The following is a 57,671-nucleotide window of genomic DNA, read 5'->3' as shown; positions in this document are numbered from 1 at the left end:
ATGAATTATCGACTTTTAAAAGTTTCCACTCCGCTTTTTGCTTCAACGGTAACTCTTATAATGCCTATTGTGGCAATTATTTGGGGGATCATTGATAATGAAAAGCTTACTATTTTCCAATTTATAGGCGCAGGAGTAATTATTGCCGGGCTGATCTTTTTAAGAAGCAATCCGAAAAAATAGTTTAAGGCTGGGAGCTGGAAGAAAGGAGGCTTGAAGACACTATTAATCAAACAATTAAAATATCACCGACTCATAATTCCAATATTATTTTAACGCAGAGTTCACAAAGGATTTGAATAAAAAAAATTGAAAAATTATGTTCGAAAAGGCGTTTCACTCAGCGATGATCGTATTCTTAGCTGAACGAAGTGCCTTTGCGAACAAAAATATCCATACAATTTTGTAAATCTCCGCGTATTCTTAGCGTTAAAAATAAAGAAAAAAAAGCCTGCATTTCTGCAGGCTTTTTTGTTATTTGGAGAACGTTTAGTTCTTTTTCTTCACTTTGCTCACCTTCACCTTTTTTACTTCTTCTTTGATAAACGGATATTTCTTTTGCATATCCTTTACCAGAGACGGATCCAGTTCTAAAGCTTTCTGAAGTGATTCCATTCCTTTATCCTGATCTTTCAGATTGAAAAAACAGTTGCTTAACTGATAATACAACTCAGCTCTATCATGATGCTTTATCGCTCCATTTAAAACAGTTACAGCATCTTCATACTCTCCTACAAGCATCAGAACTTCTGAGTAGGCATACCAATTATAAAATCTTGATGGCTCAGCATCTACCAGCTTTTTAAGACAGGAAAGACTTTCTTCAAATTTCCCGGAATCAATGAACAGGAATGCTAATCTTTTTTGATAGTCAAGATTATTTTCATTCAGCTGTGTTGCTTCTTTGGCAAAATGAAGAGCTTCAGACATTCCGCCCATTTCTTCGTATAAATAAGACTGTTCCATCATCGCCAGATAAAACTGAGGATCTTCTCTCAATGATTTCTGGAATGAATTTAAAGCTAAAATAGGCTGCTTTAATGCTTTATTACACAATCCGATTTTATAGAAAGTAAATGCTTTGGTATATTCCAGTTCAAGCATTTCCTCATAAGTTTCTATAGCTTTCTGATACTGCCCTAAAGCTTCATAACACGCTGCTTTATTAGCATATACCCCTACAGAATTTGAATTGATAGCCAATAGGTAATCATATCCTTTTATGGCTTCATCAAAGTTCTTTCTGTTGAAGTAGAATTGTCCATATTCAAACCAAGCAGTTTCGGAATAAGGGAATTCATCTAAATATTCATTAAGAAAGGCAATCGCCTCCTCACTCTTATTCAAGTCACTGAAACACACCATTGCGTTTTCCAACGAATATTCGTCCGAAGGATCTTCTTTAAGTGCTTTTCTGTAATGTTTAAGAGCGTTAAAGGGATCTCCCAGATTGATATATTCATCCGCAATAAAGTTGTGAAGGAAATTTTCTTCTTCCTCCAGTGTAAGGGCTTTTTTGCAGATTTCAATGGATTTTCTAGGGTTACCCAGGTTCGAATAATACTTAGCATAGCAAACTAAAAAGTCTGTATGTTCCATAGAGGAACCTTTCAGCTCGTCAATAAGATCTTTCGCCGTATTATATTCTTCCCACTCCAGAAGAATTTCAAGTCTTTTGATCTTGATATCTAATGAATTGGGGTGAAGCTTCAGTCCATAATTAACAGCCATATCAGCGTAATTAAAATCACCAAGCTCCAAATAATAAACAATGATATCTTCCAACTCTTCGGTATCGAAGTAGAATTCGTCATTGTTTTCCATCATTTCTTCGAACTTTTTTACAAGTTCATTTCCAAAATACTCTTCCAATAGTGTCCTCTTCGTCAGCCCAATGCCTGAATTTACTTACAGACTTCGGCAAACTTTATTAATTAATAATATATCTGAAACTGATATTCAAATATTTATGCAAAGTTGCAACTTTTTTTTGAATTTTCCATTTCATAAATTTCTATTATAAAAATAGTAAAAAAAGAAAACCGATAAAAGGATTGTGGATAAAAAAACGGAAATTGGGGTTAAATTTTTATTACGAGCCTTTTTCCGCTTTGTATCTCAGTATTCCATACGGCTTCGATATTTTTTATATCAACATTTTCGGTTTCTATTTTAATTTTTCCTTCCACTGCCGCCTGGAACATTTCCGGAATAATTTCGGAAAATAAAAGTGCTGATTCTTCTTTCGTCCAACTTCCTAATCCTGACCCTGAAATCTGAATATCTGTTGCTCTAAGAATTTGTGAGGATAATTGGATGGTATCTCCACTCATTCCCCCTATTGTAATCAGTTTTGTTTTATGGGAAAATGTTCCGTCACCTTTAAATGCTGATAAAATCATTTCTACAGAGTGCCCCCAAATATAATCGATAACAATATCAATAGGGCTTTCACTGTGAATTTCCTTTATTTTCTTTTTAAAATCTTCATCATTTAATTGTAGAGAAACCACCTCATCGGCTCCAAGTTCACGAAGGGCTTGTAAGGATTCTTCATTTCTTCCGGTAACAATAATTTTTGAAGCTCCATACACTTTAGCAATCTGAACGGCTATTCTTCCCGTAATTCCAGTGGCTCCATTTACAAGAACAACATTTCCAGACTGTATACCCGCTTTGAACTTCAATGCCATTGCAGATCCCATTACAGCATTGGGAAGAGCAGCTGCTATAGAAAAATCAAGTTCTTCAGGAATGGATACCATCATTTGAGCATTTGCCACTGCTTTTTCTGCAACGGTTCCTTTTTTACTGAAGAAGTAAACTTTTGACCCATCCTCAAGATAGCCTACTCCATCTGAACCTACAATTGTTGGCTGATGGACTTCATTTTCAGTGGAATAATGCTTTCCGCTGGCTCTTGCTTTATCCAGATTTTTAATAGAAGCCGCTTTTACAGTGACCAACACTTCATTATCATTTACTATTTCCGGTTCTGGAAAATCTGCATATTGAGGAGCGCTTCCTTTTTCAAATACTACTACTGCTTTCATTGTTTTAAATTTTATACAAAATTATGAGGCGGAGAGCTGAGCAGACGATAACATTTGTTATCAGTTTGTGAGAGGCGGGAAGCTGAGAGTAGGAGGTTGGAAGTTATCGAAGTCGATAATTACTAATGATAGAGGATAAAACGCTAGGTTCGCAAGTTTTTGAATGGTTCTGCTTTATTTTTTGTCCGCTAAGGCACTTCGTTCAGCAAAGAATACGATCATCGCTGAGTGAAACGCCTTTGCGAACGGTTTTCATAGCCATTAATTTGAAAATTCTTTGCATCTGTTGCGTTAAAAAATATTTCCAAAAAAAAGAAAACGCCAGAAACTTCCTTCTTCCAGCCTCCATCTTCCTGCTTAAGAAATCTTTTCTTTCAATATTTTACTTTTTATCCTGCTGAGATGCACTGTTGTAATCCCTAAATACGAAGCGATATAATGCTGGGGAACTCTTTTGATAATTTCAGGTTTTTGTTGTGAAAGCTGGATGTAACGCTGTTGGGGAGTGTCTTTTATGAATGAGAAGAAATGTTTCATATAATCGAAGATTCTCTCAAAAAGGGCATCCATAAAAAAGGTTCTGAGCTCAGGGCTCTGGTATACTTCTTCCAAAAATGCTTCTACATCAGGCTTTTTAATTTTATATAAAATACAGGGTTCTACTGTTTCAAAAGAGACCATACTGGGAAGGCCTTTTTTAAAGCTTTCGAGGGAAGAAAACATAGTATTTTCCAGAAAAAACTGGAATGTCACATCCTTACCATCATTATTATACCATGCTCTTACAATTCCTTTTTCCAGATAGAAGGCGTTATTTGAAACCTCTCCTTCGTTCAAGAGTAATGTTTTAGCAGGAACTTCCAGTCGTTCAAAGCTGCCTATGAATTTTCTCCATTTCTCTTTGGGAAAAGGAAATCTGTTTTTGATGTGTTCAAACATGGATATAAAAAAAGAACGGCGCTAGTCCGTTCTTATGATTTATTTAAATTAAACTTTTAATCTTAGCAATGATATCATCTCCTAATTTATCTGCTTCTTCCTGGGATTTAGCTTCTGTATAAATTCTGATGATTGGCTCAGTATTAGATTTTCTAAGGTGAACCCAGTTGTTTTCAAAGTCTATTTTAACACCATCAACGGTAGAAACTTCTTCATTTTCGTATTCTTTCTCCATTTTGCTTAGGATAGCATCTACATCAATTTCCGGAGTGAGTTCTATTTTCTTTTTCCCCATGAAATAGCTTGGATATCCTGCTCTTAGTTCAGAAACAGTTTTATTTTCCTTTGCCAGATGAGTTAAGAATAATGCTACTCCTACTAAAGAATCTCTTCCGTAGTGAAGATCAGGATAGATAATTCCTCCGTTTCCTTCCCCACCAATTACAGCGTTTTTCTCTTTCATTAAAGTGACTACATTCACTTCTCCTACAGCACTTGCAAAGTATTCTGAGTTGTGAGATTGAGCAACGTCTCTCAATGCACGGCTTGAGGAAAGGTTAGAGATGGCCACTCCATTTTTATTTTTCAACAGATAATCTGCAACGGCTACCAATGTATATTCTTCGCCGAACATTTCTCCTTTTTCATCAATTAGGGCTAATCTGTCTACATCCGGGTCCACTACAACTCCTAAATCTGCATTTTCTTTTTTAACCAGTTCACAGATATCGCCCAAATGTTCTTTTAAAGGTTCAGGATTGTGTGGGAAATCGCCTGTTGGCTCACAGTATAATTTAACGGTTTCACAACCTAATTTATCTAATAACATTGGAATAGCGATTCCTCCTGTAGAATTTACAGCATCCAGTACTACTTTAAAGTTTTTAGCTTTAATAGCTTCAGCATCTACCATTGGTAAATCAAGAATCTGCTGAATATGGATGTCAAATGCATCTTCTCTGGTTTCATATTTCCCAAGATTGTCTACTTCTGCATAATTGAAATCTTCACTTTCTGCTAAAGCAAGAACTTCTGCTCCATTTTCACCCGTGATGAATTCTCCTTTTTCGTTTAAAAGCTTTAGGGCATTCCATTGTTTTGGGTTGTGGGAGGCAGTAAGGATAATTCCTCCGTCTGCGTTCAATTCAGGAACCATTATTTCAACGGTAGGCGTTGTAGAAAGTCCTAAATCAACCACATTGATTCCTAATCCCTGTAATGTTGCTGTAACCAGTGAAGAAACCATCTGGCCTGAGATTCTAGCATCTCTTCCAATGATAAGGGTTAAGTCTTTTTTATTTTTATTATTCTGAAGCCATGTTCCGAATGCGGAAGCGAATTTTACCACGTCAAGAGGTGTTAAGTTATCATTTACTTTTCCTCCTATGGTTCCGCGAATTCCCGAAATAGATTTTATTAACGACATTCTGTTTTATTTCTAATTGATTAGTGTAATAATTTATGCGAAACAAAGATACTTAAAAAGACAGTCACCTTATAAAACAGGGATCTTTTTTTGAATTTTATCATACGTATTCTCTACCACTCTGGGCGGAGCAAAACGATAACCAATGTATAATAAACCATACACACTGTTATTCTGTACTACCTGACTTCTTGTCTGATTATAGGCATATGCACTGAAGTTCATTTTTCCGCCAAACAGAAATCTGTCTGTATTGTATCCTACGTGTAGACCGCCTTCCATTCTTAAGGTAAGATATTGGGCATTTGTTCTTATGCCATCACCCTGTACATTTTGATACGTTGAAAATTTTCCACCCAACCCAAGTGCGAGAAAAGGTGCAATATTTACGTTTTTTCCAAGTACCCAATTGTAGAAATACCCCATATTGGCTCCAATTTTATATTGGGTTTCCTTCAGACTCTGTTCTTGAACTTTATTTCTGAAAATGGTAAGATCATAGTCGAGAAACGGAATCCAGCTGCCACTACTCTTCTTTTGCCATTCACCCTGGGTGTAGATGCTTCTTGCGGAAAAATTTTTATTAAGAATATAAGATGTGGAACCGCCAAAGCTTTGCACCCTTAAGTCAGGAAACTGAGTATAAGGATCGCCTTCCTTCCAAGCTGGAAAGACTTCTTTCATATTTTCAATGTAGAAGCCTTTTACATTTTTATAATAAAGATTTTGAATAAATCTTTTGGGGAAAAATCTAATGCTGAAGTCTGTATAAGAACTGTTTCCTTTCAGATAATTGTCATTATTTCCTTCAAAGAATTTGGGGGCAAAGGATAAAGTCGCACTTATAATCCTATAATCGATGGATAGGGAAACTTTTGTTTTATTGTTGATAGAGAATATCTGCTGTTTTGCATTTTCTTTCTCTCCTTCTGTAAAGATATAACTCTCAATATTGGTATCCAGATTGGCACGGACCATTACCTGATCTGCATAAGATTTGATATTTGTTGTATCTGTTTGTGCGCTGACCCGAATAGCCAACAAAGAAAACAATACAACAACTCCTACTCTTATAAGATTCAATCTGAATATTTTAAATTAAAAAAATGAAATTACTACATTTTTTTTAATTATCCATTGAAATCTCTCTTAAGAACAGCCACAATCTTTATCGCATCCCGTTCTTTTGGAATTGAACTTACTAGGCGCAAAATTCTTTTTAAGTACCTTGAATAAAGAGTAACAAGCAAATGCTACTATTAATGCAATCAGTACATATTGAAAAATTAATGAAGAATCCATTACTTTAAAATTTGATATACTATCATCGACACAAAATATGCCAAACCTGTCATCATAGCTACCTGAAAGCCTGTCCATTTCCAGCTTTTGGTTTCTCTATAGACTACTGCCAGTGTGGAAACACACTGCATTGCAAATGCGTAAAACAGAAGAACAGAAATTCCTGTTGCAAAGCTGAAGACTTTCTCTCCGTTTGGCTTTACATCTCTTCTCATTTTATCAATCACTTTTACTTCCGGAGCATCATCTTCAAGGCTGTAAAGCGTTGACATGGTACCTACGAATACTTCTCTGGCTACAAAGCTGGTTAGGATTCCTACTCCCATTTTCCAGTCGTATCCCAGTGGTTCTATTATTGGTTCTATTCCTTTACCCATTTTAGCCAAATAAGAGTGGTCAAGATGAACATCTGATGCAACAAACTCATCTGCTTTTTGTTTAGGTCCGAAATAGCTTAAAACCCAGATTATAATACTTACAATGAAGATTATTTTCCCTGCACCCGTTATGAAATCCCACACTTTACCCAAAACCATTTTAAAGTCGTAACCGAAAAGTGGTTTTTTATAGGCAGGAAGATCCATTACCAAATAGGTTTTACCTTTATCTTTAATAAATCCTTTAAGAATTGCTGCGGAGAATAATGCTACTAAGAATCCTAGCAGATACATGCCCATCAGCACCAAAGCTTTATATTTTATTCCTAAAAATGATCCTTCTGAAATGATTAATCCGATAATGATACTGTATACCGGAAGCCTTGCAGAACATGTCATAAACGGCGTTACCAATATCGTTAGCAATCTTTCTTTAACGTTCTCTATATTTCTTGTGGAAATAACGGCCGGAATTGCACAGGCAGTTCCTGAAACGAGGGGAACAATACTTTTCCCATTCAATCCAAAAGGGCGAAGAAGCCTGTCCATCAGGAAAACAACTCTTGCCATATATCCGGAATCTTCCAATAAATAAAGGAAATACAGTAGAATACCAATCTGTGGTGCAAAAACTACAATTCCTCCGATTCCGGGAACAATTCCGTTAGAAATGAGTGAATTGATAGGACCTTCTGGGAGATGCTCGCTAGTAAAAGCTGCCAGCCATGAGAACGATTCTTCAATCCAGTTCATTGGATATTCTGCCAGGAAGAAAACGCTTTGGAAGATGACCAATAAGATTAATAAAAAAACGATATATCCCCAGAATTTATGAACTAAAACTTTATCAAGCTTTTCTGTTAACAATTCTTTGAACTGAGGTTTTTTGGAGATGACATCCTCCAATATTTTATCTACATTTTGGTATCTTCTAACAGTTTCCTTAACCTGTAATCTTTTAGGAACCAAACTTTTAGCATCAGACTCATTAATCTGATCCATTACAGATTCTATTTTACCAAGATCTGTTCCCAAAGAAAGGCTCATCCAAGCCTTATATTCATTATCAAAACCTTTGTGAGACGCTAGTTTCTGAATAAAATCTCTATGCTCGTTAGGAATTTCGAAGGATGCTTTCTCCGTCTTTACAAATTCGTTGTTAAAGACTGCATCTCTCACTTCATTGATTCCAATCTGCTCCTTGGCATTGGTTTGAATGATCTTAATCCCTAATGCCTCTGAAAATTTTTGAATATCTATCGTAATGCCTCTTCTTTCCGCCTGGTCAATCTGATTAACAATCAGAATCATCGGAATCCCAAGATCCTGAATCTGCTGGAATAGAAGAAGACCTCTTTTTAAACTTAATGCTTCAAGAATATAAACAACTCCTGCGTAGTTTTTCTGCTCATCAAGAAGGTATTTTGAGAAAATAGCTTCATCTTCTGAGCTTGGATAAACGCTGTAAGAACCCGGAAGGTCAATCACTTCAACGTCCTCATTTTTATGGGTATAGTTTCCTGAATGACTTGCAACGGTAACTCCAGCATAATTTCCGGTTTTCTGCTTTTTGTTACAAAGCGCATTAAAAACCGTTGACTTTCCTACATTAGGGTTTCCGACTAAAAGTATCTGTTTTTTCTTGTTTGCCTGCATTAATTCAATTCTTCAACAATAATATAATCTCCTTCTTCCTCACGAAGAGCAATCCGGCTTTTCTCTGCTCCAAATTCCACATACATCGGTCCATTAAACGGAGCCTGGTATAAAATCCTGAAAACGGTCTCCGGAAGAAGCCCCATTTCAATGATTTTATTAGGCATTTTCAGATGGTCATTATCATACCCCAATATCTTTCCCATTTTGTTTTTAGGAAATCCACTTAATTTATGTAATTGTTTCTCTTTCAAAGCCCTGATTTTTTGTACTGCAAATATACGCTATTTAAATTTAATCTAAATAACGTTTCGGTCATAAAAAAAATCAACCCAAATACATTGCTGCACCTGGGTTGATTCGGAATATAATTTAGTTGATATGAATGCTTATTTTTTCTTTTTGTCTGAAGAAGGTTCTCCTTTTTCAATCGGATTATCATTGGCATTAAAATAATCCTTAGTCATTTTTTCCTGTCTTTTCAGTGCGTCTCCTATGGTTACATCAGATCCCGGCATTTTCATACTCATCATTTCCGGAGTTACTCTTTGACGAATTTCCGCCATTGGATCTTGTTTAAAACTTGTGTAGGCCTTATCAAATTTTTCTTTTGTAGTAGGTGTTACTGTATTGGAAATACCATATTTTGCATTGATCTTATCCGAATAGGATAATTCTTCATAGTTTGCTATTTTTTTATTTCCACTCAGCATCCATGAATAGTTTTTCTCTGCATCTTCAATCTTAACAATTAAGCCTGGAAGACCATAGAATTTATAAGGACCATCCTGGAAAGGAATATCTGAACTGAACCATGCCGTCCATGTTCTACCACCATATTCTGTAGTGGCTTTCTGAGTATTGTATTCTCCTATTTTTTGTTTTTCCGGCTGAATATTCCATGTGAATTTAACAGGATCATCATATCCGAATAAATTCATGCTTACTCTATCAATGTACTGCTCCTTCATTTCCGGATACGTTTTTACAATCTTGTAAGCAAACTTAGGCATTCTGATAAGCTTTGAAATATCTTTCCAGGTCTTTGCTTTTTCCATTTCCTCTACAGCAAGTTTGATAATGGAATCCTGTGAAGGAATGGTATAATCCTGATAAATAGATTTTTTGGGAGTAATATCCAAAATCGTAATCAGTTTGTCCAGCTTGGCAGAATCTTTTTTAGGCTTAAATGTAAGCTCATAAAAGAATCGGTTAGCCGTTTCTTTCGTTTCCTGAGCATTAACAAAGGCAAAAAGTGTGATAAGAAATACTGAAAATAGCTTTTTCATTTCTCAAGTTTTATTAATTAGTACTCCCTTTTGAAAATTTGTTACAGTTTTTCTTCATTTTTTTTTAAGATAGAAGCACGAAGATGAAGTCAGGAAGGTAATATTGACAGGACAATAACTATTTGTATGAAAAAATTATGATTCTCTTAAAACATTTTCAGCAGTAAAAGGTTTAACTTTAATCATCTCAAAAACAAAATATTATGGATACTTTATCACAATTTAAAAATGAGCTGGAAGCTGAATACCAGACGACCAGAAAATTCTTTGAAACTTATCCTGACGAAAAAAACGACTATGCTCCCCATGAAAAAAGCATGAAAATGTTACCTCTTGCCACTCATATTGCTGAAATTTTTGAATGGCCGAACACTATGCTCACCACTTCAGAACTTGATTTTGGCAGTGGAGATTATCAACCTAAGCAGCTTTCTACAAGAGAAGATCTTCTTCAAACTCTTGATCAGAATTTCAAATCAGGGAAGGCAGCTCTTGAAAATGCTAATGAGAACGATCTTACTGCAAGCTGGGCATTGAAAAATAATGGGGAAGAGCTTGCAAAATGGTCTAAATATGAATCCATTCGTCATGCTTTAAACCAAATTACGCATCACAGAGCTCAATTGGGAGTTTATTACAGAATCAATGATATTCCTTTACCGGGAAGTTATGGCCCTTCTGCCGATCATCAGGCTTTTTAATTAATCGCTATATATCTCAACAAAAAACCAATCCTTTCGGATTGGTTTTTATTTTATTTAAAATTGAACTTTACAGTAAGCATCACTTGGCTAGGGCGGAGCTGAATTTTTGAATAAGTGGTACTGTTGGTTCTGTCGTTAATGCTATAAGTTTCAAAAACTTTTCGGTTTCCAACATTCATCCATTTAAGCTCAAAATCAATTTTCTTTTTCGCCCATGAGAACTGATAGGAAAGGTCAAAAAAGGCATTGTTATAGTTTCTGGTTCCATCACTTGTATTAATCTGGTCCCAATTGAATCCGATGGTATGGTTTTCTATCGGATAGAAGAAAGTTGCCAGGTTATGATTAAATCCGGTATTCGTTCCTAATCTTCCAGAAAGGCCAATATTATCCTGCTTAGTTCTGGAAAAACTCAGGGTATAATCCAGACTCATCCAGCTGAAGTAAGTATTGTTCAGTTTGAATCCATAGTTCTGAGCATTGTTTTTGCTTAAGTAAGGCGTATCTCCAAGAAATGCGTCAGACTTTGTTAAAGCATTACTGTAGCTTACAGAAGCATTCGTTTTAAACTTTGGAAAATATTTTCCTACCTCTGCACTGAACCTATTGGTCTTGGAGTGATTTTCAAGCTCTTTATACTGAATTAGGGTAAATCCGGTTACAGGATCCAATATAGGAGCTGCAACAAGATTTCTCTTGGTATCCCCTATTGAGTAATTGATATTAAAAAATAAATTATTCAATGGGTTTCTATACTCTATTCTTGAGCCTGCTGTTTTTGAGTTATTCTGAGGAATCGGATTATTAGAGTCCATCACGCTTATCCCGTTCGGAGAAGTCATCATATATCCTGAATAAGCCGAATTGATCTCTCCAAAATTATTGTTGATATTCCCAGTAACCGATGCTTTCCAAAATGAAGCAAAAGAGTACTGGACAAATAAATTGGGTTCAAAAGTAACTTTATTCGATGATTTTGATACATTTCTCAAAGGGTCATCTGCTTTGATATTGTTTGAGTTTACGGGAAAGTTCGCAAAAAGCATCCATGATTCACCCTTATAATTTACTCCTAAGCTTCCATATGGTGTCGCTGTAGAATAGGTAAGATCGTTATTGTATTTATCTCCATATCCAAAATAATCACCATTTTGAAGGTTGGTAAGACTGGAGTTAAGTGTTGTAGATTTAAAGTTAAATCCTACTTCTGGTGTAAATGTCCATCCTTTTGCAGAAAAGCCAAGGTTAGCAGAATGATTGGCTTCAAATGTTTTTAATCTGAAATTCTGTCTTACAGATTCAGCATTAGCCCCTGGTGTGAAGCCTGGTATTTCCAGGTATGATGCAGGAGCGATATCTAATGTCTGCCTATCTGTCTGATAGTTCAGATAAGATTTTACATTAACCATTTTCTCTTTCCATGGAATAATGGTACTCAATGAGTTTTGAAACGATGAAGTTGGAGACTCCAACGCTTCTGCTCCATTTCTGCTGTTTGTACTTGCTGATGTACTGATTCTGTTTGTTATTGCCCTGTCTGCATTCCAATACTGAGAAAAGCTTGTTGTATTTTTAAAGAATCCTTTTTTAGCATTTTTGGTGAAAATTAATTCTCCTTTTAATTTATCTGTATAAAAATTATTAAAAATATCCTGAGTTACTCTAGGTCCCGCCTGCCCGTTCACCAGATAATCCGTCTCACTGTGGCTTTCTCTTTCTACAGAATTATTGGTATAGTTAGCACTGGCTTTTAATTCCCACTCTTTCTTTTTATCAATATTAACCAGATAGTTAGCTGACAAATAGTGTACATTATTCATTAAATATCTTCTTACAGGAAGATTAGGAGTATTTGCATTTTCTACATTCAGCCAAGAGTTTTGTCCTGCATTAATTCTTCTTCCTTCCCATCCACTTCCGAAAGCAAGTATATTCCCTTCATTTTCCACTTGTTCTCCCACATTATTGGCTTTGTAATTAACAACCCACTGGCTTTTCTGTCCGAAAAACATAGGGGTTAGTTTTACATTCCAAAGCAACTGTTCACCCAAGCCTGCCCCCACTTCTCCACGACCGGTCATCGTTACAGAATTTTTTAGCTTAATATTGATTGCCGCCTGATCTGAAGGCACTTTATCCTGAAGAATTTTTACCGGCTGGTGGTTTTCCAGAACTTCTACTTTCTGTACAGCATCTTTTGGCAGCGAGTTATTGATTGTTCCATAGCCGCCTTCCATAAGGTCTTTACCATTCACGTAGAATTTATTGATCGCATTTCCCTGATACTTGATGGTTCCATCTGTACTAACTTCTATGCCAGGAATCTTTTTCATTACATCAGCCAGCGTTCTGTCGTTTTTACTGTTGAATGCCTTAAGATCATAGGAAATAGTGTCTCCTCTTGCGGTGATCATTTTGGTCTTCAGCTGTACTTCCTTAATTTCTGTGGCTTCAGACTGCATTTTAAAATTTAAAGTCTGATCGCTGTTACTGATTTGTTTTGTAAGGGGTTTCTGATTGAAAGCTTTTACTTTAAGATCTACATTAGATTCCGGAGAGGTAAAAGTTACCTTGTATTCTCCTTTAGAATTGGTGATTCCGTAGGCAAGAATAGCATCTTTACCGGGTTCTTCAATGGTTACACTTGCACTAGGTATAGCCACCCCATCATTATCTGTAATTTTTCCGGAAATTGTTTTCTGAGCAAAGGTGAATACCACCATAAAGAGCATCAAAAAAAAGGAAATATTTTTTTTCATATTCATTATTTGAATAATTAGTTAATCATTGTAGTTTTTCGTTACACTTTCTTTAAAGATATATTTTTGATTAAAAGGTTAAATTATATAACTATAAAAATAGTTATTATTTGCCTTTTCAGAAAGAAAAAATTATAGCAGCAGAAAAAAAGTATTCCTACTTGATGGAAAGAACCAAAAAATGTAAACAGACGACATTACAAATCACCAATTAATGAATAATTATAAATTTAACCACCTGTTATTCAGTAAATTGGATTTAAATGTTAAAAAATCAAACATTTATTCTAAATAAAAAAAATTCTAAAGACCAAAATTTTTAAAAATAAAAATTAAAAATATCTCCCCAAATATTGAATTAAAATAATATAACTTCTTCTAATTCTTTAATTTATCCACTTTTTCTAAAAAAATCCTGTGAAATAAAAATAATACCTTCGTATCAGAATGGATTTTTATTCATCTATTTTGTGTTTTTGCCCTGTGATTCTATTACAGGGTATTTTTTTTTCAAATTGCTAAAAAAATGGAAAATTGGATAAAAAATTGCAAATGTTAATATTTTTATTTAGACTAAATAATTAAAAATAAATTGGATTATATATTAAAAAAAAATTAAAAGCTGGCTGATAAATATTTATTTAATAATTTTGTAACATAAAATTTACAAAATGGGAATTAATTTAAAGCCTATAGATATTGTAGATGATATTTCTAAAGAGGAATTCTTCGAAAAATACCTAAAGCCAAGAAGGCCCGTTGTCATCAAAAATATGGCAAAAAAGTGGCCTGCTTACCAAAAATGGACGATGGAGTATATGAAGGAGGTTGTTGGAGATGTGGAGGTCCCGTTATACGACAGCTCAAAGGCAGATCCTTCTGCTCCCATCAATGCTTCTGCAGCCCAAATGAAATTCGGTGATTATATAGATCTTATACAGAGAGAGCCTACTGATCTTAGAATTTTCCTTTTCGACCCTATAAAATATGCTCCGAAACTTCTGGAAGATTATATTTCTCCTAAAGAACTCATGGGAGGTTTCCTTGATAAATATCCTAATATGTTCTTCGGTGGAAAGGGCTCCGTAACTTTCCTTCATTTTGATATAGATATGGCGCATATTTTCCACACCCATTTCAATGGAAGAAAACATGTCCTTCTTTTTGATTATAAATGGAGAGAAAGATTATACCAGATTCCTTATGCAACCTATGCTTTGGAGGATTATGATATTGAGAATCCTGATTTTACAAAATTCCCGGCATTGGATGGTGTAGAGGGTATTGAATGTTTCCTTGAACATGGTGATACACTATTTATGCCTACAGGATGGTGGCACTGGATGAAATACCTTGATGGTTCTTTCTCTATCTCTTTAAGAGCCTGGGATAAATCATGGGCAGTAAAAGCACATTCGTTATGGAATCTTACAGTACAGCGTAAATTTGATGACATTATGAAGTCGAGTTTCAAAAAGAAATACATGGACTGGAAAGAGAAAATGGCTGTTAAAAGAGCAGAAATAGCTTTAAAAAGAGGCTTACCAAGATAAATAAAAAAGACGTTTCATTGAAACGTCTTTTTTATTTTATTAATTCATAATCAATAATTTACAGCACTCTAAACACTGGATATTGTCTGAAAGTTGTTTCTTCAAAGTAAGGGGAATGTTTATACACCCAATCCAGTTGAGCTTCACCATCTTCAAATAGTTTTTTATCTGATTTTTTGGCTGCTTCAAAAGCATCCTTTAATTTTTGATTTGTTTTCAACAATTCAGCTGCAGTATCTTCAAAAATATAGGCTGAATAATATTCTTTCTGAGCCAGAATTCCATCAAAGAAATTCCAATTAAAGAAAGAGTCTAATGCTTCAGGTTCAAGGGTTTCTATAATATATTTAACTCCAGATTGGTTGGTAGAAACAATATAGTCTCCTGCCATAAATACACGATCTTTTTTGGATGGCTCAACAACGGTTTCATAATGCAGATAATGTCCTTCGTAAGGATTTTTTACGGTTTTAAAGTCTTTGATCTTGTAGGATTCTACAGCAATAGTGCTATCCTTCTGAATCAGTTTCATCTGAATTCCGTTTCTTTTAAATTCTTCAAGAACTCTGTACTGCGACTGTGGGATTACATAGTATTTAGGAATGCTGATATATCCTGTAGGAACTGCTGTGTTAAAAAGTTTTATGTTCTTTGTAAATGGCTTGTTTCTGTCGTAATACAGCCTTGGTTTTCCAGAAATTTCGCTAGGTTTGTATTGACCTTCATACCCTTTAAAATCCATGGTTGTATACTTGGTAGAATCTATTTTCCATCGGATTCCGTATGATTTCCCAGCCTGGTATTGCTTAAGGTTTTCTATACGAAGCTGTTTTATTTTCTGGTAGTCTTTATCCAGATTTTGCAGATTCACCAACATATACTTGTAAGTGGCATCTACTCTTTTATCATAAGGCTTCAGCATGTGGGTTTCAGGAACGGTTCCCAAAGAATTGAACAAAGTGGTATAGCCTGTGGAATATCGCGGAGAGTCTTCGAATGAGGCAAAACCCACTTCAGGAACATCACCGTGAATATTGACGTAAGGAGTACTTTCATAGCCTAATTTCTTCATATCATTAAGGTTTTTAGCCTGATAATCATTGTAAAAGTAAGCTCCAAGGACATTTCCTAAACGTTCTTTAAAGGTTGAAATATAGGTGAAAGTATATTGATAATCGGCTCCATTACTGACGTGGTTATCAATAAAGACATCGGGTTTCAGCCATTGATAGATTTCCTGAAAGCTTCTTGCATTTTTAGAATCTGCTTTAATAAAATCTCTATTGAGATCATAATTCCTTGCATTTCCTCTGAACCCGTACTGTTCCGGACCATTTTGGTTGGCTCTGGAATGGGATCCCCTGTTCAGCATTCCACTGACATTGTAAGCAGAAATAGCAGCAATAATAAAGTTCTGTGGAGTTTTAATCTTCCTGATTGCCAGATCTCTCATCAGCATCATGGTAGCATCAATTCCGTCTGGTTCTCCCGGATGAATTCCATTGTTGACAAAGAGAATGGCTTTATCTTTTCTCAGTTTTTCAATATTCTTTTCAGGGAAAGGATTGTACACCACCACATAAATGGGCTTTCCGTTGTCATCTTCTCCTTTTTTAAGGTATTGAATGGTATTAAAATTCTGGGCTAAATCCTGATAATATGCATTCATTTCATCGTAGGTAACAGTTTGGTTACCATTTCCTTTTTCAAAAGGGGTCTGAAATGTTTTTTGAGCAAAAACCAGGGATGAACTTAGAACAAGCAGCAGGTATTTCAGTTTCATTATTGAGGTAATTTTCTGGATTTAAAATTAATCAATATGATCCTGTCAAAAAAACAAAATAGAGATCAATACATTATTTTTTCTGCTTTCTTTTCAATCATAATCAGATCACAGATTTCTCGATTTGATTTCTTTATTCGCCAATTTAAGATTAATAAGTAAAGGCAGCATTGTTACAGGCATTACGATGAATGGAGTAAATGCTACAAAGGGAAATCCCTTAGCTCCTTTTATGGATAGAAGCGCAATAAAAGCTATGATTCCCAACAAAAAAACAACTCCGAAGCCGATAGAGACTCCTTTGAGTGTATTTCTTTTTTTAATCAGCTCTTCATTGGTTAATGATTCATAGATGTTTTTATTCATTGAACACAGTTTTTTACAAATATAACTGGTTTCAGGAATATAAAATACCGGAAAACAAAAAGGAAATAACTCTGTCATTCTAAAAGTAACGAAGTGAAATGAAGAATCTAAGCCACACTTGAGATTCTTCCTTCGTCAGAAATCGAAGATTCGACGTAGTCAATGACAGTGGTATATATTGTATATTATTTATTCAGCATATCGCCATTTCTCCCTTTTTCATGAGGATATAAGGAGGGAAGCGAATCGCTTTGCCAAAATTCATTGGTATCAATATCCATAATGGATAAGGCTCCGGTAAAGGCTGCACCGGTATCCATATTCCAGATATTGGCTTTATTGGTTGGGGTTTTACTTCCAATATACAGCGTTGGAGTATGCCCGATAAATATCTCCTTGTAAAGAAGCAGTCTTTTAGGATAGAGCATAGAGTGTTTTTCTAATTTTTTATCCATTGCTACTGCTGTTTCCCAAAGGGTTCTGTCCCAACGGTAATTGCTGGAATAGACTTCTTTTTCCGGGCCATGCATGGAAGAATATCCGGCATGAATAAACAAACGATTCTGGTCATCAACGTGATAACTTTTCATACGTTGGAAAAACTCAAGATGAATTTCCAGGTCTTCCGGTGAATGATTTTCATAACTATCTACTGTACTTGTCCCGCCGTTGGAAAGCCATACACCTGGTCCTTCTCCACGGGCTAACCAGTCTTCACACCAAACATCATGATTTCCTTTGATGAAAATACAATCCTGTTTTTCGGAAAGTTGTATTAAAGTCTTAATAACCTGGAAAGATTCGCTCCAGCCGTCTACATAATCTCCAAGAAAAATTAATTTGTCATTCGGGGTAACCTCAGCTCTTTCAAGTACCTGCTGCAATGCCTTAGATCCGCCGTGAATATCTCCTATTACTAATGTTCTGTTCATTTCATGTTTTAGTTAGCGAAAAGATAAGCCATTATCTTTAAAATAATGGCTTTTTTAGTTCAACAACTGCTGTTTTATTATTTTGAAATGTATTTCGGGTCTACAAACTCTGTAAGCCATACTCCGTTGGCTGATTGATAGAAAGCAACTCCTTCTTCATACATTGTTCCGGTTCTGATGGTCAGAATTATGGGTTTTCCGTGTCTCATTCCAACCTTTGTAGCCGTCTCTTTATCAGCACTTAAGTGTACATGTTGGCGGGTTCTTTTTTCAATTCCTTTTTCTAAAATGGAAGAAATATTGGCTTCCGCTGTTCCATGATATAAAAAATCCGGAGGTTGTACAGCTTTCAAGGCTAAATCTATATCAATAGAATGTCCCTGGCTGGCTCTGATCCTTGTTTTATCTTCATTAAAGGCAAATCTCTTTTTATTATTGGTTTCAACCACCTCATCTAATTCTTCCAGAGAAAAATGCACTCTCTTTTTAGCTGATTTTGTTCTCAGCTCTTCGACATCTGCCCATCCGTTTTCATCCAGATTTAGGCCAATAGTTTCGGGTTGGTGCCTCAAAATAAGGCTTAAAAATTTACTTATTCTTTTTGTTTCTATTTCGTTCATTGTTTTTTGTGTTTTAATTAAGCATTATAAAATTCGGGGGAAAAAGTCACTGTAAACCCTGTTGTTTTATGGATATCATCCGCATATTGATCAAAATAATAGATCTCCGGTGATATTGAAAGGGTCACAAACGATTTTTTGTACAGGTAAATCCACAAACAAGATTCAGCCGGGCCTTTTCCCTTCAGCATATTTTGAATTTCTATTCCATTGATCTTATTTAAAGGAACTAGTAAGGTTTTCTTTTGATCTGAAAAACCAAGCAGACTATTTTGATTGTCTATCCAAAGTAAGGTATTATCCTTTACCCTATTCAGTACTTCAACCGGAGTCTGAAATGCATAATCCAGCGAATAATGAACACGGCAATTTCCAACTTCCAAAGCTTTATTGATTTCGATTCTTCCATGATATTTCTTCAATGGGAAATCCGGACTTTTATTCTCTGGATCATCTTTGGAAAACATACTGGTCAATATTTTTAGGAAAGATTTCATTTGTTTATTGAGTATAATTTTTTAATATCAGGCAAGATTTACCAGTTTATCAAATAAGAGCTTCATTCCCTGCGTTGCGGTTTCTTTCATAACCACAGCTCTCTGCCCATAGCCAAAACCTGTTTCATTAGGATTGATAACAATTAAAAGGCAGTCATCTTTAATATCATGGATTAATCCGGCTGCAGGATATACTTGTAAAGAAGTTCCGATTACCACTAAAATATCTGAATCTTTTACCATTTCTCTGGCATCCTGATATAAAGGAACATCTTCTCCGAACCAAACGATAAACGGCCTCAATTGGGCGCCATCTTCGGCTTTATCTCCAAGTTTGATATCGTCTTTTTGTTCATAAGTCAGTCTTTTATTGTTACAAGAACATGATTTGAACAATTCTCCGTGGATGTGAAGAATCTTAGTGGAACCGGCTCTTTCATGCAGATCATCAATGTTTTGGGTAATAATCTGTACCTCAAAATATTTTTCCAGTTCTGCTACTAATTTGTGGGCTTCATTAGGTTCTACTTCGTGAAGTTGACGTCTTCTCTGGTTGTAAAATTCCAATACTAAAGCTCTGTCTTTTCTCCATCCTTCCGGACTGGCCACATCGGTTACATTATGATTTTCCCAGAGACCATCTCCGTCTCTGAAGGTTTGAATTCCGCTTTCTGCACTGATTCCTGCTCCGCTTAATATGGTTAGTTTTTTCATTGGTTTTAATTTTATTTTGTACACTGTTTTTTTGGCCACTAATGCACGAATATAATTGATTTTAAAGAGGAGGATTTAAAAGCTTTTTATAAATTTCTTCATTCTCTTCATCAAAACAGACAAAAATAACTTTCTCTATGATATCTGATTGAAATTTTCTTACTTCATCAACAGCTATTTCTGCTGCCAGTTCTTTTGGAAATTTATAAATTCCTGTACTGATATTAGGAAAAGCTATGGTTTTAACTCCAAGATTTTCTGCCAACAGTAAAGAGTTCTTATAACAATCTAATAAAAGCTTTGAGCTTTTTTCTTTATCATCATTCCAAACCGGCCCTACAGTATGAATAACATATTGCGCAGAAAGATTTCCTGCTGTTGTTACTACTGCTTCCCCTGTATTGCATTTACCTTGTCTGTTTCTGATTGCTCTACAGTCTTCCAGAATTTGTGGTCCTCCTGCTCGATGAATGGCACCATCTACACCCCCACCTCCCAATAAAGAAGAATTAGCTGCATTGACAATGGCATCTGTATTAATTTTTGTGATGTCTCCTTTTATAACTTCAATTTTCATAATTTTTTTTTCAAAGTAATTGTAATCATTACTTTAAATTAAGTTTCCTGTTAAGAACCTCATCATCAAATAATAATGGTTTTTCTTCAGGAATGACAAGCTGATCTAAATCATCATTCAGGACAGAATGGTACTGCTCTTTTACAAAATCAGAGATATTTTCAATTAAAATAATATCTTCTTTTGCAAAAGAATGAATATGCTCATCTCTTAAACCAATTTGTATAGCTCTTCTTTCCAGTTTGTTTCCAAAAGGATCATGATCCGGATCCCACTGAAGTCTTACAGATGATTCTTTTACCCGATTCTGCCACACTTCTCTGGATATTCCAAGATCATCAATATAGCTAGAAACAATAGAATTTTCAAGGTATTTTTTGAATGCATCTAACTTTAGATGTATAGCCAATACACATTCCTGTCCTTCTTTTGTTCCCCAGCCATTACGATACATCATCCAAAGGAAATTAGGTTTTATCCAAGTCATCCTTTCCAGACTGAATCCACCACCAAAATATTGATTTTTAACTGCAAATTCTCCTATTGCTCTTTTGTATGACTGATAGACTACAATTTTCTCATCATCATACTGTGCCATAATGTGATGCCCTTTTTGAGGCCAATCTGGTAACTGTTCTTTATATTTTTTTAATGTAAGTTTCATTGTATTTCTTCAAATGGCTTCAGCATCTCCTCTTTCTTTGTAAGCACTGCAAAAACCACTCTTTTAAATTTATTCTTATATTTTCCCTGGAGGTACTTTTTGAAAAGACCGGCAATTTCTTTCGGATCGTTTTTGAATACTCCACAGCCCCAGGCTCCTAAAATAAGAGTTTCATTTCCATGATATAGGGCTAATGACAGCATTTTATCTGTTCTTATGTCCATGGCACCTAATATCTCTTTTTCTCTTTCAGGTTCCTGACGTTTTACCACGCCTGCATTAACTGCCGGGGACGTTATAAAATTACACAGAACAGGTTTAGGTAAAAGTTCTCCTTTATCTTTTCTAAATACTGGAACTTTTGGACTGTAAATCATTGTATCGGTATAAAAACACGATTCCATTGCCCTGTGAACAGTGTAATAATCCCAGGCCTGAAGCAGGCTTTCATGCAAACCTGAAGTTCTTGCCAGGCTTTCTTCCTGTGCTTCTGCTCCATTGATGAATCCACCACCTGGATTTTTTGCTGATGCAAAATTCAAGCACATGATCTTTTCCTGATCTTCAGCTGCGGCTAATTCTAAAATAGCTTTTAGTGAGCTGCAGCGCCATGTTTCAAATTGAGTTTCAAAATGAGTTTCAGGCATTGGCCTCATTGTCATTTCAGAAAGCTGTTCCGGAGTGAAAAGACCGGTTTCTTTTTTACTGATTTCCAGCTCTTTTGCTATATCTATTCTTTCGTTTTCTGTGTTTATATAATATTTTCTGGCTAGGATATCCAATGTATCTTTTGCCATTCCTTTATTGGTCATGATTGTTTTTGTTTTTGGCTACGAATTTTCTAGCAAATACATCATTTAAAAAACTCATTGTAATCACACTGTATATTGTATTCGTGCATTCGTGGCATTATCATTTAATTCTTTTTTTTCGCCACGAATGCACGAATATTTTTTACAATCTTACGGACTCGTGATGATTATTTTAATTTTCTGATCCTATCCTCTGAGCAATCTCATGGGATAGCGGATATATTTTTTCTATAGGCAATAGCTTCTTTGCTTTATTAAATTCTCCTTGCTTGGTAAGGGTTAAAATTTTTTTTACCAGGGGTGAATAATCTTCTATTTTTACAATCCAGTCTTCATTAAATTCTTCTATCAGATAGCGACTGATTCCAACCTGAATGGAACGATATTCCAGTTTGTTTCCTTTAATATTCCTTTCCGGATCCCATTGTACATATACTTTGGCTTTTTCAAACTCTTCTTCCCAAATTTTGGGATTGGGATAGACTCTTTTTTCAGGAGAGGTTAAAATAGCCAGTTTCAAGGCTTTTTCCCAGGCTTCCCGCTTAATATGTATCGCAAGAGTACATTCCTGATTGGATTTCTGTCCGTAATTGCTTCTTTCCATCATCCAGAGAAAAGAAGGTTTAATCCACGTCATCCTGCTGAATGAAAAAGGAGCACTGAACTTCTGATTCTCTACTGCAGCTTTTGCAATGGCTTTATTGTAAGCCTGATAGACAACAATAGTATCACTGGTATAATCTGCTCTTATTTCAAATTCTTTCATCACTTATTAATCAAAATCATAGACATATACCTCAACATTTTTATTCAGTAGGGTTCTTTCTATGATAGGTTCTATCTGCTCCCATTTTCCGCCTGCCAATCCACATCCAATTCTCGGCATATGAATGCTTGCATCGAGTTCTATGGCTTCTTTGGCTAATGTTTCCAGACATTTTTCAATGGCTTCATAGCGAACGGGAACTCCATTGCTTCCAGTTTTCATTCCTTTCTGCCCGATCATATTGGCTACATAGATATATTTTTCAACCTGTACAATCTGAATTTCTCCTAATCCAAAATGATTTTCACTTCTGAAACGGTGCCAATTTCTGTACTCTTTTTCCGGAGCTTCCCATCTTTTGGAAACTGCCAGTACAAAGCCTTTTCCCCAACCTCCCAGATCATTACAGATATGAGCAATAATTTTTATTCCTTTTGCCTGTGGAACTGTAGCATCTCCTTTTAAATAGTGTATCGTTTTCATTGTTTCTTTTTCAAAATGCATTTATTTACCTCATCATTCTATTCCAACCCTAAATATAAGATAAAACCTCTGTATTCAGTATTAAATCAGCCTTTTAAAACCTTTTGAATAAGGAGAATAAGATCCGAAAACAGTATCAAACTTCATTTCCAGTTTATCAAATTTAAACTCTTCATCCATCTGATCCAGACAGGTTACCACTAAATTCTTTTTTGTTGAATTGACATACGCTCCATCCAATTTTAAGGCATAATTCAATAGTTTATAATCTAAATCACCGAACCTCAGGTCTTTCTGATACTCATTAAAGGTACAGGTTTCCTCTTCATTGTTTTTCAGCATCATCTCTTTTTCATTGCTCATCCAGCCATTTCCGTGACGTGTTGCATAACTTCTGGTCACATAAAACATCTCAATATCTTCAATATGAAGCTTTTTACAGATCTCATAAGCATTTTTTGAGGTGGTATGAGCATAGGTTACGTTCGGAAAAACGCCGTGATCCATATCTAATAAAATCCCCTGACTTCCTTCAAAAATGAGATTTTCAAATGAATTCAGATAGCTGTAATCATCAATCTTCCAATCTATTTGCTCAATAGCTTCTAAAAAAGGATTGATCTGTTCATTAATCTGATCTTCATCCATAAAACCGAAGTAATAAGCAATTCCTTTTAGTTTTTCTACCAGCATTTCTTTTGGAGCGATAAGATCAATAGCGAATAGTTTGTAAGGGCTTTCATTTCTTTTCATCGTTGCCCCTACTCCTTTTCCACAAGTTCCGTGTTCCAGATTTTTGGAACTGTTTCTGTTTTGCCAGACATCAAAAGGCGTAGTTACCTTCGCTAAAGGATGAATATGAAGCTCTGTATTTCCGTTTTTTGCTTTTAATTCTTCCCTTTCATTGAATAAAAATTGAGGATGAATCGTGCAATGTTCCGTAAAATAGGACGGTAATCCGCGAAGAGCTCCGCTTGCAAAGCTCGAATGAACATGTTTTCTATCCTCCATCATTACTGTATGAGCCGCCTGTTGACCTCCTGAAAATCTGATCACCACAGACTCCGGGTTTTGCTGAGCCAGAAAATCTGTAGTGATCCCTTTTCCTTCATCTCCGAAACCTAATCCTATAACTATTTGCGCCTTTTTCATGTCTAGCATTTTTAAAATTATTGCCCTTCCGGCAAATTGGTGTTCTAAAGCATCTGTACGTTGTCTAATCCTTCCTGATTTGGTGTTCCAAAGGTTTTATCTTTAAACTTTTCACAGATAATCCTTTTGATCACCTCCGGAATTTCTCTGTGGTCTTCTATGGATATACAATTCTGACCTAACAGTTCTTTCCAGCCTTTGTCTGCTCTTACAGCCTGATCAGAATGTAAGACACTGATGTGGTATACTTCGTATCGTTTTTTAGCTTCCTCCAACAGTTCATAATGAGTATAGGTTTGTTGTCCTGAACCCATCAATTCCCTGATGGCAGATGCCGGAAGTACCTTCAGACAAGGCTCGTCTCCTACAGTAAACAACAATCCTTTCTGATTTCTTTTTTCAAAGGCATCTGTTCTGGTATGGAACGCTGCAAAATACCATGCTAAAAGATAGCTTTCACCAGCATTTCCTCCACCTCCGGATTCAATATAAGTACGGGTAAGCCACATATCCAGTTCTTCATCTCCTGACTCAAACTGTCCTACCTGAAGTGGATAGCTGTCACATTCATGATCTCCTATTCCCAGGAAAAGCAATGCCGGATCCGGAACTCCGCTTTGGATAATTCCACCCATCAGCTTGGGTAAACCTTCTCTGATGAGTTCATGAGGAATGTGTCCCATGCTTCCCGTTACATCCAATCCCAGGATAATTGGAACTGAATTAGGATGCACTTCAGAGTCTCTTGATTCCCTGAAGGAAATTCCGTTAGGAATCATTGAGGGATGTGCCTGTCTTTTGGCATTCTGTGTGAAGATTTCACTTGCAGATTTTGTTTTATAACCTGCTTTGCTTGCTCTGTCATAACGAGCGTCTATATCGTATCTTGTACTTCCCATGACTAAAATGTTTTTCCAAATAAATATTCAAATCTCTTTTGACTCACTTCTAACTGAATATTTAGATTTCTGATTGTTAATGATAATTCCATGTCTTTCTGAACGAATGCTTCGGGATTAAAATCCGTAAAAGTCAAACTGTTTCTGTCCAAAGGACTGATATCAATAAGTCCTTCCTGTTCCCGCTCGAGTCTTTTTATTTTCAACTCGATGTCTTCTACCTTGCGCCTGTAGATCAATTCTGAATCTTCTCCGATCGTTCGCGCACGGTCTTCTCTGATCTGATCATTATTTCTCTGTAATGATTCGATAAATCTTGGTTTTAATTCATCTTCCATATCTGATCATTTTTTGTGTTATTATTACGCTAATTAAAAAGAGCATAGCTATGCTTCGTTCCTGCATTCATTTTAACAGGAATACATTACATCAGTTCTTAAAACATATTTTAATCCGCTCATCAAAGTTTTTCCTTCGTGTCTTAAAGGATGGTAAAAGATTAAGGCAGTGCCTTTCTTAGGAGCAACCGTGAACAAGTTTTCAAATTCTGTTTCTCCGCCTTCAAAATCATCATTCAGATAAATTAAAAAGGTATAGAAACTCTTCTCTTTTTCGTTTCTGATATAGCTTCCGTCACGGTGCATTTTAAATTGCTGGCCGGGAGAATACTTATAAACCCTGAACATCTCATTGAAATTCAAAAGCCTGTAGTTTTCATGTGCTTGTGGAAGAAATTCAGCTGCTTTTTTAAAAAGATCTTCAGCCAGATTGTTATCAAAAATCATCAGCCTGTCATTATTTCTGATCCCTTTGCTCATCAGTTGACGTCCTCCAACATTGATCTTCGCTTCTTCAAAATCTTTTCCTTGTGATAAGGCAATGTATTGGTCACACTCGGCTTCCGTAAGAAAGTCTTCAATTAAAAATATCTGCGGATGTAGGTCTGTTTTTTCCATGATTAATATTTTGTGACTGGTTCTTGTGTTTTTACCCTCTTAATTCATCCCGTACTTCCATCAAGGCAAATCCTAAAAGGTTTTCTCCGTTCCATAATAAAGGATTTTCTGCTCTTGAATCTGTTTCCAGCATTCCTATCCCCCAGATGGTATCATAAGGACTGGCTTCTACCAGGATTTTATCCCCTGTTGATAAAAGAAAGTCTTTATACTTATTGTTCTGTGAGAACTTTAAAAGATTTCCCTGTTTTACAATCTCATATTTATGTTCATTCCAGACTTTTGGGTCAAAATTTTTGACTTTTCTTCCTAAAGCTTTAACTTGATTAGGAGTAGGTGCCTGTACTATTTTTTCTAAGATTTCAGCATCATTGAATAATCTTGCTTTACCAGCCATCATATAATGTTCTGCTGTTTTGTAGACAATCCCGTCCTCTTCAAACTTTCCCGTAAACCATTGGCTAAAACATGATTTGGTGATTTCATCTTTAACCGTATGTCCCCAGAAAAATAAAAACTTTATCCTTTGTTTTTTCTGAAACCTATCTTTAATATTTTGTATGGTGTATTTCATATTGTGTTATTTCTACGCAAATGTAGTACAATATCATTTTATTCACCAAATTTATTTGTGTTATTTTTACGCTAATAAATATAATAAACTGATAATCAGTTTATAAATTTAATTTTCATAAAACACTAGTCCCACAAATATTTTGCACAAATGACACTAATCTATTAGGTTTTGGCTAAAGCCATGGAATTTTTAATCATAAAAAAAACGGGCTTTAGCCCGTTTCTATTGAATATCTCCTCTGAATATTTTTCTTAGATAAAATATTTAATCATAATTTTCAATAATGTATTACTTGAAAATTGGTGATTATTCGTTTAAAATTTTGTGTCATTTTGGTTAAAAATCTATTTGATTTCGAAATAAAATCCCTGTTCTTCCAACTCTTTATACTTTTCCTGATTGAAAGTAAAAAGCTTTCCTGGTCTTCCGCTTCCTTCTTTTTTAACGTTATTAGTTTCATTAAGCAACCCGTAGCTCATAATCTTTTTACGGAAGTTTCTGCGGTCTATTTCCTGTCCTACAATAGTCTTGTAAAGGTTTTCAAGGTCTGAGAAAGGAAATTCTTCATTGAGAAGATTAAATCCGATGGGTTGATATTGAATTTTCGTACGAAGCCTTTTTAACGCAATATCAATGATATTTTGGTGATCAAAAGCTACAGATGGAAGTTTATTGATATCAAACCACTGTGCATCATCTGCATCGGAGTCTGCAAAGAGTTCATGATAAGAAGGATTCACAAGCCCCAAATAAGCCACAGAAACTACTCTGTTTCTCGGATCCCGTCCAACGTTACCAAAAGTATAGAGTTGTTCTAAAAAATCGGGCTTTATGCCCGCCTCTTCATGAAGTTCCCTTTTTACGGCATCATCGAGGTTTTCATCATCGAGAACAAGACCACCAGGAAGTGCCCAACCGCCCTTAAAGGGTTCAATATTTCTTTTGATTAAAAGGATTTGAAGGTCTTTTTTATCGAAATATCCAAAAATGACTGCATCTACAGCCACTTTGATATCCTGTAATTTTTTTGGTGAGCCCATAAATTAATTTGCGTTATGAATACACAAAATTAGGAATAAATATTTAGTATTTTTACTAAATGATAAAAAAGCTACTTTACTTTCTTCTTATCCTTGGATTATTCTCCTGTCAAAAGGAAGCGTCTTTTGCAGACTCTATCATTTTGCGTCATGAAAAAAAAGAGAAGTTAACCTTCCAAAAATTTAACGAAGGAATAGGAGAAGAAGAAACTGGATTAATATACATTGGCAAAGATACTTCCACTGTTGAAGTAAAGTATTACAACACAATGATACCCGCTCCTCCACCTCCACCCCGTACTGAAGTTAAAAGCAACCCTAAAAGTTATACTAAATATTTTCGTGGCTATTTTGATCGAATGAAATTTTCTAAAACATCAATTAGTTTTGATTCTTTATCTGAAAATAATGTCAAAATTGTCATCAAACCCAATGATACTATTCCTAAATATACATACAATTCAGAAACTGGAACCCTTAAAAAATATAAAGCCTTTCCTGTATTTATCAAAAATATTTCAAATCGGAGATTAATACTTCCTGATCTTAAAAATCTTCCATTTGCTATATTCAATGATCAACAAAAATGGCAGATGATTTGGAATGATAATGCCTTTATTTGTGGAACTGGCTGGGGAGTGAATTACTGGGAGTTTGAACCTAATGAAATTATGATCTTTTCAGTCAATTATCTCACGGGAAAAGACTGGGGAAAATTTAAAATCACTCTTTTCCATAATTCTTCTGAATCATTTATGATGAATTATGATAAAAATATACTCAAAAAACAGAGAAGGTATGACGAAGTAAAATAAAAACTAATTGCTGTAAAGAATTCGCTTCTGGTTTTATTTAGTTTTGACTTGCATTACGAATACACAATTTATCAGGAAAATTAAAAAAAATTTTAAGTATAATAAAAGTTCATACCTTTAAGTTATTATCATAACCAACTTAAAATTAAATATTTATGAAAAATTTACTAGCAATCATCACTATTGGTTTTTTACTTACATCATGTGAAAAAGGAAAAACTGCGGCCTCTGAAAACTCAGATAAGAAAGAATCTAGTACTGCTAGCTCTGAGTGGAAACCTGTAGATTCAGCTACAGCAACGAAAGCATGGATGGATTTTGCAACCCCAGGTGACATGCATAAAATGCTGGCCAAATTTGATGGAAATTGGACTGGTGCTACCAGCATGTGGATGGATGACAGTGGAAAAGCAGTAACCAGTACTTCTGAATGCACTAATAAAATGATCTTTGAAGGCCGTTATCAGGTAAGCAATTACAAAGGAAATTTTATGGGAATGCCATTTGAAGGAATGAGTATTATGGGCTATGACAACGCCAAAAAAAAGTTTGTAAGCACGTGGATAGACAATATGGGAACCGGGTTAATGCACGCGGAAGGAGATTGGAATCCTGCTAAGAAATCTATTGATTTTAAGGGTAAAATGACAGATCCAAGCCGACCGGGAAAAGAATGTGAGGTAAGAGAAGTTTATACGTTTACGGATGATAATAACCATACTTTGGAAATGTATGGGCCCAATCCTAAAACAGGAAAGGAAATGAAAACAATGGAAATAAAATTCACGCGTAAAAAATAAATAAAAAACCGCTTCTTAATGGAAGCGGTTTTTGTTTTATAATGAATGAATTAATCATTAAGCTTTAATACAGCCATGAATGCAGACTGTGGAACTTCTACTCTTCCGATCTGCTTCATTTTCTTCTTACCTTCCTTCTGCTTTTCCAATAGCTTACGCTTTCTGGAAATATCTCCACCGTAACATTTTGCAGTAACGTCTTTTCTTAATGCTTTAATGGTTTCTCTGGCAATAACTTTCGCTCCCAATGCTGCCTGAACTGCAATATCAAACTGCTGTCTAGGAATCAGTTCACGAAGTTTTTCACACATCTTTTTACCAATATAATAGGCATTACTCTCGTGAATCAGTGAAGAAAGGGCATCCACCATATCTCCATTGATCAGGATATCCATTTTAACCAGTTTGGAAGAACGCATTCCTATTGGTGAATAATCAAATGAAGCATATCCTTTGGAAATAGATTTCAAACGGTCATAAAAGTCGAAAACAACTTCAGCCAAAGGCATATTGAAGGTTAATTCTACCCTATCTGCCGTTAAATAACTTTGGTTAACAATTTCTCCTCTTTTTTCAATACAAAGCGTCATAACAGCCCCTACGAAATCGGATTTAGTAATAATGGAAGCTTTTATATAAGGCTCTTCAACTCTATCCAAAAGATTAGGATCAATCATTTCAGACGGGTTATTGATTAAAATTGCCGTTTCGGGTTCTCTTTTAGAATATCCATGGTATGAAACATTGGGTACCGTAGTAATAACGTTCATATCAAATTCTCTGTCAAGACGTTCCTGTACAATTTCCATGTGAAGCATTCCTAAGAATCCGCAACGGAAACCAAAACCAAGTGCTGCAGAACTTTCAGGTTCAAAAACCAAAGAGGCATCATTTAATCTTAATTTTTCCAATGAGAATCTTAGTTCCTCAAAATCTTCAGATTCAATAGGATAAATTCCGGCAAAAACCATTGGTTTTACTTCCTCAAAACCATCGATGGCAGCTTCTGCAGGGTTTACAAAAGAGGTAATGGTATCCCCTACTTTAACTTCTCTTGCATCTTTAATCCCGGAAATAATATATCCTACATCACCACATTCAATAGTCTTTTTCGGAACTTGTTTTAGTTTCAAAGTTCCTACCTCATCAGCACCATATTCTTTTCCTGTAGCAAAAAATTTAATTTTTTCGTTTTTAGAAATACTTCCGTTCACCACTTTGAAATAAGCCTCAATTCCTCTGAACGGGTTGTAAACCGAGTCAAAGATCAATGCTTGTAACGGAGCTTTAGGATCTCCAACCGGAGCAGGAATTCTATTCACAATCTGCTCAAGCAAGTCATGAACTCCTTCTCCCGTTTTCCCTGAAACTCTAAGAACATCTTCATATTTGCACCCTAAAAGTCCCATAATTTCGTCGGTAACTTCTTCTGGGTTTGCAGATGGAAGATCTATTTTATTAAGAATTGGAATAATCTCCAAATCATTTTCTAATGCTAAATAAAGATTACTGATAGTCTGTGCCTGAATACTCTGTGCTGCATCTACAATAAGAAGAGCTCCTTCACAAGCAGCAATAGAACGGGAAACTTCATAAGAGAAGTCTACGTGTCCAGGTGTATCAATCAGGTTTAGAATATATTTTTCTCCTTTATATTCATAATCCATCTGGATCGCGTGAGACTTAATCGTAATCCCACGTTCCTTTTCCAAATCCATATCATCTAGCGTCTGAGACTGTAGTTCTCTTTGAGTAACCGTATTAGTATACTCCAAAAGACGGTCTGCCAAGGTACTTTTACCGTGGTCGATATGAGCGATTATGCAAAAATTTCGTATGTTTTTCATTTAAGAATCTTGTAATTTGCAAAGATAAAAAAAAGAGAGAGATTATTGTCTTTCATCATCTTATTGTATCAATTTATTTAAAATAAGTGATAAGAACTATAAAGACAACCCAGTATTTTCTCTTTAAATTAATCAAAAATATAGTTTCCGGTTAATGAATCCAAATATACATTCGGCATTCCTGAAGTATCAACATTTTTACCTCTTCTATTAGATTCAGAATCAATGGCTGCTCCAATCATCGCTCCAATAAATCCTCCTGCTATAGCTCCAACCATAGCTCCAGTTCCGTTATTGGTTGGAAAAAGTTCTGCTTTAGTGGCAATAACATAAAAGCCTTTATCATCTTTTATCATTTCTAAATATCCTGCCGGGGTAGATCTGTAAGCTTTACCATTTTCTATATATCCAAATACTTGTTCGTTACCTATGATCTCCTCATTCAAAGTTGCCTTAGTATCTTTTATATTGGTTACCCTTCCTTTTTTATTTTTATCTGTAACATAATTCGGTTCAGGTTTCTGCTCATAAAATGATCTGAAATCTTTATAAACCCCATCATTTAATTCCATTCTACCAAAAACTGGAGAGTTCTCAGTAATATATTTCTCGTAATTCGTTAAATCTTCTTCAGACATTGCTGCTCCTAGAGGCACGCTCAGATAAGACTCCTTGATCATTCCGGCTACAACATGGGATATCTGGCTTGCTATAAATTTAGGAAAATTAGACTCGGAGGTAATAACGTTTTGAATACGGTTTAGAAAGTAATATTTATTGTTTCTTTTGATAAAACTTGAAAATTTAAATTTGATTTTTGTCTTGGAAGTTTTTTCTTCCGGATCCAGATTATAAGCCTTTAAGTCTTCCAGCATTAAAACAATATCATTATCACCCTTTGTTTTGTTATCGCTTAAGAACCAGTTTTCGATATAGTTTTTCAAATCATCATTGGCGAATTTAAGCGTAAAGGATTCTTTACGATAAGGTATATTTCCGATTTCTTTATCTAATCTGTTGTCAATAACAGTTATTGATTTTGTCTTTCCTTTTCGATCTTTAATACTCTGCTTCAATTCTACTACTTCTGTTTTCTGTGCTGATAATGAAACCGCCATCATTAAGAAGAAAAATACTTTTTTCATTTATAATTTTTCCGGCAAAAGTATAGATTTAAAGGTAAAAAATTAAACGGCTCTCACAAAAAAGGTTTGTAAGAGCCGTCTAACATTAAAAAAATAAACTATTATGGGTTTTGTTTAGGTCCCGAAGTATTGTTGTGTACATGAGGTTTTCTTTCGTTCATTTTATCTCTCATCATCCCCTCAGATTGAAACAGCTTCAGTACTTTCTGGCAGGGAATTACCTGCTGCATTTTCTCTGCATATCTTTTTCTGTTATCCAAAAGCTTCTGCCCTATTTCAAAGCTTTGCTGTAATTTAGCTTTGGCCTCATCGTCTGACAAAGTTTCAGGGTTAAAGCCTGGATCAAACTGACTTTTTATCTGTTTCTGACTGTCCAGATACTCGTTATAAAGCTGTGTAAACTCAGCTTTATCTCCCGGATCTACATTCAGATTATCCATGATCATATTATTCCTGAATTTTTTAAGGAGTTCCTTTCTTTCTTCAGGAGAAAGATTATTGATGACTTCCTTTCTTTGCTTAGGATCCATCTTTTTCCAGTCATAATCTGTATTTTGAGCATTTAGGCCAAAACCATAAATAATAAAAAACGTCAATATTATCTTTTTCATCTTTCTTTATTAATTATATAAATCCAAATAAACATCCTGAGTAGAGTTGCTCGCCAGTTCTGCAATTTCAGAATTGGAGAACGAATCCAGATATTCATTCATCCGTGTTTCTTCTTTTTTAGTTACAGGTTTCACTATTTTTTGTGAAACAGTTTCTTTGTTATTTCCTTCTTCGCTTTTCACGGCAAAAGAAGTGTTATTTTTTTGATTTACAACTGTTTGATTAATATTTTCAACAGAAGTTAAATCTCTTTTCAATGTTTCATAAGCAAGCTCTCCTTCTGTTGTTGACTCTCCTTTATGATTAGCATAGGTTTCTTTTGAATTCAGATTTTTATCCGCTGAATCATTATTGAAATTAAAAATAAAAGTTATTCCAAAGATCAAAGCCAATGATGCAGCTGCTGCATACATCCAATTTAACTTAAAGACCGGCGCAGGTGCTTTTTGCTCCGGCTTTATATCATTCATAACCCTCTCCTGAATATTTTCAAACAAATTTTCAGGGACTGTGTAAATGTTTTTACGTTCTAGTTTTTCTATGTCGAACTCTTTCATCTTTGTTTTCTCAAAAATTATCTTTCGTAATTTTCCTTAATATATTCTTCTATTTTCTGTTTGGCATAATGATAATTTGTTTTCAAAGTTCCTACTGACATATCTACAATTTTAGATATTTCTTCATAGGGCAAATCATCATAATACCGCATCATAAATACCAGTTTCTGCTTTTCCGGCAGGCTTTGTATGGCGTTCTGCAGTAAAGTTTGTATTTCTTCAGCATCTCCTTCCACGTTATCAGCCACAAGATTCTGCATGTGATACTCCGGATCTTCATCTGTCTTCTGCATTTTCTTCAGCTTATTAACCTGCTGTAACGCTTCATTGGTTGCAATCCTGTACAGCCATGTATACAACTGGCTATCGTTTTTAAACTGATGAAAATTCTGATAAGCTTTAATAAAAGTTTCCTGCAAAGTATCCTGGGCAAGATCTCCGTCCACAATAATTCTTCTAATGTGCCAGTACAATCTGCTTTGATAGGCATCCATCAAGGCACGAACACCTTTATCCTGTGTCCGTGGATCCTGCATCAACGAAATAATTTCCGCGTCCTTAATCTTCATAAGATGCCTTTCATTGTTTTGGATTACAAAAATAACTGAAAGTTAAATTAAATATTCAATTTTCAATTTAAATATTAAAAATAATATGAGACAGTTACGCAATAAACGTGCCTGTATTTAAGTTTCGGGTTTCTGTACTGCTCTTCCTTTCCCGACTCGTCTTAAAATCTTATATTTGTTAGATGCAAATTGTAATTATCGGTTCCGGAAATGTGGCTTATCACATGGCAAAAGCTTTCAGATTGAATGGCATTTCCCTTGCTCAGATTTTTGGGCGGAACGAAAAAGAATTGAGTAAAATTTCCGAAGAGCTGAATATTCCTTATTCTACAGAATATCTGGAAGATGCAGATCTGTATATCATCTGTGTAAGTGATAATTCTGTAGGAGAAGTTTCCAAGATGATTACCAAAAAGAACTGTCTGGTTGCCCATACTTCTGGTTCACTTCCAAAGGAAAATTTAAGCGGAGAATATCGAAAGGCCAGTTTTTATCCATTACAAACCTTTTCAAGATCTAAAGAACTGGAATATGACAAGATTCCATTCTTCATTGAAACCGAAAATGAGGAGGATACAAAAACACTCTTTAAGCTGGCTTCCAGTATTTCAAAAAATGTAATGGAAAGCACTCATGAAAAAAGAAAGTATATTCACCTAACGGCAGTTTTTGCCTGCAATTTTGTGAATCACCTTTTTTCAAGAGCTAAAGAGATTTCAGATGCACAGGAAATACCATTTGATTATTTTTTACCCCTGATTGATGAAACGGTTCAGAAAATTCATGAAATAGAACCTAAACAGGCTCAAACAGGACCAGCAGTAAGAAATGACCTTAGGGTTTTAGAGTTACATGAGCAGCTATTACAAGACGAAGAAAGTATTAGCATTTATAAGACAATGAATCATTCTATTCAAAAAATGTATGAGTTATAAAGAGAAATTAAAGGATATTAAGGCCTTTGTATTTGATGTAGACGGAGTTTTCACAGACGGGAGCGTCTATCTGATGCCTGGAGGAAATATGTGCAGGGTAATGAATGTACTGGATGGCTACGCTGTAGTTAAAGCCTTAAAAAACAATTATTTAATAGGGGTTATTACAGGAGGAAATGATGAAATGGTAAAACACAGAATCAATTACCTTGGTATTCAGGATTATTACCCGAAATCTCACAATAAAATTGAGGATTTTGAAAATTTCAAAAAGAAATATAATCTTAAGAATGAGGAAATTCTGACTATGGGAGATGATCTTCCGGATATTCATATCATGGAAAGTTCTGCTATTGCGGCATGTCCTGAAAATGCAGTTCCTGAAGTAAAAGGAGTGTCTGATTATATTTCCACGAAAAAAGGAGGAAGCGGTGCTGTACGAGACGTTATTGAACAGGTAATGAAGGTTCAGGGAAACTGGCATGATGATAACACTCAATCTGTATAACGATATTTATGAAATTACTTTTAGCATCCCAATCCCCAAGAAGAAAAGAGCTTCTTTCCAGCCTTGGTTTCGAATTTGAAGTGGTAAAAATCGACTGTGAGGAAATTATTCCTGACTCGATTGAGATAGAAAACGCAGCAGCTTATTTGTCTGAATTAAAAGCAAATGCTTTCAGAGCTCTGACAGATGATGAAGTTTTACTGACAGCAGATACTGTAGTGGCCATAGATGGACAAATTTTGGGTAAACCAAAAGATGAAGCTGATGCCCATAATATGCTTAGAAGCCTTTCGGGAAGAACTCATCAGGTGTACACAGGAATTACCATCAAAACTGCAGATAAAATATACACTGAAACTGATGTTGCTGATGTGATTCTGGATGAGCTCACTGATGAGGAGATTCAGTATTATATTCAAAAGTATAAGCCTTTTGATAAAGCTGGAAGTTATGGGATTCAGGAATGGATGGGAATGGCAAAAATAAAAAGCATGACAGGTAGTTTTTATACTATTATGGGGCTCCCTACCCACCTTGTTTACAAAATTTTAAAAGAGATCTCCGTTATTTAAAAATCATAACGGTTTCTGACCTCCATAAAGATGAAATAAAATATTTCCGGAAGAAATATAAATATTATTCATTATAAAATTTTATTATTTTTACAAAATCATCAAACTGCTGATAATAAAAAGCAGATTAGCAAGTTATATTGAATAATGAAAAAGAATATATTGTTCCTTTTAGTGATTTGCCTCATTGCTTCCTGTGCTACCAAAACAAAGAAGCCGGAGCAGCGTTCAAAATTATTGAAAGGATTTTCCACATATTACAACACGCTGTTTAATGCCAAAGATGCATTGAACAGTGAGTTTACAGCCAGAGATAAGGGCCATAAGGACAATTTTTATGCGCCTTATATTCCTATTCTTACGTTCGAAGAACAGCCTTTGGGAAGTGACTTGGGACAATCAACTGCTTTTGCAGAAAACTCTATGAAAATGGCAGAAGTTGCCAACAGACCCTCCGGAAGGAACTCCGGAATTCCGAATATGCCTGGCGGTCCGGTAAATGATTCTTCCAATCCTGACGGAGGCGCTCCAGCTAAAGGAGCAACCACTCTGGAAATTGCTGAAGCTAAGGCATTAAAGGCCATCAATAAATATTCTGTTACCAGAAACGGGGAAGAAAAAAATAAGCAGATTTTTGATGCTTACATCATTCTTGCTCAGTCCAGAATCTATAGAAACAAACCATTGGAAGCCCTGGATGCCCTTAATCATGTTTTTGCGCATATGAAGGATGATAAAAGGATTCCATTGGCAAGAATTTATCAGGGTGTAGCTTATGATAAAATCAAAGACTACCACAGAGCTCATGAAACTTTTGCTAAGCTAAAGAGTGATGGTATCAGTAAAACTTACTCTAAACTGTTGAGTATTTATTATGCTGAATCACTTTTGGATGCTGGAAAAAAAGAAGATGCTGCCAAAGAACTCGACCTGGCTTTTGAATTGAATTCTAACAGAAAACTGAAAAGCAGAATTGCTTATTTAAGAGGTCAGGTTCTTGAAAATCTAGGGCAAAATGACAAGGCAAGAGAAAGCTATACCTCAGCCTACAAATATTCCAATGATTTTGAATTTGAAGTAAAATCTCAGATAGCTATTGCCAAAACTTTTAATGGTAAAGGAGACTACAACGGAGCAAAGAACTATCTGGAAGGAATCAGTAAAAAAGGAACTTATGGTTCCAGAAAAAATGAATTTTACTATGCTTTAGGACTTATGGCCAATAAGGCCGGAAAACAGGATGAAGCACAGCAGTTTTTCAGAAAATCCTTATTTGAAAAGGTTTCTGACCCTCAAATCCGTGGGTTAGCTTATTATGAAATAGGGAAAAGTTATCTTGAAAAGAATGATTATATCGGCGCCGGAACTTATTATGATTCTGCCCTAGCCGTAATGACTTATGAGCCTTCAAAAATCTTATTAAAGGATCAGTCTGCATACATTAAAAAGATTTCTAAGAACTATTATCTGATTAAAAAGAATGACAGTATTCTTTCTTTAGCCAAGATGGATAATGCTCAAAGAACTGACTTTTTCTCAAAACACATTGCCAAATTAAAGATCAAAGAAGAGAAAGAAGAACAGGAAAGAAAACGTGCAGAACGAAACAAGGGATTTGATACCGGAGATTATAATTCAAATTCTATTTTTGCCAATAATAATTCGAGCTCATTTGAGGATTTCGGAGTAACTACAAAAGGTTTTTATTTCAACAATACCGGAACTATAAGTAAAGGAACTTCTTCATTTAAGCAGGTATGGGGAGAAAGAGCACTTTCTGATAACTGGCGTTTTTCTAAGAAAATGGCTTCTATTGAGGATATGAAAAGTGAAGCTCTTGGAGTGACAAATGCCCCTAATCCAAGACGTTTTGAGCCTGCTTATTATATTGAGCAAATTCCAACGAATCAGGAAAAACTGTCACAGCTGAAAAAAGATAGAGATACTTCATCTTTGGGCCTTGGTATTATGTATCAGAATTATTTTACCAATACTCCTTTGGCGACCAAAACTTTGTATGACCTTGTAGATGTAAAACCGGAAGAAAAGGTAATGCTTCAGGCATTGTATGAGATTTTTGCCATGAATTATGAGCGAACTCCTCAAGCTGCTGAGAGAGCAAAACAAATTCTATTAGCCGATTACCCTTATACTTCATACGCTGAATTTGCAAGGAATCCTAAAAATAATTCTTTCGTAAAATCAACGGCGGATGTAGAAAATGAATATAAAAAAGCCTATGCTTTATACGAGTCAGAGAAATTTGTGGAAAGTAAAGAGGTTATTGACCAAACGATCCAGAAGTACCCAAAAGATGCATTAGTTCCAAAATTATACCTCTTGAATGCCTTTAATACAGGAAAAGCTAGTGGTAAGGAAGTAATGATTCTTCAGCTTGAACAGATTGCCTTAAACTACTCCAAAACACCGGAAGGAATAAGAGCTAAAGAAATGCTGAATTATCTGAAAAGTGACCTCAGCTTCCAGGCTACTGATAATAAAGGAAATTCAGTTGCTCAACAGCCGGGCTCTCCTACCCCACCCGCCACCAAAAACAAAAATATTCCGGATATGGCAAATGGCCAGCTTAACAGCCAAGGAAATTTAAAGGTTAATGAGTCGGATCTTAAGCAGGTTCAGCCTGTGCCCACAACAACTAATATGATGAATAATACTCCTCAACAAAAGGTTGATAAGCCTAAATTTAGAAACAAGAACGTCCCTGATGGACCACAAAAACAATAAAACAAAAAAGCGAAGATGTATTCTTCGCTTTTTTTATGTGATTTTTATTTTTCAGATTGCTTAGAGTTCTATGAACCCTTTTTCTTTACCCCATGGAAATCTTTAAGGTAAAACGGCTCAAAATAAGCCATATCTTCAAATTCTTCGTCTTCTATTTTCTTCAGGGTCTTTTTAATCAGGTATTGTGCAGATGGATAAATATCTTCCCTAAATTCTGCATCAGGCAGATTTAAAATATCCTTGGCCTTCTTAGCTCCATCTCCTACAAAGACTATTTTCTTATCTCTGAATTCTTCAAAAGAAGTTTCATCTAAAATCTTTGCTTCGGTTGCAGAGAGTTCTTCTCCTGTAGAACCATCATAAACGGCCGTATAAACCTCCATTCTCCTTGCATCGACCAATGGCACTATAAATTCATAGTTTTGCCCTAAAAAAGGCTCTATCATGCTTTCAAGAGAATTAATAGCAATAAACGGAACCTTCAGTCCATAACAGAATCCTTTTGCAGAAGCAGCCCCAATTCTTAATCCGGTATAAGAACCCGGCCCTTTACCTAATGAAACGGCTTCAATGTCTTTCAGTGAAATTCCTGCCCCTTCCAGAGCCCATTCTACATAGGTATGAAGACTTTCAGATTGTTTATAGTTTTCAGAAACCTCTTCACATACGCATAGCAGCTTTTCGTTATCTGATACAGCTACTGAGCAGTTTTTAGATGATGTTTCAAGATATAGAATTTTCATTTTCTTGTTTTAAGCTAAAATGGCAATCTTGCAGAAAGGCAAAATCGCTTTTAAAATTTTCTACAAATTTAGTCCTTTATTTTGAGACTATTTTTTATAGATTGTTCTTGGTTCAGCCTGAGCACTTGGATAGATGCACATATCGGCAATAGTAACGTGTTTTGGAGCATTTACACAGTACGCAATAGCATCGGCAATATCTTCTGCTTTTAGGGCTTCATAGCCTGCATATACCGTTGCTGCTTTTTCACTGTCTCCTTTGAATCTTACTAATGAAAAATCTGTTTCCACAGCTCCCGGTTGGATATTGGTTACTTTAATCCCGAATTCAGTAAGCTCCAGTCTCATTCCTTCAGAGATAACATCTACTGCTTTTTTGGTCGCGCAGTACACTACTCCATTGGCATAGGTTTGTCTTGCTGCCACAGAGCTTATGTTTACAATATGACCTAAATTTTTAGTTTTCATACCAGGGGTAATCATTTTGGAAACATAGAGAAGCCCCTTCACATTCCCATCAATCATAGAATCCCAGTCATCTGTCTTACCGGATGAAAGGGGATCTAGCCCATGAGCGTTCCCAGCATTATTAATCAGAACATCAATATCTTTCCATTCTTTGGGAAGCGAATTGATCGCGGTTTCCACTTCTTCAAGATTCCTTACATCAAACATTAAACTAAACACTTCGGTAATCTGAGATAACTCGTCCTTTAAAGATTTCAGTACTTCCTTTCTTCTTCCACAAATGATGATTCTGTTCCCTTGTTTTGCCAGCAGTTCTGCTGTGGATTTACCGATACCGGAAGTAGCCCCGGTGATTAATATTGTTTTCATAAAACTGATTATTTATTGAATGTAGCAATGTATCAGTCTAACAATTTACCAATGTCTGGATATTATCTGTTACACTGATATGTTACTCAACTGATACATTATTTATTATACTTTTAGGATCAATCAATTTGCATCGAATGCCTGAAAAGCATCAGCAATATGATCAATTATTAAATTTCTATGTTCATCCGGCAGAACAGAAATAATGTCAAACCTAACCTCATTCTGTTTATCAGAATCTTCCAAATAATGGTTTGCTGCCAGAACAATGGATCTGATCTTCGTTTTAGTTACGGCCTCCTGAGGCAGCATAAATGCATCAGTGGATCTTGCCTTTACTTCAACAATAATGATGAGTTCATCTTTTTCAGCAATGATATCAATCTCTGCTTTCTGAAATCTGAAGTTTCTGGCCAGAATTTTATATCCGCTTTTCTGAAGAAAATCAGCAGCCATTTCTTCAGCTTTCTTTCCAAAGTCATTATGATCAGCCATTTCTTATGTTTTTAAGGAATAAAAGTAGAGTAGTACCTTAAAACTCAATCTTTACTTTAGCATCAATTTTTAGCTTAGCTGTTCCTCCGATTAGTATAGGTCTGTTGTCTTTAATATGACCATTCGGGAATCCGAATACTGTAGGGAATTTATATTTTGAAATTCTCTCAGAGATCATTTTATAGGCAAATTCGTCAAAGCTAGCCTCATAATCTTTATTCTCTTTCTCATCACCCATATTGGTCATTCCGCCTATGATAAGTCCTTTGATCTTATTGAATACGCCTGCCAGCTCAAGACTCATAATCATACGGTCCAGCGCATAGAAGTTTTCTCCGATATCCTCAATAAATAAAACTTTATCTTTAAAGTCAAAAGAATATTTGGTTCCCAGAAGGGCATAGATTAGGGCTAAATTCCCTCCAACCAATTCACCTTTAATATTCCCTTTTTTATTGAATGGGTGAGATTTTAGGCTGTATTTAGGCGTTTTTCCTTTTAAAATATCGAAGATGAGATCATAGCTCTCATTAGTTACTCCAAAACTGGATGTTTTGATGGTCTGTCCATGGATGGAAGCAAAACCTTTTTTCAGCAGATAGCTTTGTATAACGGTATTATCAGAGTATCCAATATACCATTTCGGGTTTTCTGTAAAGTTTTTTAACTTCAGATGCTGAACCAGTTGCTGACATCCGTAGCCACCTCTGGAAGCCCAGATTGCGCCAATCTCCTTATCATTTAAAGCCCAATTGATATCTTTTATTCTTTCCTTTTCTGTTCCGGCGTAATTGTATCCGTTTGAAAATTTGGTGTAAAGATGCTCCCCTAAAACAGGTTCAAATCCTTTACTTTTAATCAATTTTATTCCCTTTTCTAGTTGAGAAGCATCTACCGCTCCTGCAGGGGAAATAACAGCTACTTTCGCTCCTTTTTTAAGAGCTTTTGGAAAGATAATTTTTTTCATTTTGTTTGTTGATATTTTACTTCTTTCTTCTCGGCTTCTTCCAGTTGTCTGTCAAACTGATTGAATGTTTTAAAACTCTGAAGGAAGATAAAGAAACTGAATACGATAAGAATCACTCCTACAACTCTTCTGATCCTATTGGCCAGTTTTTGGGTAAGTTTATCGTGAAATTGTTTCGCCAAAAATATCTTCGCAAGATCAATGCCAAGATAAGTTCCTATTACAATGCTTATGTATAAAATAAAACTGCTGGTGTCCGGATATTGATTCCTTACGGAAATTACCGTTACCAGCCAGAAGAGAATGACTCCAACATTTAAAAGGTTAAAGAAAAAACCATTAAAAAAGGTTTTAATATAATTTTGGCTAATGATCTTGTCTTCGCCGGGCATATGCATTTTAGTTTTTGTAACCAACATCACAATCCCGTAAACAAAAATCAGAATAGAAGTAATCCTGTAGAATCCGGGATGTTTGTCTATAAGTGTAACAATATCTGCACTGGCATAATAGGCTGCTACAATACACAGTAAATCTGCAGTGATTACCCCAAGATCCAATGACAAAGCATGTTTGGGGCCTCTTGAAAAACTGGTCTCTATTAACAGGAAGAATATAGGTCCTATAAAAACCAGACTCAACATGAATCCTAAAATAATGGCAGATAGTACAAGTTCAAGCATTTAATAAATTTTAAAATGAACAAAAATTCATTTCGTTTTATACAAAGTTATACTTTATGATTTAATTATTCAATAAAGATGTGATATATCAACTTTTATTTTAACTACAATTTGTGACTAAGTTTTTAGAAAAGAAGCGGAAAAGCGGGGAGAAGGGAGATTATGGTAATATGAAAAAACTACCGAAGTTTAAAGCATCATTTTTTCAACCTTTCAAAAAAATAAAGAGGCTATTCCTGCTTCGGAATAACCTCTTTTTATTATTTTATTTTGAATTACTGATATTATTCAACAATCTTAAAGTCCAATTGTTTTTGAATCAGATTCGCTTTTACAACTTTAATCTGAACCTGATCTCCCAACTGGTATTTATTTCCATGTCTTACTCCATATACAGCATGTGTTTTGGCATCATACATATAAGAGTCATCTACCAGATCTCTTAATTTGATAAGACCTTCAGCTCCGTTTTCAGGAATTTCTACCCAGAATCCAAATTCTGCCACTCCAGAAATAACTCCGGTGAACGTTTCACCAAGATGTTTTTCCATGAATTTCACCTGCATGAACTTAATAGAATCTCTTTCTGCATCAGCTGCCAATCTTTCCATAGAACTGCAGTGTTTTGCTTTTTCTTCCAGCTCTGGTCTGTTTGGAGATTTTCCTCCATCCAGATAATGCTGAAGAAGACGGTGAGCAAGCAAATCCGGATAACGACGGATAGGAGAGGTGAAGTGGCTATAATAATCAAATCCAAGTCCATAGTGACCAATTGGCTCTGTAGAATATACCGCCTTGCTCATACTTCTCATAGCAAGAGTTTCGATCATATTTTCTTCTCCTTTTCCCTTTACATCGTGAAGAAGTTTATTCAAAGATTCTGCAACCTTTTTGGTATTGGCAAGGTCCATCTTATATCCGAAAGTAGACACAAAGTCTCTTAATGATTCCAGCTTTGCAGGATCCGGGTCAGCGTGAACCCTGTAAATAAATGTATTTTGAGTAACATCTCCTTTTTTATTTAGGGATACAAACTCTGATACCTTTTTATTTGCCAAAAGCATAAATTCTTCGATCAGGTGATTGGAATCTTTACTGATTTTAAAGTACACTCCAATCGGCTCATTATTTTCATCCAAGTTGAATCTTACTTCACTTCTATCAAAAGTAATGGCTCCATTTCTGATACGCTCATTACGCATGATCTTAGCCAATCTGTCAAGAACATTAATTTCCTCAGCCAAATCTCCTTGGCCTGTCTCAATACGTTCCTGAGCTTCTTCATAGGTAAATCTTCTGTCTGAATGAATTACTGTTCTTCCAAACCACTGCTTTTGAATTTCTGCCTGATCGTTCAGTTCAAACACCGCAGAGAAAGTGTATTTATCTTCATGGGGACGAAGAGAACATACATCATTACTCAATACTTCCGGCAACATCGGAACCACTCTGTCTACAAGATACACTGAAGTTGCTCTCTTATATGCTTCATCATCAAGGATTGTTCCCGGAACTACATAATGGGATACATCGGCAATGTGAACTCCTATTTCCCAGTTTCCGTTTTCCAGTTTTCTCATGGATAGAGCATCATCAAAGTCTTTCGCATCCTTAGGGTCAATGGTAAACGTACATATATTACGCATATCCCAACGTTTTGCTACTTCATCATCGGTAATGCTTCTGTCTATTTTATCTGCATCCACTTCTACTTCCTGTGGAAATTCATAAGGTAGACCATATTCTGCAAGAATAGCGTGGATCTCGGTTTCATGTTCTCCAGGAGCACCTAGTACTTGTATAATTTCTCCTTCAGGATTTTTATCGCCAGGTTTCCATTCTGTCATCTTTACAATGACCTTATCTCCATCCTCCGCATCATTGAATTTTGTCTTAGGAATAAAGATGTCTGTATTGATTGATCTTTTATCACAAACCACAAACCCAAAATCCTTGTGAGCTACCTTCTGAAAAGTACCTACAAACTCTGTTCTGTTTCGCTCTAAAACCTCCAAAACGGATCCTTCCAGTTTCTTTCCTTTATAATGATAAGTTATAATAAGAACCTTATCTCCCTGTAGAGCATCCTTTACATTTTTAGCGTGAACAAAGACATCATCTTCTAATCCTTCTACACTTACGTAAGCATTTCCGCTCTGGTTAAAATCGATAGTACCGGTTAACGTTCCTGCAATTTTCAGGTTCACGATATACTTTCCTCTTTCTACTTCTTTAATCTTTTCAGATCCCTGAAGTTTATGCAGTGCCTGAATAACAAGTTCTCTTTGTCTTGGATTTTTATAATCTATTCCGTCAGCAATCTGCTTATAATTATATATTTTTGATGCGTTTGCATTCATGAAACGAAGGATCAGTCTTCCGATTTCCATCAGTTTCAAATCATTTTTATGACTTATATATTTTCTTTTTTTTGGCATTTTAATTTTTTTAAATTTCTTAAGTTGTTATATCATGAATTGAAATTTCCTTAATTCCGGAATTTTCACATTCAGAATAACTGTCTTTATTGTTTATCCAAACTCCTGTTTTACTTTTAATCATTTTATAAGGCAAAGCTATAAAATCTATATCAGGACTTTGAATATCTTCTTTATTATTATGTATATTTTTTACAAAGCTCTTTTGGTATATTTTCAGCCATTATGATCTTTTGCTTTTTACGGGTTAAAACAATTGATCATAAAAAATAAACCACAGATTCTTTTATTTTCATCAAACCTTAATGTTTAATTTAATCTTGTTTTTTCTAAAATCTACTTTACAACGGAAGCTTTAGTTTTGTATAAATTTAATACAAATTTTGAGAAGAAAAGAGAAAAACCTTCTATAAAATATCTTTAAAAATATTACAAAGGTTCAGGAGAAGTATAGAATTTAATTTCTATTGAACACTGCAAATGTACAAATAAAAAATAAATAAGGCCTGCAATCAAATTACAGGCCTCAGTATATTTAGCAAACAGCAATCTTATCAACTCTGTTTTGGTGTCTTCCACCTTCAAACTCTGTAGAAAGAAATTTGTCTACAATTTCAATCGCCAATTCTTTTGATATAAACCTTGCCGGCATAGAAATCATGTTCGCATCATTATGCTGTCTTGCCAGTGTTGCAATCTCCGGCATCCAGCAAAGCGCACATCTAATCTTCTGATGTTTGTTCGCAGTGATCTGAACCCCATTTCCGCTTCCACAGATCAAAATTCCCAGCTCGTTTTCTCCGTTTTCCACAGAGGTTGCAGCAGGGTGGACAAAGTCCGGATAATCCACACTGTTTGTGGAAAACGTTCCAAAATCCTGAACTTCAAACTTTTCTGAAAGATAGTTCTTAACAATCTCCTTATATTCATAGCCTGCATGGTCTCCTGCGATAGCAATTTTTCTTTTCATAATACTCTTATTAAGCTTTTTTAGATTTTATTTCCTTACAAAGGTAAGAATAATAACAATTCGTGTTAGTAAACCGTGAGTTAATTGTGAAAAGGTATGTTAATAACTGTGGAAAACTTTTTTCAACTTTCTATTTTCAAAGATGAAATTATTTCGTAATAGGAAATCTTTCTGAAAGTTTCTCCCAGAACTTTCCAGATCTTTTCTCAAGCTATCCCCAGGTTTTTCCATAATGAAATAACTAATAATGCTTTGTTGGCAAAGTTATCAACAATTGTGAATAAGTGTGTGAATATGCATGTTTACAGAGATTTACATTGTGAGTTATTTATGAATTACATACCAGTTGAGTATTATGAACTTTATGTCAAAAACTTATCCCCGTTACTAACAATACATAACAACAACTACATTATTTTTCTTTTTATAAAGAGAAGAATTGTTGATTAATGGGTGATTGGGTTCGGGGAAAGTTTTTGAAAACTTTTATTTCGATCAATCTGTTGAAAAAGTTTAAAACCTTACATTTGTGAAACGAAAAATCAAAGAAATTTATGGAGTTGAGCCTTGCCGCAATTTGCTGAAATGTAACCTGCCCCGTAAAGGAGACTGCATGAACTCTTGGAAAAAATAAATCTAAATATAAAAATGAAAACAATTAACGACTTCAATTTTAAAGATAAGAAAGCTCTTGTAAGAGTTGACTTCAATGTTCCACAGGATGACCAGTTGAATGTGACTGACAATACCAGAATTGTTGCGGTGAAACCTACCGTTGAAAAAATCCTTAAGGATGGCGGTTCTGTTATTTTAATGACACACCTTGGAAGACCAAAAGGAGAGGTGAAGGATGAGTTTTCTCTAAAACATATTATTGGTGAAGTTTCAAACGTTCTTGAACAGGAAGTGAAATTCGTTGATGAATGCATAGGAGAGAAAGCTGAACAGGCTGCTGCAGATTTGAAACCAGGTGAAATTTTATTACTGGAGAATGTTCGTTTTCATAATGAAGAAGAAAAGGGAGACGAAGCTTTCGCTGAACAACTTTCTAAATTAGGTGATGCTTATGTAAATGATGCTTTTGGAACTGCACACAGAGCACATGCTTCTACTGCTGTAATTGCTAAATTCTTTCAATCAACTAAATTTTTCGGTTTATTAATGGCTAAAGAACTTCAAGCTATCGATAAAGTTTTGAAAAGTGGAGAGAAACCAGTTACTGCAATCTTGGGTGGTTCTAAGGTTTCAACTAAGATTACCATCATAGAAAATATTCTTCCTGCAGTAGACAATTTAATTATTGGAGGTGGAATGGCTTTCACATTTATTAAGGCACTAGGTGGAAAAATTGGAAACTCATTGGTTGAAGAAGATAAACTTCCGCTGGCATTGGAAATTTTAGGTAAGGCAAAAGAACATAAAGTTAAAGTATATCTTCCATCTGATGCGATTATTGCTGAAAGTTTTAATAACGATGTTGAAAGAAAAGAAGTTGATATCTATGCAATTCCTGAAGGATGGATGGGATTGGATGCCGGTCTTAAATCTAGAGATCAATTCAATGATGTATTATTGAATTCAAGAACAATTCTTTGGAATGGGCCAATTGGTGTTTTTGAAATGTCAAACTTTGCCGGAGGTACTATTGCTCTTGGAGACAGTATTGCTGAAGCAACAAGATTAGGTGCTTTCTCTTTAGTAGGAGGTGGTGACAGTGTTGCATTCGTTAAGCAATTTGGATATGCTGATAAAGTAAGTTATGTTTCTACAGGCGGGGGAGCAATGCTTGAAAGTCTTGAAGGACTTGAGCTTCCTGGAGTAGCTGCCATCAATAATTAATAGAGAAAAAAATTCAATATTTCAAAGCCTGCTAATATTATTAGCAGGCTTTTTTGTGCCTATATTTTCATTGAGAAATCCTGAATTGATCAAGTAATTTAATGTTTTGTGATATAACTTGAAGTTATATTGAATTATGGTGTTTTGATTTACTGAAAGTTATATTTCTAGGCCTTTTAATAAAGGAAATTTTAGACTATAAATCTTGACAAAAAAGGAGTAATTACTATCATTTAATGATGCTTTTTTGTTTTCGGATTAGGGAGCATTTGGTTTGAATTTTATAATATTTTGAATGCTGTTTAGGGTAAACTTCAATTGATAAAAATTGCTTTTTTAATCTTTATTTCTGCAATGCTGAGGAAATATTTTTATTGAAATTAAAAATAGAATATCCGGATTAATTACAGGAAAAAGTAAACTTTGAAATATACTTTATGAGTTAAATTTGGATATTATTCGGTGAAGGTCCGATAGACTTTTCTATAAAGTTGATCTTGATAATTTTCAATTTTTTTTATCATTCTCTAAGAATTAATTGTAGTATTAGAATCCTAGAGAGATTATGATATGGATACATTTTTTTTCATGGGGAAAGAGGAGAGTACCTATACATTTTTAGCTTTGATAGCGCTTTACCTTTTTTATGTGTTCGTTAGATCCTTGAGTTGAGATCATTTTTCTTTGGCTGTTTTTAATTGTTTATATGTATAATTGAAACGAATAGTTAGTAATCTGATTTTTAATTGATAATATTAATGTTATCGATCTAAAGTTTTTTGTTTACTTGATATTGTTTTAGTGATGAATTTTATGTTTTAACATTGTTGCTGTATTTGTTTGTATTTCAGTGATTAAGCTTTATTTTTTTTCAGATTTATTACCCTTTTTTTTATCCTATTTTTATCATTTTTTTAACGATTTTTTGTAAACATCGTATATGCTTAGTTTTATATTTTAAATAACTGTACATCAGTTATTAAACTATATTTTAAATAAATATTTAAGAGAGCCATATGAATATATTTTTTTCTACTTTTATTTTTTTGAAAACTTTTATATTTTCAATTTCACGTGACACAATTGCATATAACAATGAAAATTTCTCTCATGGCCTAATTTTCTATGGATTTTAATTATAATTTTTTTTGGTATTTATTAAAAGTTAAAAATTTTCCGATTTCATTCAAATTATTTAATTCTTTTACATTTTAGAAAATTTGAAAGAATTTAGCTTTGAATAGTTTTCTTCATATAAGGCATTTTCATTTTCCGCGATGGAGTAGGGGAATGTGCTCAGGTTTTAAAATTTGGGATTAATTTGAATTCTGGGCAATATCAATGTTTTATTTCTTAGAACTGACTGATTATTTTTTAGAATAGCATAAAAATTGGCTTCTAGAAAGGTTCCTAAAATCTAAAAACTTTGATTTCTTGAGTTATTTTACGTAAACCAAAAATAAGCGCTTAAATGAGGTGTTTTTGTTATAATTCTGGTTTTAAAACTCAATTTTTATCTTTTAATGTAAGTTTCTCTCTTTTTGTGTGAGCTTTTCAGAATCTAATGAAATTTTTTAGGATTGAGGCGCTCCAATAAAAAATGATTTTTTGCAAAAGTGGAGTAAGGGGGTTAAAAAATTGTAAGTTGTAATCTTTCATCATTTTTGAATTAGTATTCAAATTGGAACACAACTTTATTTTTATAAGAAATAAAAAACTCAGGAGATGCTTTCCTGAGTTTTTTAGATTTTAGAGTCGAAATCATTGAAAATCGACCTTCAGAAATGGCTTAAAAATCGATTATCTATCTTTTTTCGATAATGTATATCAAACTTGAAAATTCGTTCGAAAAAGAGGCTTTTATGTTCGAAATCGTTCCGTAGATACTTGCTTTTAGCCAGAATAGAGGAGATTTTTTATATTTTTCGCTTAACATAGAGATGTAGTAAGAATCAAGGATCAAAGGTTTGATCTTTCTCATTTTCCAATCTGGTTTTTTAGAAATCAGATTTTCCATTCCATTTTTAGAAAAATGATAGATGTGTCTTGGTACATCATAGGCAGCCCAATATTCTTTATAATGTTTCGCATCATAAGAAGTAGGATTGGGAACCGCAATAATAAGAAGCCCTTTGTCTTTTAATTTCGTGTGAAAAATATTGAGCATTTCATCCTGGTTCTCTATATGTTCAAATACATGCCATAATGTAATTGCATCAAGGCTTTTGTCTTCAATTTTTTGAATATCGTCCAGGATCTTTGCTTTTGTAATTTTTCCCTGTGCTGCTTTTCTAGCATCTGCATCTGGTTCAAATCCTAAGGTTTCAAAATCATTTTCTATATACTTTACAAATTCTCCGGCACCGCATCCATAGTCTAATACTTTTGATCCTTGTTGAATTCTTTCAACAAGAATATTTTTTTTGTACTGCAGATTAAATGACTGAAGAAATTTATATAGTTTTTCTTTCAGGCTTCCGGAATCCTGGTGATGGGAAATGTAATCTTCACTTTCGTAGTATCTGGAAATATTGGATGGAATAGGGGAGGTCATATAGACTCCTTTGGTTTCTGTTTCTTTAATTTCAAATATTTCCTGTGAAAGAAAATGATCTTTTATTTTCATTGATTTCGCTATCTGTTATATTGTAAATGTCTTAATCTATACAAATCTACATTTATTTTATTCTGAATACAGGCAAAGGTTTGCGGAAGTAGCCCAGAAAGTGAAATGGAGTATCTTATCTATGTTTACTATTCTTCATTCGGATAAATAAAAGTAGAGATGTAATTGTATATATCCATCTAAAAAATTAAGATATTCATAAACTTTTATAAGCTTTATAAATACCTTAATTTTCGTTTTTATTGTAATAAATGTTTCACGTGAAACATTTTTATTTTAACGTCCTAAATACACTAGTAAAACATTGATATCGGCTGGAGAAACACCACTTATCCTTCCTGCTTGTGCAATCGTCTTAGGGCGTACGTTAGACATCTTCTGTTTTGCTTCTGTAGAAAGGCTTGAAAGCTTCGTATAATCAAAATCTTCTGGAATTTTAATGTTTTCCAGACGGTTTAATTTGGCTACATTCTCCTTTTCTTTTTCAATATATCCTTTGTACTTGATGTTGATCTCAGCTTGTTCTCTTACTTCTTCATTATATTGAGAAGATACTTCTTTAATGAAATCTATTCCATCAAGCTTTTCTAGCGTTATATTAGGTCTTGTAAGGATTTGAGCGGCTCTGTAGGCTTGATCTACAGGGTTGCTTTCTATTGATTCTAAAATAGGGTTAATAACACCCGGTTTTAAAGAAGTTTCACGTAAAAACTCTTCAAGTCTCTGACTTTCAGTTATTTTAGTTTCAACTTTTCTTAATCTTTCTTCTTTTGCAAGCCCAAGGTGATATGCTTTCTCAGTTAATCTGATATCTGCATTATCTTGTCTCAATAGAAGTCTGTATTCGGCACGTGAAGTAAACATTCTATATGGCTCTTCAGTTCCTTTTGTAATCAAGTCGTCAATTAGTACTCCGATATAAGCTTCATCTCTGTTTAGGATAAATTCATCTTTCTCGTGAACTTTATTGTGAGCGTTGATTCCTGCAATCAGACCTTGGCCTGCTGCTTCCTCATATCCGGTAGTTCCATTGATCTGTCCTGCGAAATACAAATTGTCAATCAATTTTGTTTCTAAGGTATGCTTCAATTGAGTAGGAGGGAAGTAATCATATTCAATAGCGTATCCCGGACGGAAAACTTTTACATTTTCAAATCCTGGAATATGTTTCATAGCTTTGATCTGTACATCTTCCGGAAGAGAAGAACTAAATCCGTTTACATAGATTTCAACAGTTTTCCATCCTTCCGGTTCTACGAAAAGCTGGTGTCTGTTTCTTTCTGCAAAACGATTAATCTTATCTTCAATACTTGGGCAGTATCTTGGTCCTAAACTTTGAATCGTTCCGTTGAACATTGGACTTCTATCGAAACCTTCACGAAGAATATCATGAACAATTTCGTTAGTGTATACAATATGACAACTTAATTGTTTTGTTAATTTCGGAGTATCAAGATAGCTGAACTTTTGGGGATTTGAATCTCCTTTTTGTTCTTCCATTTTTGAGTAATCCAAACTTCTTCCATCAACTCTTGGTGGAGTACCGGTTTTCATTCTTCCGGCTTCGAAGCCTAAGCTTACTAATTGTTCGGTGATCCCAAATGCTCTTGGTTCACCCATTCTTCCACCACCTAGTTGTTTGTCTCCAACATGAATTAATCCGTTAAGAAAAGTTCCGTTGGTAAGGACAACTGATTTTGCTTTAATTTCAATTCCTAAAGAAGTAACTACTCCGGTTACTTTATTATTTTCAACAATCAGTTGTTTCACCATATCCTGAAAGAAATCAAGATTAGGAGTATTCTCTAAAGCCAATCGCCATTCTTCGGCAAAAAGCATTCTGTCATTTTGGGTTCTTGGGGACCACATGGCAGGACCTTTTGAAAGATTGAGCATTTTAAATTGGATGGCAGATTTGTCTGCTACGATTCCGGAGTATCCACCCATTGCATCAATTTCTCTTACGATTTGTCCCTTTGCGATTCCACCCATTGCCGGGTTGCAACTCATCTGTCCGATGGTCTGCATATTCATTGTAACCAATAGTGTTTTTGAACCCAGGTTGGCTGCTGCTGCTGCTGCTTCACATCCTGCGTGTCCTGCACCTACTACGATTACGTCATATATTTCTGAAATCATTTTTATCTCGCTGTTTAAGCTTTAAACCTTACCTTTAATTATCAATGTTTCACGTGAAACATTTTTGAAGAATGCGCTCTAAGTAAATGTATATTATTACTAGAATTGAGTACTTTAGATATCGGACTTTAAGTGATTGTTTAATTTATTTCTTTAAGTTCCTATACTTCTCTAAGTACACATCTTCCATTCTTCGCATCTCTTTTTCCTCTTCTTCCGTCTTGTCTTTATAGCCAATAAGGTGTAAAATCCCATGGGCTAAAACCCTTCTTAATTCATCTTCATAATCTCGGGAAAGGGTAGAGGCGTTATCAGAAATGCGTTGCAAAGATACGAAAATCTCAGCGCTTATTGTCTTGCCTTTTACATAATCAAAAGTGATAATATCGGTATAATAATCATGCTGTAAATAATCCTGATTAATCTTTAAAAGATATTCGTCATCACAGAAAATGTAGTTGATTTCTCCTAGTTTTTTTCCTTCTGAAAGTATTAAATCTTCCAGCCATTGTTTGTAATCTGCATCTACCGATTCCGGTAAATTTTCGTAAAAGAATTGTATCATTGTATTAAAACCAGTGTCCTAAAATAACACTGAATATGCCTTTTTGATTGTTTTTAAGTGAGTGGCTAAAGTTTACTTTAATCTGTCCGAAAGGAGATTTGTAACCAGCCGTAATGCCAAGCGAGCTATAGTTTACCTTAACTGCATCTTCAAATTTAATGTCATTGGAAAGGTTGGCAAAGCTAAAATTTCCGCTGATAAAATAGTTTTTATTAAATCTGAACTGAAGATCATTGGATGCCAAAATTACGTTATTCGTATGTAACTGGGCAAAGTAGAATCCTCCAAAACGTTTGAAGTTGATAATATTTTGTTCAAATATCCCACCCAATCTGTATTGATAATAGAGTGGAAGATGCTCTCCAAGTGTAATTCCTCCGAATAAATTAAGACGGTAAGTAAACTGTTTTCCCAATGGAATATTAATCTTTAAATCTGCTTTTATCTGCACGATCCTTTTTTCTACTTCAGACTTTAAAAGGTCTATTACCTTTCCTTCTGCAGCGAAATAAATACCTTTAGTAGCAAATTCTTTATCATCCTGAGTGTCTGTCTTCAGAAATACATAAGGGTTTAAAAAACGGCTGTAACGTCTGTTGTCACCATTAATTTCAGCTTTAAAGTAGTCATGGCTTATACCACCGCCAATAGCGTATTTATCTTTCCATACAGACTGTATATAAGCTTCATTTCTCATCCATTCCCATTTGTCGATAATATTATTATCTGCATTTTTAAGATCAAAGGTCATTCCAGAAGAATAAATTCCGAACCCTGGAATATAACCATTATCAATAAAATAGTTCAGATAATATCTTAATTTATCACCTACCACTACATCCACAGAAAGATTGGAATTCTTAAATAAAAGCCTTTTTGCCGAATAGTTTAGAAGTAAACCTGTTTTGAAAACTTCATCGTAATGCAATCCAAATTTCAGGAAATGTCTGGCTTCATCTTCGGTAACATAAAGCTTTAAATAATTGGCATCATTCTCCTGAACAATATCGTAGTTAATGAACTTGTAATTATTCGTGGCAACAAGTTTATCAACCATTTTATTGATATTTCCATAGGTTTGCAAAGAGGGAAGACGTAATCCCATTTTCCCGAGAGTATAGTTTTTACCATATATTTTGCTTCCTTCTATAGAAATACTGTCTATCTTATATACATTAGAATATATTGGATTTACACGTTGTCTAAGACGGTCAAACTGGCGCTTAGGAAGTTGATCCAGGACTTGTGAGTATTTTAAACCTTCTACATAACCACTATCAAGAATTTTTTTCTTTTCATCATAGCTTGTAGCAGACATCCCTTTAAGGTTAGGTTTAATATTGATATCTGTGTATTTATATTGTTTCCTTGTGTCTCTTTTGATCCCGAAATCAATAACCTGGTTCAGAATGGATATAATATTGTTTAAATCTTCTCTTTTGGATAGATCCTGATTCAGGTCCACCCCAATAACGATGTCAATTCCTCTGTCCTTTAATGGCTTTGAAGGATAATTTACCGTCATTGCTCCATCAATATATATACTGTCACCAATTTTTACAGGATCCATTAAAGATGGAAAAGCGGAACTGGCCATAATAGACTGTACAAGGTCTCCCTTTTCAAAGATCTGCATATTGCCGCTTTCAAGGTTGGTGGCAACACATAAAAAAGGAATAGGCATTTTAGAAAAGTCTTCAATATTGGCAACATTTTTTAAAAGTTCCTTTAAAAGATAAACATTTCTCTGCCCTGTACTGATGGAAGAGGGAAGTGTAATTTTTCCGTTTTTTAATGGAATGGATAAAAGGTATTTGTCTACCGATTTATTGAAAAAGGTGGTTTCCTGTCTGGATTTCGGATCCATAATTAAAGAATAGAAATCGGTATCCATTACAATTTTTTCTATTTCTTTACCAGAATATCCGGAAGCGTACAGACCGCCAACAATGGCTCCCATACTGGTTCCGGCAATATAATCCACTTTTACTCCTAATGAATCTAATACTTTAAGTACTCCAACATGTGAAAAACCTTTGGCACCACCACCGGCAAGCGATAGTCCTATTTTGGGGTTCTTCGGAATCACCAGGTCTTTTTTTACCTGAGATTGGATCCACAGTAATGGGAATATGAAAAGAAGAATCAGGAGTTTTCTCATAGTTAATCTTTTATATAAATCCGTTTCACCCGAGGCGAAATGGATGTTAATACTTCATAGGTTATCGTTTTGCAGTAGCCTGCAAACTCTTTTAAACTTGGTTTTGCATTAAAGACGGTTACCATGTCGCCTTCCTTTATATTAGGAACATTTTCCACGTTAATCATCATCATATCCATACAGATATTCCCAACAATTGGAGCCAATGTTTTATTTACTCCCAGGCTTCCTACCTGGTTTCCTATTAATCTTGGAATACCATCTGCATATCCAACAGGGATGGTGGCGATCTTTGTAAGATGATCAGCTTTAAACCTTCTGCTATATCCAACAGATTCACCGTTTTCAACCATTGATATCTGTGAAATTACGGTTTTAAAGCTTACCACAGACTGTAATTGTTTCTGAATTTCAGAATCCGGAGATTCTCCAAGCATTCCGATACCGATTCTTACCATATCATATTGGTGATCCGTATAGCTTGTAATTCCGGAAGAATTTAAGATATGTCGAAGAGGAGCATAACCTAGTTTTTCTGTCAGGTAGTTTGAATTCTTATCAAAAACCTTGAATTGATTCATAGTAAATTCCCTTTCCTCAGGCATATCTGAAGATGATAAATGGCTGAACATACTCTGAACTTTAAAATTCTTTTCACTTAAAGTTTCACTCAGCTGATCCAGTTCAAAATCTTTAAATCCAAGACGGTGCATTCCCGTTTCCAATTTAATATGAATAGGATATTTTTTATCATATCCGGATTTCTGAACGGCCTCATAGAATAGTTCTAAAACTCTGAAGCTATAAATCTCTGGCTCCAGGTTATATTCTATGATGGTTTGATAACTGTGTTGTTCCGGGTTCATCACTATAATAGGAGTGGTGATTCCTTTTTTACGAAGTTCTACACCTTCATCAGCAAATGCTACTCCCAAATAATCGATGTGATGATGCTGTAAAAATTCTGAAATTTCATAGCTTCCCAAACCGTAAGCATTGGCTTTTACCATAGCCATCATTTTTGTTGTTGGCTTGAGAAGAGATTTGTGGTAATTAATATTATGAAGAATAGCATTCAGATTAATTTCTAAAACCGTATCATGTTTTCTGAGTTCGAGAATATCTTTCAGTTTTTCAATTTCAAATTTTCTGGCTCCTTTGAGAAGAATAATCTGATTTTCGATTTCGGAAAGATGTTTGCTTTCAATCAATTCTTTGGTATCGATGAAAGTGAATGTTTTAGATTTAAATAAATCACTAAACTTTGAAATTTCATCGCCAATCAAAAATACAGAGTCAAAATGTTGCTCATTCACCAATTCTGAAACTTCTTCATACAATTCCTGGGAATTGGTATTCACCCCTACGATGTCTGTTAAGACCAGAGATTTTTTGGGTTTATTATATTCCTTTAAAAATTGAAGGGCAGTTTTTAAAGAATCCAGATCCAGGTTGAAAGAATCGTTGATGACAATATTGCCCTTAATTCCTTCAATCGCTTCAAGCCTCATTTCGACGGCCTTTAAAAGGTTGATTTTTTCAACGATCTTTTTATTTTCGACCTCTAACACCTTAAGGACTGCGATAAGCGCTGTAGCATTGGTTAACGTTGATTCGTCTCTCTGATGAGCCGGAAAACTGATTTCTTCGCCAAAATAGTCAACGATGATATTTTCATCTTTAGTATTTTTTTTGATGAAGACCTGATTTTCTTGTTTGAACCCGTAAGAGATTAATTTTTTATCAGCGTATAAATTTTTTATTTTTTGATCTACCAAAGAATGATCACCATTATAAATGATCACCTCAGAATCTTTGAAAAGTTTAATCTTTTCATCAATCAGTTCTTCTTCGGAAGAAAAGTTGGCAGCATGAGCATTTCCGATATGTGTTAACAATCCGATCTGAGGATGGAAAATATTTTCCAGTTTTTCCATTTCATTCGGATGAGAAATTCCTACTTCAAAAATTCCCAATTGGTGAGAATCATTAATTTGAAGAAGAGAAAGGGGAAGTCCTATCTGAGAATTAAAACTCTTTGGACTTTTTACAGTGGGGAATTCATTCCATAAACATTGATATAGCCATTCCTTTACAATGGTTTTACCGTTACTTCCTGTGATTCCAATAGATCGTAAATGAGAATTTTCGAAGTGATACTTTGCTAATTGCTGTAGAAAATCCACAGAGTTTTTAACAATAATCCA

The 57,671-nt window shown here is 34.9% G+C and carries 53 protein-coding genes (2 of these 53 cut by a window edge); 10 read left to right on the top strand and 43 right to left on the bottom strand.

The window, feature by feature from the left end; all coding sequences use genetic code 11:
- Window positions 1–183: the 3' end of a DMT family transporter gene (locus tag BLS98_RS08550; protein ID WP_089735495.1), read on the top strand. It extends 696 nt beyond the left edge of the window; only the last 183 of its 879 coding nucleotides appear in the window; the start codon falls outside the window, past its left edge; the stop codon is at window positions 181–183.
- 306 nt (window positions 184–489) lie between these two features.
- On the opposite strand, the gene BLS98_RS08545 is transcribed toward BLS98_RS08550, so the two are convergent.
- The 8 genes from BLS98_RS08545 to BLS98_RS08510 all read right to left on the bottom strand — a co-directional run bounded on the left by BLS98_RS08545 (window position 490) and on the right by BLS98_RS08510 (window position 10,042).
- On the bottom strand, window positions 490–1,872 hold the full coding sequence (locus tag BLS98_RS08545) for a tetratricopeptide repeat protein (protein WP_089735493.1): 1,383 nt from the start codon (window positions 1,870–1,872) through the stop codon (window positions 490–492).
- 209 nt (window positions 1,873–2,081) lie between these two features.
- Entirely contained in the window at window positions 2,082–3,053 is a 972-nt protein-coding gene (locus BLS98_RS08540; RefSeq protein ID WP_089735491.1) for a quinone oxidoreductase family protein, read from the bottom strand.
- 357 nt (window positions 3,054–3,410) lie between these two features.
- Window positions 3,411–3,992: a Crp/Fnr family transcriptional regulator gene (locus tag BLS98_RS08535; protein ID WP_089735489.1), complete on the bottom strand. Its 582-nt coding sequence runs from the start codon at window positions 3,990–3,992 to the stop codon at window positions 3,411–3,413.
- Window positions 3,993–4,035: 43 nt separating this feature from the next.
- Entirely contained in the window at window positions 4,036–5,418 is a 1,383-nt protein-coding gene (gene glmM / locus BLS98_RS08530) for a phosphoglucosamine mutase (RefSeq protein ID WP_089735487.1), read from the bottom strand.
- Between the two features lie 69 nt (window positions 5,419–5,487).
- The gene (locus BLS98_RS08525; RefSeq protein WP_089735485.1) at window positions 5,488–6,501 is read right to left on the bottom strand and encodes a DUF4421 family protein; all 1,014 of its coding nucleotides are present in this window, start codon (window positions 6,499–6,501) and stop codon (window positions 5,488–5,490) included.
- A gap of 218 nt (window positions 6,502–6,719) precedes the next feature.
- A complete protein-coding gene (gene feoB / locus BLS98_RS08520; protein WP_089735483.1) occupies window positions 6,720–8,753 on the bottom strand; it encodes a ferrous iron transport protein B in 2,034 nt (677 codons plus the stop codon).
- Window positions 8,753–9,007, bottom strand: coding sequence for a FeoA family protein (locus BLS98_RS08515; protein WP_089735481.1), 255 nt, complete (start codon window positions 9,005–9,007; stop codon window positions 8,753–8,755). The genes feoB and BLS98_RS08515 overlap by 1 nt, the downstream gene beginning before the upstream one ends.
- Window positions 9,008–9,142: 135 nt before the next feature.
- Window positions 9,143–10,042 (bottom strand): GLPGLI family protein, encoded by a 900-nt coding sequence (locus tag BLS98_RS08510; RefSeq protein WP_089735479.1) that lies wholly within the window; start codon window positions 10,040–10,042, stop codon window positions 9,143–9,145.
- Window positions 10,043–10,245: 203 nt separating this feature from the next.
- Here BLS98_RS08510 and BLS98_RS08505 point away from each other — a divergent pair, with 203 nt between their 5' ends.
- On the top strand, window positions 10,246–10,743 hold the full coding sequence (locus BLS98_RS08505; RefSeq protein WP_089735477.1) for a DinB family protein: 498 nt from the start codon (window positions 10,246–10,248) through the stop codon (window positions 10,741–10,743).
- A gap of 53 nt (window positions 10,744–10,796) precedes the next feature.
- Here BLS98_RS08505 and BLS98_RS08500 read toward each other — a convergent pair whose 3' ends face one another.
- The gene (locus BLS98_RS08500; RefSeq protein ID WP_089735740.1) at window positions 10,797–13,505 is read right to left on the bottom strand and encodes a TonB-dependent receptor; all 2,709 of its coding nucleotides are present in this window, start codon (window positions 13,503–13,505) and stop codon (window positions 10,797–10,799) included.
- A gap of 671 nt (window positions 13,506–14,176) precedes the next feature.
- Here BLS98_RS08500 and BLS98_RS08495 point away from each other — a divergent pair.
- Complete coding sequence (locus tag BLS98_RS08495; protein WP_089735475.1) at window positions 14,177–15,058, top strand: cupin-like domain-containing protein; 882 nt, start codon at window positions 14,177–14,179, stop codon at window positions 15,056–15,058.
- Between the two features lie 58 nt (window positions 15,059–15,116).
- On the opposite strand, the gene BLS98_RS08490 is transcribed toward BLS98_RS08495, so the two are convergent.
- The 17 genes from BLS98_RS08490 to BLS98_RS08410 form a co-directional block, all read right to left on the bottom strand.
- Window positions 15,117–16,841, bottom strand: a complete 1,725-nt coding sequence (locus BLS98_RS08490) for a M14 family metallopeptidase (RefSeq protein ID WP_089735474.1) — start codon at window positions 16,839–16,841, stop codon at window positions 15,117–15,119.
- 108 nt (window positions 16,842–16,949) lie between these two features.
- Window positions 16,950–17,207 carry a hypothetical protein gene (locus BLS98_RS08485; RefSeq protein ID WP_139166091.1) on the bottom strand — a complete coding sequence of 86 codons (258 nt, stop codon included), beginning with the start codon at window positions 17,205–17,207 and terminating at the stop codon, window positions 16,950–16,952.
- 185 nt (window positions 17,208–17,392) lie between these two features.
- Complete coding sequence (locus BLS98_RS08480; protein ID WP_089735469.1) at window positions 17,393–18,139, bottom strand: metallophosphoesterase family protein; 747 nt, start codon at window positions 18,137–18,139, stop codon at window positions 17,393–17,395.
- A 77-nt stretch (window positions 18,140–18,216) separates the two neighbouring features.
- Window positions 18,217–18,759 carry an RNA 2'-phosphotransferase gene (locus BLS98_RS08475; RefSeq protein WP_089735467.1) on the bottom strand — a complete coding sequence of 181 codons (543 nt, stop codon included), beginning with the start codon at window positions 18,757–18,759 and terminating at the stop codon, window positions 18,217–18,219.
- 17 nt (window positions 18,760–18,776) lie between these two features.
- On the bottom strand, window positions 18,777–19,226 hold the full coding sequence (locus tag BLS98_RS08470) for a hypothetical protein (protein ID WP_089735465.1): 450 nt from the start codon (window positions 19,224–19,226) through the stop codon (window positions 18,777–18,779).
- A 57-nt stretch (window positions 19,227–19,283) separates the two neighbouring features.
- Entirely contained in the window at window positions 19,284–19,970 is a 687-nt protein-coding gene (locus BLS98_RS08465; protein ID WP_089735738.1) for an SIR2 family NAD-dependent protein deacylase, read from the bottom strand.
- A gap of 61 nt (window positions 19,971–20,031) precedes the next feature.
- Entirely contained in the window at window positions 20,032–20,547 is a 516-nt protein-coding gene (locus BLS98_RS08460; RefSeq protein ID WP_089735463.1) for an O-acetyl-ADP-ribose deacetylase, read from the bottom strand.
- 28 nt (window positions 20,548–20,575) lie between these two features.
- Entirely contained in the window at window positions 20,576–21,211 is a 636-nt protein-coding gene (locus tag BLS98_RS08455) for a DUF4291 domain-containing protein (RefSeq protein ID WP_089735461.1), read from the bottom strand.
- Window positions 21,208–22,023 (bottom strand): TIGR02452 family protein, encoded by an 816-nt coding sequence (locus BLS98_RS08450; protein WP_089735459.1) that lies wholly within the window; start codon window positions 22,021–22,023, stop codon window positions 21,208–21,210. Before BLS98_RS08450 ends, BLS98_RS08455 begins: the two co-directional genes overlap by 4 nt.
- A 172-nt stretch (window positions 22,024–22,195) precedes the next feature.
- On the bottom strand, window positions 22,196–22,789 hold the full coding sequence (locus tag BLS98_RS08445; RefSeq protein ID WP_089735457.1) for a DUF4291 domain-containing protein: 594 nt from the start codon (window positions 22,787–22,789) through the stop codon (window positions 22,196–22,198).
- 6 nt (window positions 22,790–22,795) lie between these two features.
- Complete coding sequence (locus tag BLS98_RS08440) at window positions 22,796–23,272, bottom strand: macro domain-containing protein (RefSeq protein ID WP_089735736.1); 477 nt, start codon at window positions 23,270–23,272, stop codon at window positions 22,796–22,798.
- An 81-nt stretch (window positions 23,273–23,353) separates the two neighbouring features.
- Window positions 23,354–24,424, bottom strand: coding sequence for an adenylosuccinate synthetase (locus BLS98_RS08435; protein WP_089735734.1), 1,071 nt, complete (start codon window positions 24,422–24,424; stop codon window positions 23,354–23,356).
- A gap of 44 nt (window positions 24,425–24,468) precedes the next feature.
- Window positions 24,469–25,323, bottom strand: a complete 855-nt coding sequence (locus tag BLS98_RS08430) for a hypothetical protein (protein WP_089735455.1) — start codon at window positions 25,321–25,323, stop codon at window positions 24,469–24,471.
- A gap of 2 nt (window positions 25,324–25,325) precedes the next feature.
- On the bottom strand, window positions 25,326–25,661 hold the full coding sequence (locus BLS98_RS08425) for a hypothetical protein (RefSeq protein WP_089735453.1): 336 nt from the start codon (window positions 25,659–25,661) through the stop codon (window positions 25,326–25,328).
- A 72-nt stretch (window positions 25,662–25,733) separates the two neighbouring features.
- Window positions 25,734–26,279: a prolyl hydroxylase family protein gene (locus tag BLS98_RS08420; RefSeq protein WP_089735451.1), complete on the bottom strand. Its 546-nt coding sequence runs from the start codon at window positions 26,277–26,279 to the stop codon at window positions 25,734–25,736.
- A 31-nt stretch (window positions 26,280–26,310) separates the two neighbouring features.
- On the bottom strand, window positions 26,311–26,853 hold the full coding sequence (locus BLS98_RS08415; RefSeq protein ID WP_089735449.1) for an NADAR family protein: 543 nt from the start codon (window positions 26,851–26,853) through the stop codon (window positions 26,311–26,313).
- 347 nt (window positions 26,854–27,200) lie between these two features.
- Complete coding sequence (locus BLS98_RS08410) at window positions 27,201–27,896, bottom strand: NUDIX hydrolase (protein WP_089735447.1); 696 nt, start codon at window positions 27,894–27,896, stop codon at window positions 27,201–27,203.
- 59 nt (window positions 27,897–27,955) lie between these two features.
- Between BLS98_RS08410 and BLS98_RS08405 the strand changes: the two genes are divergently transcribed.
- Window positions 27,956–28,711 (top strand): hypothetical protein, encoded by a 756-nt coding sequence (locus tag BLS98_RS08405; protein ID WP_089735445.1) that lies wholly within the window; start codon window positions 27,956–27,958, stop codon window positions 28,709–28,711.
- Between the two features lie 155 nt (window positions 28,712–28,866).
- Window positions 28,867–29,511, top strand: coding sequence for a DUF1579 domain-containing protein (locus BLS98_RS08400; RefSeq protein ID WP_089735444.1), 645 nt, complete (start codon window positions 28,867–28,869; stop codon window positions 29,509–29,511).
- A 50-nt stretch (window positions 29,512–29,561) separates the two neighbouring features.
- On the opposite strand, the gene lepA is transcribed toward BLS98_RS08400, so the two are convergent.
- The 5 genes from lepA to BLS98_RS08375 form a co-directional block, all read right to left on the bottom strand.
- Window positions 29,562–31,358, bottom strand: coding sequence for a translation elongation factor 4 (gene lepA, locus BLS98_RS08395; protein WP_047489911.1), 1,797 nt, complete (start codon window positions 31,356–31,358; stop codon window positions 29,562–29,564).
- A gap of 128 nt (window positions 31,359–31,486) precedes the next feature.
- A complete protein-coding gene (locus BLS98_RS08390) occupies window positions 31,487–32,503 on the bottom strand; it encodes a glycine zipper domain-containing protein (protein ID WP_089735442.1) in 1,017 nt (338 codons plus the stop codon).
- A 101-nt stretch (window positions 32,504–32,604) separates the two neighbouring features.
- Window positions 32,605–33,114: a hypothetical protein gene (locus tag BLS98_RS08385; protein ID WP_089735440.1), complete on the bottom strand. Its 510-nt coding sequence runs from the start codon at window positions 33,112–33,114 to the stop codon at window positions 32,605–32,607.
- A 9-nt stretch (window positions 33,115–33,123) separates the two neighbouring features.
- On the bottom strand, window positions 33,124–33,672 hold the full coding sequence (locus tag BLS98_RS08380; protein ID WP_089735438.1) for a hypothetical protein: 549 nt from the start codon (window positions 33,670–33,672) through the stop codon (window positions 33,124–33,126).
- A 17-nt stretch (window positions 33,673–33,689) separates the two neighbouring features.
- On the bottom strand, window positions 33,690–34,241 hold the full coding sequence (locus tag BLS98_RS08375) for an RNA polymerase sigma factor (protein ID WP_089735436.1): 552 nt from the start codon (window positions 34,239–34,241) through the stop codon (window positions 33,690–33,692).
- Window positions 34,242–34,423: 182 nt separating this feature from the next.
- Between BLS98_RS08375 and BLS98_RS08370 the strand changes: the two genes are divergently transcribed.
- From BLS98_RS08370 to porW, 4 genes are all read left to right on the top strand, one after another.
- A complete protein-coding gene (locus BLS98_RS08370; protein ID WP_089735434.1) occupies window positions 34,424–35,176 on the top strand; it encodes a Rossmann-like and DUF2520 domain-containing protein in 753 nt (250 codons plus the stop codon).
- Window positions 35,166–35,684 (top strand): KdsC family phosphatase, encoded by a 519-nt coding sequence (locus BLS98_RS08365; protein WP_089735432.1) that lies wholly within the window; start codon window positions 35,166–35,168, stop codon window positions 35,682–35,684. Before BLS98_RS08370 ends, BLS98_RS08365 begins: the two co-directional genes overlap by 11 nt.
- Window positions 35,685–35,692: 8 nt before the next feature.
- A complete protein-coding gene (locus BLS98_RS08360) occupies window positions 35,693–36,256 on the top strand; it encodes a Maf family protein (protein ID WP_089735430.1) in 564 nt (187 codons plus the stop codon).
- Between the two features lie 147 nt (window positions 36,257–36,403).
- The gene (gene porW, locus BLS98_RS08355) at window positions 36,404–39,001 is read left to right on the top strand and encodes a type IX secretion system periplasmic lipoprotein PorW/SprE (protein WP_228425121.1); all 2,598 of its coding nucleotides are present in this window, start codon (window positions 36,404–36,406) and stop codon (window positions 38,999–39,001) included.
- 68 nt (window positions 39,002–39,069) lie between these two features.
- Here the strand turns inward: porW and tsaB are convergent, their stop codons facing one another.
- The 7 genes from tsaB to rpiB form a co-directional block, all read right to left on the bottom strand.
- Complete coding sequence (gene tsaB / locus BLS98_RS08350; protein WP_089735428.1) at window positions 39,070–39,744, bottom strand: tRNA (adenosine(37)-N6)-threonylcarbamoyltransferase complex dimerization subunit type 1 TsaB; 675 nt, start codon at window positions 39,742–39,744, stop codon at window positions 39,070–39,072.
- Window positions 39,745–39,831: 87 nt separating this feature from the next.
- Complete coding sequence (locus BLS98_RS08345) at window positions 39,832–40,581, bottom strand: SDR family NAD(P)-dependent oxidoreductase (protein WP_089735425.1); 750 nt, start codon at window positions 40,579–40,581, stop codon at window positions 39,832–39,834.
- Window positions 40,582–40,704: 123 nt separating this feature from the next.
- Complete coding sequence (locus tag BLS98_RS08340; protein ID WP_089735423.1) at window positions 40,705–41,076, bottom strand: YraN family protein; 372 nt, start codon at window positions 41,074–41,076, stop codon at window positions 40,705–40,707.
- Window positions 41,077–41,113: 37 nt separating this feature from the next.
- On the bottom strand, window positions 41,114–42,043 hold the full coding sequence (locus BLS98_RS08335) for a S66 peptidase family protein (RefSeq protein WP_089735421.1): 930 nt from the start codon (window positions 42,041–42,043) through the stop codon (window positions 41,114–41,116).
- Window positions 42,040–42,726 carry a LysE family translocator gene (locus BLS98_RS08330; protein ID WP_089735419.1) on the bottom strand — a complete coding sequence of 229 codons (687 nt, stop codon included), beginning with the start codon at window positions 42,724–42,726 and terminating at the stop codon, window positions 42,040–42,042. The genes BLS98_RS08335 and BLS98_RS08330 overlap by 4 nt, the downstream gene beginning before the upstream one ends.
- Before the next feature lie 284 nt (window positions 42,727–43,010).
- Window positions 43,011–45,164, bottom strand: a complete 2,154-nt coding sequence (rnr, locus tag BLS98_RS08325) for a ribonuclease R (RefSeq protein WP_089735417.1) — start codon at window positions 45,162–45,164, stop codon at window positions 43,011–43,013.
- A 535-nt stretch (window positions 45,165–45,699) separates the two neighbouring features.
- Window positions 45,700–46,134 (bottom strand): ribose 5-phosphate isomerase B, encoded by a 435-nt coding sequence (gene rpiB, locus BLS98_RS08320; protein ID WP_089735415.1) that lies wholly within the window; start codon window positions 46,132–46,134, stop codon window positions 45,700–45,702.
- Between the two features lie 648 nt (window positions 46,135–46,782).
- Between rpiB and BLS98_RS08315 the strand changes: the two genes are divergently transcribed.
- On the top strand, window positions 46,783–47,973 hold the full coding sequence (locus BLS98_RS08315; protein ID WP_089735413.1) for a phosphoglycerate kinase: 1,191 nt from the start codon (window positions 46,783–46,785) through the stop codon (window positions 47,971–47,973).
- A gap of 1,804 nt (window positions 47,974–49,777) precedes the next feature.
- Here the strand turns inward: BLS98_RS08315 and BLS98_RS08310 are convergent.
- The 5 genes from BLS98_RS08310 to BLS98_RS08290 form a co-directional block, all read right to left on the bottom strand.
- Complete coding sequence (locus tag BLS98_RS08310; protein ID WP_089735411.1) at window positions 49,778–50,599, bottom strand: class I SAM-dependent methyltransferase; 822 nt, start codon at window positions 50,597–50,599, stop codon at window positions 49,778–49,780.
- 276 nt (window positions 50,600–50,875) lie between these two features.
- The gene (mnmG, locus tag BLS98_RS08305) at window positions 50,876–52,738 is read right to left on the bottom strand and encodes a tRNA uridine-5-carboxymethylaminomethyl(34) synthesis enzyme MnmG (protein WP_089735409.1); all 1,863 of its coding nucleotides are present in this window, start codon (window positions 52,736–52,738) and stop codon (window positions 50,876–50,878) included.
- Between the two features lie 145 nt (window positions 52,739–52,883).
- Window positions 52,884–53,303, bottom strand: coding sequence for an rRNA maturation RNase YbeY (ybeY, locus tag BLS98_RS08300; protein WP_089735407.1), 420 nt, complete (start codon window positions 53,301–53,303; stop codon window positions 52,884–52,886).
- 4 nt (window positions 53,304–53,307) lie between these two features.
- Window positions 53,308–55,464, bottom strand: coding sequence for a patatin-like phospholipase family protein (locus BLS98_RS08295; protein ID WP_089735405.1), 2,157 nt, complete (start codon window positions 55,462–55,464; stop codon window positions 53,308–53,310).
- 2 nt (window positions 55,465–55,466) lie between these two features.
- Window positions 55,467–57,671 carry the 3' portion of a bifunctional UDP-N-acetylmuramoyl-tripeptide:D-alanyl-D-alanine ligase/alanine racemase gene (locus BLS98_RS08290; RefSeq protein ID WP_089735403.1) on the bottom strand. Its footprint extends 240 nt past the window's final position, so only the last 2,205 of its 2,445 coding nucleotides appear in the window; its start codon lies beyond the right edge, outside the window; it ends in the stop codon at window positions 55,467–55,469.

The organism is Chryseobacterium jejuense (genome assembly GCF_900100075.1).
Classification (GTDB): domain Bacteria; phylum Bacteroidota; class Bacteroidia; order Flavobacteriales; family Weeksellaceae; genus Chryseobacterium; species Chryseobacterium jejuense.
This window is presented reverse-complemented; position numbering and strand designations above follow the sequence as displayed.

Excerpts from the sequence above, each read along its gene's own strand:
- BLS98_RS08450 (WP_089735459.1), bottom strand. The coding sequence starts at position 22,023 with ATGACCAATAAAGGAATGGCAAAAGATACATTGGATATCCTAGCCAGA.
- glmM (WP_089735487.1), bottom strand. The coding sequence starts at position 5,418 with ATGTCGTTAATAAAATCTATTTCGGGAATTCGCGGAACCATAGGAGGA.
- rnr (WP_089735417.1), bottom strand. The coding sequence starts at position 45,164 with ATGCCAAAAAAAAGAAAATATATAAGTCATAAAAATGATTTGAAACTG.
- BLS98_RS08500 (WP_089735740.1), bottom strand. The coding sequence starts at position 13,505 with ATGAAAAAAAATATTTCCTTTTTTTTGATGCTCTTTATGGTGGTATTC.
- ybeY (WP_089735407.1), bottom strand. The coding sequence starts at position 53,303 with ATGATACAATTCTTTTACGAAAATTTACCGGAATCGGTAGATGCAGAT.
- BLS98_RS08445 (WP_089735457.1), bottom strand. The coding sequence starts at position 22,789 with ATGAAAGAATTTGAAATAAGAGCAGATTATACCAGTGATACTATTGTT.
- lepA (WP_047489911.1), bottom strand. The coding sequence starts at position 31,358 with ATGAAAAACATACGAAATTTTTGCATAATCGCTCATATCGACCACGGT.
- BLS98_RS08345 (WP_089735425.1), bottom strand. The coding sequence starts at position 40,581 with ATGAAAACAATATTAATCACCGGGGCTACTTCCGGTATCGGTAAATCC.
- BLS98_RS08385 (WP_089735440.1), bottom strand. The coding sequence starts at position 33,114 with ATGAAAAAGATAATATTGACGTTTTTTATTATTTATGGTTTTGGCCTA.
- BLS98_RS08360 (WP_089735430.1), top strand. The coding sequence starts at position 35,693 with ATGAAATTACTTTTAGCATCCCAATCCCCAAGAAGAAAAGAGCTTCTT.
- tsaB (WP_089735428.1), bottom strand. The coding sequence starts at position 39,744 with ATGAAAATTCTATATCTTGAAACATCATCTAAAAACTGCTCAGTAGCT.
- porW (WP_228425121.1), top strand. The coding sequence starts at position 36,404 with ATGAAAAAGAATATATTGTTCCTTTTAGTGATTTGCCTCATTGCTTCC.
- BLS98_RS08495 (WP_089735475.1), top strand. The coding sequence starts at position 14,177 with ATGGGAATTAATTTAAAGCCTATAGATATTGTAGATGATATTTCTAAA.
- BLS98_RS08295 (WP_089735405.1), bottom strand. The coding sequence starts at position 55,464 with ATGAGAAAACTCCTGATTCTTCTTTTCATATTCCCATTACTGTGGATC.
- BLS98_RS08535 (WP_089735489.1), bottom strand. The coding sequence starts at position 3,992 with ATGTTTGAACACATCAAAAACAGATTTCCTTTTCCCAAAGAGAAATGG.
- rpiB (WP_089735415.1), bottom strand. The coding sequence starts at position 46,134 with ATGAAAAGAAAAATTGCTATCGCAGGAGACCATGCAGGCTATGAATAT.
- BLS98_RS08315 (WP_089735413.1), top strand. The coding sequence starts at position 46,783 with ATGAAAACAATTAACGACTTCAATTTTAAAGATAAGAAAGCTCTTGTA.
- BLS98_RS08435 (WP_089735734.1), bottom strand. The coding sequence starts at position 24,424 with ATGAAAAAGGCGCAAATAGTTATAGGATTAGGTTTCGGAGATGAAGGA.
- BLS98_RS08380 (WP_089735438.1), bottom strand. The coding sequence starts at position 33,672 with ATGAAAGAGTTCGACATAGAAAAACTAGAACGTAAAAACATTTACACA.
- BLS98_RS08375 (WP_089735436.1), bottom strand. The coding sequence starts at position 34,241 with ATGAAGATTAAGGACGCGGAAATTATTTCGTTGATGCAGGATCCACGG.
- mnmG (WP_089735409.1), bottom strand. The coding sequence starts at position 52,738 with ATGATTTCAGAAATATATGACGTAATCGTAGTAGGTGCAGGACACGCA.
- BLS98_RS08425 (WP_089735453.1), bottom strand. The coding sequence starts at position 25,661 with ATGGAAGATGAATTAAAACCAAGATTTATCGAATCATTACAGAGAAAT.
- BLS98_RS08400 (WP_089735444.1), top strand. The coding sequence starts at position 28,867 with ATGAAAAATTTACTAGCAATCATCACTATTGGTTTTTTACTTACATCA.
- BLS98_RS08340 (WP_089735423.1), bottom strand. The coding sequence starts at position 41,076 with ATGGCTGATCATAATGACTTTGGAAAGAAAGCTGAAGAAATGGCTGCT.
- BLS98_RS08335 (WP_089735421.1), bottom strand. The coding sequence starts at position 42,043 with ATGAAAAAAATTATCTTTCCAAAAGCTCTTAAAAAAGGAGCGAAAGTA.
- BLS98_RS08370 (WP_089735434.1), top strand. The coding sequence starts at position 34,424 with ATGCAAATTGTAATTATCGGTTCCGGAAATGTGGCTTATCACATGGCA.
- BLS98_RS08405 (WP_089735445.1), top strand. The coding sequence starts at position 27,956 with ATGATAAAAAAGCTACTTTACTTTCTTCTTATCCTTGGATTATTCTCC.
- BLS98_RS08430 (WP_089735455.1), bottom strand. The coding sequence starts at position 25,323 with ATGGGAAGTACAAGATACGATATAGACGCTCGTTATGACAGAGCAAGC.
- BLS98_RS08440 (WP_089735736.1), bottom strand. The coding sequence starts at position 23,272 with ATGAAAACGATACACTATTTAAAAGGAGATGCTACAGTTCCACAGGCA.
- BLS98_RS08490 (WP_089735474.1), bottom strand. The coding sequence starts at position 16,841 with ATGAAACTGAAATACCTGCTGCTTGTTCTAAGTTCATCCCTGGTTTTT.
- BLS98_RS08470 (WP_089735465.1), bottom strand. The coding sequence starts at position 19,226 with ATGTTTTCCAAAGATGATCCAGAGAATAAAAGTCCGGATTTCCCATTG.
- BLS98_RS08455 (WP_089735461.1), bottom strand. The coding sequence starts at position 21,211 with ATGAAACTTACATTAAAAAAATATAAAGAACAGTTACCAGATTGGCCT.
- BLS98_RS08390 (WP_089735442.1), bottom strand. The coding sequence starts at position 32,503 with ATGAAAAAAGTATTTTTCTTCTTAATGATGGCGGTTTCATTATCAGCA.
- BLS98_RS08465 (WP_089735738.1), bottom strand. The coding sequence starts at position 19,970 with ATGAAAAAACTAACCATATTAAGCGGAGCAGGAATCAGTGCAGAAAGC.
- BLS98_RS08415 (WP_089735449.1), bottom strand. The coding sequence starts at position 26,853 with ATGAAATACACCATACAAAATATTAAAGATAGGTTTCAGAAAAAACAA.
- BLS98_RS08420 (WP_089735451.1), bottom strand. The coding sequence starts at position 26,279 with ATGGAAAAAACAGACCTACATCCGCAGATATTTTTAATTGAAGACTTT.
- BLS98_RS08510 (WP_089735479.1), bottom strand. The coding sequence starts at position 10,042 with ATGAAAAAGCTATTTTCAGTATTTCTTATCACACTTTTTGCCTTTGTT.
- BLS98_RS08480 (WP_089735469.1), bottom strand. The coding sequence starts at position 18,139 with ATGAACAGAACATTAGTAATAGGAGATATTCACGGCGGATCTAAGGCA.
- BLS98_RS08505 (WP_089735477.1), top strand. The coding sequence starts at position 10,246 with ATGGATACTTTATCACAATTTAAAAATGAGCTGGAAGCTGAATACCAG.
- BLS98_RS08365 (WP_089735432.1), top strand. The coding sequence starts at position 35,166 with ATGAGTTATAAAGAGAAATTAAAGGATATTAAGGCCTTTGTATTTGAT.
- BLS98_RS08540 (WP_089735491.1), bottom strand. The coding sequence starts at position 3,053 with ATGAAAGCAGTAGTAGTATTTGAAAAAGGAAGCGCTCCTCAATATGCA.
- feoB (WP_089735483.1), bottom strand. The coding sequence starts at position 8,753 with ATGCAGGCAAACAAGAAAAAACAGATACTTTTAGTCGGAAACCCTAAT.
- BLS98_RS08410 (WP_089735447.1), bottom strand. The coding sequence starts at position 27,896 with ATGGGCTCACCAAAAAAATTACAGGATATCAAAGTGGCTGTAGATGCA.
- BLS98_RS08330 (WP_089735419.1), bottom strand. The coding sequence starts at position 42,726 with ATGCTTGAACTTGTACTATCTGCCATTATTTTAGGATTCATGTTGAGT.
- BLS98_RS08475 (WP_089735467.1), bottom strand. The coding sequence starts at position 18,759 with ATGAACGAAATAGAAACAAAAAGAATAAGTAAATTTTTAAGCCTTATT.
- BLS98_RS08310 (WP_089735411.1), bottom strand. The coding sequence starts at position 50,599 with ATGAAAATAAAAGATCATTTTCTTTCACAGGAAATATTTGAAATTAAA.
- BLS98_RS08485 (WP_139166091.1), bottom strand. The coding sequence starts at position 17,207 with ATGAATAAAAACATCTATGAATCATTAACCAATGAAGAGCTGATTAAA.
- BLS98_RS08460 (WP_089735463.1), bottom strand. The coding sequence starts at position 20,547 with ATGAAAATTGAAGTTATAAAAGGAGACATCACAAAAATTAATACAGAT.